58 protein-coding genes and 1 riboswitch (2 of these 59 running past the window's edge) are annotated in these 53335 nt (G+C 70.9%); of the genes, 15 read left to right on the plus strand and 43 right to left on the minus strand.

What is annotated here, in order from left to right; all coding sequences use genetic code 11:
• The 5 genes in view from LZ017_RS17810 to LZ017_RS17830 are tightly spaced (at most 56 nt apart) and all read right to left on the minus strand, a layout consistent with a single transcriptional unit that may run on beyond the window.
• Window positions 1–485: the 5' portion of an ABC transporter permease gene (locus LZ017_RS17810; protein ID WP_241398253.1), read on the minus strand. It extends 418 nt beyond the left edge of the window; the window shows 485 of its 903 coding nt (coding positions 1–485); its start codon is at window positions 483–485; the stop codon falls past the left edge of the window.
• A complete protein-coding gene (locus tag LZ017_RS17815; protein ID WP_241398254.1) occupies window positions 482–1453 on the minus strand; it encodes an ABC transporter permease in 972 nt (323 codons plus the stop codon). The genes LZ017_RS17810 and LZ017_RS17815 overlap by 4 nt, the downstream gene beginning before the upstream one ends.
• Before the next feature lie 56 nt (window positions 1454–1509).
• Window positions 1510–3066, minus strand: coding sequence for an ABC transporter substrate-binding protein (locus tag LZ017_RS17820; RefSeq protein ID WP_241398255.1), 1557 nt, complete (start codon window positions 3064–3066; stop codon window positions 1510–1512).
• Between the two features lie 15 nt (window positions 3067–3081).
• Window positions 3082–4275, minus strand: a complete 1194-nt coding sequence (locus LZ017_RS17825) for a hypothetical protein (RefSeq protein ID WP_241398256.1) — start codon at window positions 4273–4275, stop codon at window positions 3082–3084.
• An 11-nt stretch (window positions 4276–4286) separates the two neighbouring features.
• Window positions 4287–5297 (minus strand): porin, encoded by a 1011-nt coding sequence (locus tag LZ017_RS17830; protein ID WP_241398257.1) that lies wholly within the window; start codon window positions 5295–5297, stop codon window positions 4287–4289.
• Window positions 5298–5640: 343 nt separating this feature from the next.
• Here LZ017_RS17830 and LZ017_RS22150 point away from each other — a divergent pair, with 343 nt between their 5' ends.
• The 4 genes from LZ017_RS22150 to LZ017_RS17855 all read left to right on the plus strand — a co-directional run bounded on the left by LZ017_RS22150 (window position 5641) and on the right by LZ017_RS17855 (window position 9544).
• A complete protein-coding gene (locus LZ017_RS22150) occupies window positions 5641–6348 on the plus strand; it encodes a FadR/GntR family transcriptional regulator (protein WP_277604765.1) in 708 nt (235 codons plus the stop codon).
• Window positions 6349–6434: 86 nt separating this feature from the next.
• A complete protein-coding gene (locus LZ017_RS17845) occupies window positions 6435–7652 on the plus strand; it encodes an AGE family epimerase/isomerase (protein ID WP_241398258.1) in 1218 nt (405 codons plus the stop codon).
• Window positions 7649–8578, plus strand: a complete 930-nt coding sequence (locus LZ017_RS17850; RefSeq protein WP_241398259.1) for a PfkB family carbohydrate kinase — start codon at window positions 7649–7651, stop codon at window positions 8576–8578. The genes LZ017_RS17845 and LZ017_RS17850 overlap by 4 nt, the downstream gene beginning before the upstream one ends.
• Window positions 8579–8596: 18 nt before the next feature.
• On the plus strand, window positions 8597–9544 hold the full coding sequence (locus LZ017_RS17855) for a dihydrodipicolinate synthase family protein (protein WP_241398260.1): 948 nt from the start codon (window positions 8597–8599) through the stop codon (window positions 9542–9544).
• A 4-nt stretch (window positions 9545–9548) separates the two neighbouring features.
• On the opposite strand, the gene LZ017_RS17860 is transcribed toward LZ017_RS17855, so the two are convergent.
• The 3 genes from LZ017_RS17860 to LZ017_RS17870 are packed head-to-tail and all read right to left on the minus strand — an operon-like array spanning window position 9549 to window position 12167.
• Window positions 9549–10415, minus strand: coding sequence for an alpha/beta hydrolase (locus LZ017_RS17860; RefSeq protein ID WP_241398261.1), 867 nt, complete (start codon window positions 10413–10415; stop codon window positions 9549–9551).
• On the minus strand, window positions 10402–11397 hold the full coding sequence (locus LZ017_RS17865; RefSeq protein ID WP_241398262.1) for an aldo/keto reductase: 996 nt from the start codon (window positions 11395–11397) through the stop codon (window positions 10402–10404). Before LZ017_RS17865 ends, LZ017_RS17860 begins: the two co-directional genes overlap by 14 nt.
• Window positions 11397–12167 (minus strand): phytanoyl-CoA dioxygenase family protein, encoded by a 771-nt coding sequence (locus tag LZ017_RS17870; protein WP_241398263.1) that lies wholly within the window; start codon window positions 12165–12167, stop codon window positions 11397–11399. Before LZ017_RS17870 ends, LZ017_RS17865 begins: the two co-directional genes overlap by 1 nt.
• Before the next feature lie 86 nt (window positions 12168–12253).
• On the opposite strand from LZ017_RS17870, the gene LZ017_RS17875 reads away from it, so the two are divergent.
• A complete protein-coding gene (locus LZ017_RS17875) occupies window positions 12254–13057 on the plus strand; it encodes an AraC family transcriptional regulator (RefSeq protein WP_241398264.1) in 804 nt (267 codons plus the stop codon).
• A gap of 4 nt (window positions 13058–13061) precedes the next feature.
• Here the strand turns inward: LZ017_RS17875 and LZ017_RS17880 are convergent, their stop codons facing one another.
• From LZ017_RS17880 to flgB, 12 genes are read right to left on the minus strand one after another with little or no spacing between them, the layout of a single operon-like run.
• Window positions 13062–14108 (minus strand): hypothetical protein, encoded by a 1047-nt coding sequence (locus LZ017_RS17880; protein WP_241398265.1) that lies wholly within the window; start codon window positions 14106–14108, stop codon window positions 13062–13064.
• A gap of 7 nt (window positions 14109–14115) precedes the next feature.
• On the minus strand, window positions 14116–14997 hold the full coding sequence (gene flgL, locus LZ017_RS17885) for a flagellar hook-associated protein FlgL (RefSeq protein ID WP_241398266.1): 882 nt from the start codon (window positions 14995–14997) through the stop codon (window positions 14116–14118).
• A gap of 19 nt (window positions 14998–15016) precedes the next feature.
• Window positions 15017–16384: a flagellar hook-associated protein FlgK gene (flgK, locus tag LZ017_RS17890; protein WP_241398267.1), complete on the minus strand. Its 1368-nt coding sequence runs from the start codon at window positions 16382–16384 to the stop codon at window positions 15017–15019.
• A complete protein-coding gene (locus LZ017_RS17895) occupies window positions 16381–16749 on the minus strand; it encodes a flagellar biosynthesis protein FlgJ (RefSeq protein WP_241398268.1) in 369 nt (122 codons plus the stop codon). The genes flgK and LZ017_RS17895 overlap by 4 nt, the downstream gene beginning before the upstream one ends.
• Window positions 16749–17846 (minus strand): flagellar basal body P-ring protein FlgI, encoded by a 1098-nt coding sequence (locus LZ017_RS17900; RefSeq protein ID WP_241398269.1) that lies wholly within the window; start codon window positions 17844–17846, stop codon window positions 16749–16751. Before LZ017_RS17900 ends, LZ017_RS17895 begins: the two co-directional genes overlap by 1 nt.
• Window positions 17847–17875: 29 nt before the next feature.
• A complete protein-coding gene (gene flgH, locus LZ017_RS17905; protein ID WP_241398270.1) occupies window positions 17876–18535 on the minus strand; it encodes a flagellar basal body L-ring protein FlgH in 660 nt (219 codons plus the stop codon).
• A 4-nt stretch (window positions 18536–18539) separates the two neighbouring features.
• Complete coding sequence (flgG, locus tag LZ017_RS17910; RefSeq protein WP_241398271.1) at window positions 18540–19328, minus strand: flagellar basal-body rod protein FlgG; 789 nt, start codon at window positions 19326–19328, stop codon at window positions 18540–18542.
• A gap of 40 nt (window positions 19329–19368) precedes the next feature.
• A complete protein-coding gene (locus LZ017_RS17915; protein ID WP_241398272.1) occupies window positions 19369–20103 on the minus strand; it encodes a flagellar basal body rod protein FlgF in 735 nt (244 codons plus the stop codon).
• An 11-nt stretch (window positions 20104–20114) separates the two neighbouring features.
• The gene (locus LZ017_RS17920; protein WP_241398273.1) at window positions 20115–21323 is read right to left on the minus strand and encodes a flagellar hook-basal body complex protein; all 1209 of its coding nucleotides are present in this window, start codon (window positions 21321–21323) and stop codon (window positions 20115–20117) included.
• A gap of 24 nt (window positions 21324–21347) precedes the next feature.
• Window positions 21348–22019, minus strand: coding sequence for a flagellar hook capping FlgD N-terminal domain-containing protein (locus tag LZ017_RS17925; protein WP_241398274.1), 672 nt, complete (start codon window positions 22017–22019; stop codon window positions 21348–21350).
• The gene (gene flgC, locus LZ017_RS17930) at window positions 22019–22444 is read right to left on the minus strand and encodes a flagellar basal body rod protein FlgC (RefSeq protein ID WP_241398275.1); all 426 of its coding nucleotides are present in this window, start codon (window positions 22442–22444) and stop codon (window positions 22019–22021) included. The genes LZ017_RS17925 and flgC overlap by 1 nt, the downstream gene beginning before the upstream one ends.
• Before the next feature lie 13 nt (window positions 22445–22457).
• The gene (gene flgB / locus LZ017_RS17935; protein WP_241398276.1) at window positions 22458–22826 is read right to left on the minus strand and encodes a flagellar basal body rod protein FlgB; all 369 of its coding nucleotides are present in this window, start codon (window positions 22824–22826) and stop codon (window positions 22458–22460) included.
• Between flgB and flgA the strand changes: the two genes are divergently transcribed.
• Window positions 22825–23523 carry a flagellar basal body P-ring formation chaperone FlgA gene (gene flgA, locus LZ017_RS17940; protein ID WP_241398277.1) on the plus strand — a complete coding sequence of 233 codons (699 nt, stop codon included), beginning with the start codon at window positions 22825–22827 and terminating at the stop codon, window positions 23521–23523. The genes flgB and flgA overlap by 2 nt on opposite strands.
• Window positions 23524–23528: 5 nt before the next feature.
• Here the strand turns inward: flgA and flgJ are convergent, their stop codons facing one another.
• The 17 genes from flgJ to LZ017_RS18025 form a co-directional block, all read right to left on the minus strand.
• A complete protein-coding gene (flgJ, locus tag LZ017_RS17945) occupies window positions 23529–24239 on the minus strand; it encodes a flagellar assembly peptidoglycan hydrolase FlgJ (protein ID WP_241398278.1) in 711 nt (236 codons plus the stop codon).
• Window positions 24226–24675, minus strand: coding sequence for a flagellar export chaperone FlgN (gene flgN, locus LZ017_RS17950; RefSeq protein WP_241398279.1), 450 nt, complete (start codon window positions 24673–24675; stop codon window positions 24226–24228). Before flgN ends, flgJ begins: the two co-directional genes overlap by 14 nt.
• Window positions 24672–24956: a flagellar biosynthesis anti-sigma factor FlgM gene (gene flgM / locus LZ017_RS17955; protein ID WP_241398280.1), complete on the minus strand. Its 285-nt coding sequence runs from the start codon at window positions 24954–24956 to the stop codon at window positions 24672–24674. Before flgM ends, flgN begins: the two co-directional genes overlap by 4 nt.
• A gap of 37 nt (window positions 24957–24993) precedes the next feature.
• The gene (locus LZ017_RS17960; RefSeq protein ID WP_241398281.1) at window positions 24994–25941 is read right to left on the minus strand and encodes a flagellar motor protein MotB; all 948 of its coding nucleotides are present in this window, start codon (window positions 25939–25941) and stop codon (window positions 24994–24996) included.
• On the minus strand, window positions 25931–26863 hold the full coding sequence (motA, locus tag LZ017_RS17965; protein ID WP_241398282.1) for a flagellar motor stator protein MotA: 933 nt from the start codon (window positions 26861–26863) through the stop codon (window positions 25931–25933). The genes LZ017_RS17960 and motA overlap by 11 nt, the downstream gene beginning before the upstream one ends.
• Window positions 26864–26879: 16 nt before the next feature.
• Window positions 26880–27593: a FliA/WhiG family RNA polymerase sigma factor gene (locus LZ017_RS17970; RefSeq protein WP_241398283.1), complete on the minus strand. Its 714-nt coding sequence runs from the start codon at window positions 27591–27593 to the stop codon at window positions 26880–26882.
• A gap of 13 nt (window positions 27594–27606) precedes the next feature.
• The gene (locus LZ017_RS17975; RefSeq protein ID WP_241398284.1) at window positions 27607–28080 is read right to left on the minus strand and encodes a flagellar basal body-associated FliL family protein; all 474 of its coding nucleotides are present in this window, start codon (window positions 28078–28080) and stop codon (window positions 27607–27609) included.
• 14 nt (window positions 28081–28094) lie between these two features.
• The gene (locus LZ017_RS17980) at window positions 28095–29240 is read right to left on the minus strand and encodes a flagellar hook-length control protein FliK (protein WP_241398285.1); all 1146 of its coding nucleotides are present in this window, start codon (window positions 29238–29240) and stop codon (window positions 28095–28097) included.
• Window positions 29237–29560, minus strand: a complete 324-nt coding sequence (locus LZ017_RS17985; protein ID WP_241398286.1) for an IS110 family transposase — start codon at window positions 29558–29560, stop codon at window positions 29237–29239. Before LZ017_RS17985 ends, LZ017_RS17980 begins: the two co-directional genes overlap by 4 nt.
• A complete protein-coding gene (gene fliS, locus LZ017_RS17990) occupies window positions 29553–29939 on the minus strand; it encodes a flagellar export chaperone FliS (protein ID WP_241398287.1) in 387 nt (128 codons plus the stop codon). The genes LZ017_RS17985 and fliS overlap by 8 nt, the downstream gene beginning before the upstream one ends.
• A gap of 8 nt (window positions 29940–29947) precedes the next feature.
• Entirely contained in the window at window positions 29948–31306 is a 1359-nt protein-coding gene (fliD, locus tag LZ017_RS17995) for a flagellar filament capping protein FliD (protein ID WP_241398288.1), read from the minus strand.
• Window positions 31307–31396: 90 nt separating this feature from the next.
• Window positions 31397–31834 (minus strand): flagellar FliJ family protein, encoded by a 438-nt coding sequence (locus LZ017_RS18000; protein WP_241398289.1) that lies wholly within the window; start codon window positions 31832–31834, stop codon window positions 31397–31399.
• Window positions 31831–33147, minus strand: coding sequence for a flagellar protein export ATPase FliI (gene fliI, locus LZ017_RS18005; RefSeq protein WP_241398290.1), 1317 nt, complete (start codon window positions 33145–33147; stop codon window positions 31831–31833). Before fliI ends, LZ017_RS18000 begins: the two co-directional genes overlap by 4 nt.
• A complete protein-coding gene (gene fliH / locus LZ017_RS18010; protein ID WP_241398291.1) occupies window positions 33144–33881 on the minus strand; it encodes a flagellar assembly protein FliH in 738 nt (245 codons plus the stop codon). The genes fliI and fliH overlap by 4 nt, the downstream gene beginning before the upstream one ends.
• The gene (locus LZ017_RS18015; RefSeq protein ID WP_241398292.1) at window positions 33878–34915 is read right to left on the minus strand and encodes a FliG C-terminal domain-containing protein; all 1038 of its coding nucleotides are present in this window, start codon (window positions 34913–34915) and stop codon (window positions 33878–33880) included. The genes fliH and LZ017_RS18015 overlap by 4 nt, the downstream gene beginning before the upstream one ends.
• Window positions 34899–36647, minus strand: coding sequence for a flagellar basal-body MS-ring/collar protein FliF (gene fliF, locus LZ017_RS18020; RefSeq protein WP_241398293.1), 1749 nt, complete (start codon window positions 36645–36647; stop codon window positions 34899–34901). Before fliF ends, LZ017_RS18015 begins: the two co-directional genes overlap by 17 nt.
• Window positions 36648–36666: 19 nt before the next feature.
• The gene (locus tag LZ017_RS18025) at window positions 36667–36996 is read right to left on the minus strand and encodes a flagellar hook-basal body complex protein FliE (RefSeq protein WP_241398294.1); all 330 of its coding nucleotides are present in this window, start codon (window positions 36994–36996) and stop codon (window positions 36667–36669) included.
• A gap of 453 nt (window positions 36997–37449) precedes the next feature.
• A riboswitch (cyclic di-GMP riboswitch) is annotated at window positions 37450–37538 on the minus strand.
• Window positions 37539–37917: 379 nt separating this feature from the next.
• On the opposite strand from LZ017_RS18025, the gene LZ017_RS18030 reads away from it, so the two are divergent.
• The 7 genes from LZ017_RS18030 to LZ017_RS18060 are packed head-to-tail and all read left to right on the plus strand — an operon-like array spanning window position 37918 to window position 44238.
• Window positions 37918–38817, plus strand: coding sequence for a FliM/FliN family flagellar motor switch protein (locus LZ017_RS18030; RefSeq protein ID WP_241398295.1), 900 nt, complete (start codon window positions 37918–37920; stop codon window positions 38815–38817).
• Between the two features lie 6 nt (window positions 38818–38823).
• A complete protein-coding gene (locus LZ017_RS18035; protein WP_374109946.1) occupies window positions 38824–39171 on the plus strand; it encodes a FliM/FliN family flagellar motor switch protein in 348 nt (115 codons plus the stop codon).
• On the plus strand, window positions 39168–39929 hold the full coding sequence (gene fliP / locus LZ017_RS18040) for a flagellar type III secretion system pore protein FliP (protein ID WP_241398297.1): 762 nt from the start codon (window positions 39168–39170) through the stop codon (window positions 39927–39929). The genes LZ017_RS18035 and fliP overlap by 4 nt, the downstream gene beginning before the upstream one ends.
• 7 nt (window positions 39930–39936) lie before the next feature.
• Window positions 39937–40206: a flagellar biosynthesis protein FliQ gene (gene fliQ / locus LZ017_RS18045; RefSeq protein ID WP_241398298.1), complete on the plus strand. Its 270-nt coding sequence runs from the start codon at window positions 39937–39939 to the stop codon at window positions 40204–40206.
• Window positions 40207–40215: 9 nt separating this feature from the next.
• Complete coding sequence (locus LZ017_RS18050) at window positions 40216–40998, plus strand: flagellar biosynthetic protein FliR (RefSeq protein WP_241398299.1); 783 nt, start codon at window positions 40216–40218, stop codon at window positions 40996–40998.
• Complete coding sequence (gene flhB, locus LZ017_RS18055; protein WP_241398300.1) at window positions 40991–42148, plus strand: flagellar type III secretion system protein FlhB; 1158 nt, start codon at window positions 40991–40993, stop codon at window positions 42146–42148. The genes LZ017_RS18050 and flhB overlap by 8 nt, the downstream gene beginning before the upstream one ends.
• Window positions 42145–44238, plus strand: a complete 2094-nt coding sequence (locus LZ017_RS18060; protein ID WP_241398301.1) for a flagellar biosynthesis protein FlhA — start codon at window positions 42145–42147, stop codon at window positions 44236–44238. The genes flhB and LZ017_RS18060 overlap by 4 nt, the downstream gene beginning before the upstream one ends.
• A gap of 6 nt (window positions 44239–44244) precedes the next feature.
• Here the strand turns inward: LZ017_RS18060 and LZ017_RS18065 are convergent, their stop codons facing one another.
• The 3 genes from LZ017_RS18065 to LZ017_RS18075 form a co-directional block, all read right to left on the minus strand.
• Complete coding sequence (locus tag LZ017_RS18065) at window positions 44245–45156, minus strand: hypothetical protein (protein ID WP_241398302.1); 912 nt, start codon at window positions 45154–45156, stop codon at window positions 44245–44247.
• An 8-nt stretch (window positions 45157–45164) separates the two neighbouring features.
• A complete protein-coding gene (locus tag LZ017_RS18070; RefSeq protein ID WP_241398303.1) occupies window positions 45165–47117 on the minus strand; it encodes a tetratricopeptide repeat protein in 1953 nt (650 codons plus the stop codon).
• A 133-nt stretch (window positions 47118–47250) separates the two neighbouring features.
• The gene (locus tag LZ017_RS18075) at window positions 47251–48156 is read right to left on the minus strand and encodes a flagellin (RefSeq protein WP_241398304.1); all 906 of its coding nucleotides are present in this window, start codon (window positions 48154–48156) and stop codon (window positions 47251–47253) included.
• 250 nt (window positions 48157–48406) lie between these two features.
• Here LZ017_RS18075 and LZ017_RS18080 point away from each other — a divergent pair, with 250 nt between their 5' ends.
• Window positions 48407–48766 carry a CzcE family metal-binding protein gene (locus LZ017_RS18080; protein ID WP_241398305.1) on the plus strand — a complete coding sequence of 120 codons (360 nt, stop codon included), beginning with the start codon at window positions 48407–48409 and terminating at the stop codon, window positions 48764–48766.
• Between the two features lie 766 nt (window positions 48767–49532).
• Here the strand turns inward: LZ017_RS18080 and cadR are convergent.
• Together cadR and LZ017_RS18090 are read right to left on the minus strand one after the other, a co-directional pair.
• Window positions 49533–50060, minus strand: coding sequence for a Cd(II)/Pb(II)-responsive transcriptional regulator (cadR, locus tag LZ017_RS18085; RefSeq protein ID WP_241398307.1), 528 nt, complete (start codon window positions 50058–50060; stop codon window positions 49533–49535).
• Window positions 50057–50200 (minus strand): hypothetical protein, encoded by a 144-nt coding sequence (locus LZ017_RS18090; protein ID WP_241398308.1) that lies wholly within the window; start codon window positions 50198–50200, stop codon window positions 50057–50059. Before LZ017_RS18090 ends, cadR begins: the two co-directional genes overlap by 4 nt.
• Window positions 50201–50344: 144 nt before the next feature.
• On the opposite strand from LZ017_RS18090, the gene LZ017_RS18095 reads away from it, so the two are divergent.
• Window positions 50345–52453 carry a heavy metal translocating P-type ATPase gene (locus tag LZ017_RS18095; RefSeq protein ID WP_241398392.1) on the plus strand — a complete coding sequence of 703 codons (2109 nt, stop codon included), beginning with the start codon at window positions 50345–50347 and terminating at the stop codon, window positions 52451–52453.
• Here the strand turns inward: LZ017_RS18095 and LZ017_RS18100 are convergent.
• Window positions 52450–53335, minus strand: partial view of a heavy metal sensor histidine kinase gene (locus LZ017_RS18100; protein ID WP_241398311.1) — the 3' portion only. Its footprint extends 512 nt past the window's final position; the window shows 886 of its 1398 coding nt (coding positions 513–1398); its start codon lies beyond the right edge, outside the window — the gene reads right to left on this strand; its stop codon occupies window positions 52450–52452. The two genes, LZ017_RS18095 and LZ017_RS18100, sit on opposite strands and share 4 nt — an antisense overlap.

The raw sequence follows: 53335 nt of genomic DNA on the forward strand, positions 1-53335 counted from the left end.
GTGGGCGCCAGGCCAGAGCCGACGATGGAAGCCAGCACCAGCAGGAAGATCACCGGTGGCAGCGTCATCGCGAGATCAACGCCGCGCATGGCCAGGGTGTCGGCCCAGCGACCGCCGAAGGCCGACACGGCGCCGACGGAGAAGCCGATCAGCAGGGACAAGGCCACCGAACTCACCGCCACCAGCAGCGAGATGCGCCCCCCTTCCAGCAGGCGCGCCAGCACGTCCCGCCCCACGCCATCGGTCCCCAGCCAGTGGGCGCCCCCGGGCGCCGCGTTCATGGCCAGCAGGTCGATATCGTTGGGCCCCTGCGCCAGCAGGCAGGGCCCCAGCAGCACCAGCATCAGCATCGGAACCAACAAACCCAGCCCCACCAGCGCCGCGCGGTTGCGCACGAAGCGCCGCAAGGCCCGCAGGAGCGGCCCCGACGCCGCCGTGCCGCGGCGGCCCGCTCCCGGGGCGCGCTCGGAATCCACGGCCTTCATCGCTCGCCTCCGTGCACCTGGATGCGCGGATCAATCACCGCGTACAGCAGATCGGTCAGCAGGTTGACGGCGATGACGCAGGCGCCAATCACCAGCGTCGCCCCCATGATGACGGGGTAGTCCCGCCCCTCCACCGCGCCGACCAGCAACAGGCCCATGCCCGGCCAGTTGAAGACGCTTTCGGTGAAGATCGCGCCGCCCACCGCCAGGCCGACGGTGGAGCCGATCAGGGTCACCACCGGCAGCATGGCGTTGCGCAGCGCATGCTTGACGATGACCCAGGTCTCGCGCACGCCCTTGGCTCGGGCGGTGCGCACATAGTCCTGGTTCAGCACCTCCAGCAGCGAGGCGCGCATGTAACGCATGATCAGCGCGCAATGGCCCACGGACAGCAGCAGCGCCGGCAGCAGCAGGTGATGCAGCAGATCGCCCCAGCTGAAGGCCGCGCCGGCGCTGAGCATGCCGCCCGACGGCATCCACTGCAGCTTCACCGAGAACACGTACAAGCCCACGAGCGCCGACAGAAAGGCCGGGCTGGAGATGCCCAGCATGGCCAGACTGGACAAGGCCAGGTCGACCATGCCGTTGCGCCGCACCGCGCTGACCACGCCGGTGGCGATGCCCAGCAAGATGGCCAGGCACAGCCCCGCGCCCATGAGCAGCAGGGTGGGCCCCATGCGCGTGGCGATGAGCCCTGCCACCGTCTCGTTGTAGCGCTGCAGCGAATAGCCCAGATTGCCCCGCAGCGCCTGCCCCAGCCAGCGCAGGTATTGCGTCGGCAGCGGCTGATCCAGGCCGTACTGCGCACGCAGCAGCGCGCGCTCCTCGGCCGTGATGGACTGACTGGGATTGATGTAGGCGTCGATCGGGTCGCCCGGCGTCAGCCGCAGCAGCACGAAGATCAGCAGCGTCAGCGCGAGCAGCATCAGCAGGCCGACGAGCACACGCCTCAGGAGATAGCGCGCCATCGCCGGTCAGCCTCCGTGCCGGCGGGCCTGGCCCACAGGGAATGCCCCGCCACGGCTCATTTCCAGCTCCACTTCTGGGCCTCGTCCGCATAGGGGCCGCCTCCGGGCGCGGGCAGCCAGACGAAACGATCCAGCTTCGCCGAGGCCACGCCGTAGCGCTTGGCCACCCACAGCGTCGCCCAGGGCAGCTCGGCATTGGTGGCACGGCAGACGTTGGCGAACTCGCGCTCACGCCGCGCCGGATCCGGCTCGGCCAGGGCCTTGTCCAGCGCGTCGGTGACCGCGGGCATGTCCACGCGCATGATGTTGGTCCCCGCGGGCGGCACCTGCTTGGCGTTCAGGCCGATGTTGATGTTGCTGGCGTCGGGCCCGTTCTGCAGGCCGGCATAGACCATCGCGAAATCGTCGGGCTTGGGGTTGCTGCCCATCACCGTCGCGTTGTAGGTGGGTGTGTCCACCGCGCGGGGCACGATCTGGATGCCCACCTGGGCCAGCATGGCCTGGATCGCCGCCAGCGTGTTAGTCGCCAGCGGGTTGTTGTAGTAGGTCAGGACCGTGATGGGCTTCTTGCCGTTGATCTTGTCCCAGCCCGCCTCGGCCAGCAGCTTCCTCGCCTTGTCGGGGTCATAGGCGTAGGGATTCAGCTCCTTGGGCTGCAGCCTGGCCGCGGTGTATACGCAATGCGCCGGCTTGGCCGCGCCGTTGTAGAGGCTCTTGATGATGGCGTCGCGGTTGATCGCATGCATCACCGCCTGACGCACACGCCCGTCCTTCCACAGCGGCGTGAGCTGGTTGAAGCCGAGGTAGTTCACCACATAGCTGTCGCCCTCGATCACGCGGAAGTCTTTGTTGCCCGCGAAGGTCGCGACGTCGTTCGCCTCGACATAGCTGAACTGGATCTCGCCGGCGCGCAGCGCGGCCACGGCCGCCGCCGAGTTCGCAAAGAAGCGGTTGATCAGCCGAGGCACGGCCGGCGCGCCACCGCGGTAACCCTCGAAGGCCTGCAGCTCCACATACTGGTCGGTGACATAGCGCCCCCACTTGAACGGCCCGGTGCCCACGGGCTGGCTGGACCAGTAGGCGTTCTTGGGCAGGTCCTGCACCGCAATGCCGCCCAGCGAATGCTCCGGCAGCATCATGATCTTGCTGAGGGTGTCGAGGAAACTGGCCGTGGGCTTGCGCAGCCGCAGGACCACGGTCTTGTCGTTGGGCAGCTCGACCTTCTCGAGGTTCTCCAGCCGGGCCGCGAACACCGAACCGCTCTTGCTGTTGGCCGCCAGGCCCAGCGTGAAGCGCACGTCCTTGGCGCTGAAGGGACGACCGTCATGCCATTTGGCGTCGGCCAGCTTGAAGGTGTAGGTCAGCTGGTCCGGCGAGACCCCATAGCTTTGCGCCAGCACGCCCACCAGGCCGTCCAGGGTCTGGTCGTAGGCGATCAGCGGCTCGTAGTACTTGCTCAGCCAGGTGAAGCCCGCTGTCGCGGCCAGCGGGTTGAAGTTGCCTTGCAGACCGCCCGGACCGACGTCGAAAGCCCCCACCAGCGCCTTGTCGGCGGCCTGGCTGGACGCCAGGGCAACGGCCAATCCGGCGGCCATCAGAATCTTCTTGATCATGACTCTTGTCTCCGTTCACTTGTTGAGCTGAGGCCGACCGGCCCAGATCTTGGGCGTGCGCTTGCCCGGGCCGACCTCTCCGGACACCAGCAGCAGTTCGCCCCGCCAGGTCACCGGCTGCGTGGTCACCGGCCCCGGCGCCGGCAGATGGCCCGCGACGCCCCAGCGGCGCGTCTGGGTATCGAACACCAGGATGTCCTGGTTGAAGCCGGTGTGGTGGTCCTGCAAAAAGGTGACGGCCGTGTTGGCCTGTTCCCACTCGACGCTGCCCGGTTGGGCCCGGTTGCGTTGCCCCTCGAGCGCGAAGAACTGGTTCCAGCGCTCGAGGTTCCCGTCGCCACCCATCAGAACCACGAAGCGGTCCTGCACCGCGAAGGCTTCGCCCGCCTGCGCGGCATGCGGCATCTCGGGCAGGACCGACCAGCTGCGGCTGCGCGGGTCGTAGGCATAGGCGTCCTTGTGAACCGTCGAGACGCCGTCCCGGGTCAGCCGGCCGCTGGCCAGCACGACCACGCCGTTCACGCCGGTGGCCAATGCCAGGTCGCGCGCCTCGCCGGGCCAGGGCGCGAGGGCCCGCCAGCCCTGGTCGAGGGCATCCAGGTCCAGCGCCAGAAAGTCCTTGCCGCTCTGGACATACACGGTGCGGCCCAGCAAGGCCGCGGCGCCATAGCTGATGGGCCGCGGCAAACTGGGATAGGGCTTGAACTCGAGCGCCCGCGCCTCGTCGTCCAGACGCATCAGGAAGACATCGGCATAGGGCTTGAGCTTGGACCGCGCGTTGCCGTTGGGACTCTCATGCCCTTCCCCGCCGATCACCAGCACGCCCTCGGGCAGACTGAGGGTGGCGGCGTAGGCCAGCGCGCGTGGCAGCCGGAAGCGGCGCTCCAGCCAGCGCTGGCGGTTCAGGTCCAGCACGAACACCTCGTCCCAGTACACCTTGCCCAACCGGTTCGCGCGCGTCGCGGTCAGGCCCGGCTCCGGGAAATTGGCCCCGCCACCGACGAGCAGGAAGTCCCGGTGCACGCCGACCACCGGCCCCGCCAGCCCGATCTGCTGCCACCACGGCGCCTTGACCGGAATCGCGTCGGACCATTCGCTCCGGTTGGCGGGGATGGGAGGCAGCTCGCGCCAGGTAAAGCTGAGTTCCTGGGCGGAGGCACAGAGACTGCCGACGGCCAGCGCCGTGGCCATCGCCTGCTTGGTCAACATGGGGGCCTCCTTCAGAACGCGTGCGCCATGCCGAGGTCGAACTGCGTCGTCTTGACCGCGGTGGTCATGGGATTGCCGCGCCCGACGTCGGTGTAGAGATAGGTCCTCTTGCTGAGCGTGTAGACCAGACCCGCGCCGAGCTTCTTGCCCACCACCACGCTGCTCGCGGTGGAGCTGGACTTGACCTGCCCGTAGCCCGCGCGCAAGGTCAGCGGCATGCCGCCCAGCGGCACGTTGACCCCCACCCCGAGACCGGTCACCTTCAGAGGCCCGACCGGATCGTTGATGGTGTAAGTGCCCATCAGCTTCGCGACGCCGAAGTCGTAGGAACCCGCGGCCTGGATGTTGCGTGTGTTGCGGTTGTTGCGCTCATAGCCCAGCAGCAGCGACAGCGGGCCGCTGTCATAGTTCAGCGAAAAGCTGAAGGGCCGCGTGTTCTCGGCGTGTTCGGCCTGCACCGCGGCACGGATCACGAGCCCCCCGAAGCTGGGGCTGTCGTAGAACACGGCGTTGTCCCAGCGCCCCTCGCCGCCCGCCGCCGCGGGCGACACCCCGGCGGCGTCCAGCGGCTTGGAGAGATCGTCGACCGCCTTGTAGTAGGCGGTGAAGTAATCCTGCAGATTGCCCGTCGTGGCCACGCCGAAGGGCTCGTAACGGCCGTTGGGGTCCTGCACCGAGGTCAGGCCACGCCCGATGCGCAACCAGCCCAGCGACTTGCTGCGCAGGCCCACGCGGGTTTCGCCTTGCCAGAAGGGCCGCACGCCCAGTTCCTGCGTGCCCGTGTCGGGCTCGAAGCGCGTCTGCATGGCGAAGGTCGCCGACAGCCCGTCCCCCAGGTCTTCGACGCCGCTGAAGATCAGGCGGTTGTTGTTGCCGCGTCCGACCAGCCATTTGCCGACACCCGCCGACTGACTGCGAACCACGCCGATATCGAGCAAGCCCGAAATGGTGACGTTGGATTGGGCCGCCGCCGCGCCCGCGCAGGCGCTCAGCACGGCGCCCACTGCCAGTGTTTTCTTCATTCCGCGTCTCCAGTCTCCGTTGTGATGAAGGGATTCCGGGGAGGGGCCCCAGCCCCGGAAAAGACCATCGGTACCGACTGCGGCGGAGTCTATTTAGACCTCAGAGGTCTGAGGTATAGGTACTAGCCTGTCACCAAGAGATGACAAGAGAACTCCAAGTCATTGATTTCAAATGACTAAACTGGCAAAGACAGGGAATGTCACAAGTTCACGCGTCACAGACATCAGATGATTACGCTCTAGAGTGCGTCCCAGTCAGGACGTCGAGGCAGGCAGGGCCCGGACAAGGCTCATGCGATAGTCCTCTGATCTTTCACCCGTCCACGAGCGCGCAAAGGCATCCATGGTCACCCGGCTACCCACTTACCGTCAGGCCCAGATCGACATCAAGCTCTACATCGAAAAGAACGGCCTGAAGCCCGGCGACGCGCTGCCCACCGAGGACCGGTTCGCTGAGGAACTGGGCGTCAGCCGTCTGTCGCTGCGCGAAGCGCTCAAGGCACTGGACTCGCTGGGCATCGTCGAGTCCCGCCATGGCGACGGGGTCTACGTCAAGGCCTTCTCCTTCGACGCCATCCTGGACAACCTGCCCTATGCGATGGGCATGACGCGGGAGCAGGTGGACCATCTGGTGTATGCGCGCGCCTACCTCGAAATGGGGGCGGTACCCGATGTGATGCGCTACATCCAGCCCGAGAACCTGAGGCGCTTGCGCGAACTCGCCGAGACCATGCAACAGAAGGCCCGGCAGGGCGAGTCCTTCACGGACGCCGACCATGCCTTCCACGTCGAGATGTACCGCTGCCTCGACAACCCCTTTCTCAACTCCCTGATCGACCTGTTCTGGCGCGCCTTCAACCGCATGAACGCGCAAGACCGCATCGCCCCCGTCGATCAGGCCACGCTGCTGAAGACCGCGCAGGACCATCTGGGCATCGTCGAAATGCTCGAACAGCGGGACATGTTCGGTTTGATGTCGGCCCATCGCCGCCACTTCGAACAGCTGTTCAGCGCCCACCCGGTGCCGTCCGGCGCCGCATCCAGCCCCTGAGGGTCCTCTGGACCTGCCGGTTCGCGCCCGGTCCCCAGGGGCCGGAAAACTCCGGAGCGCCCCCTCGTCTTCTTGTGAGCCTCGCCATGCCGACCTCGATCACCCCGCCCCTGCCAGATTTCCACCAGCGCCAGGTGCTGCTGGACCATGTGCGGCACACGCTGGGCTTCTACCACCCGCGGGCGCGGGACCCGAGCGGCGGCTTCCACCACTTTCTCAAGGACGACGGCCGCGTCTTCGACGCGCGGACGCGCCACCTGGTCAGCAGCACGCGCTATGTGTTTCTCTGGTCGATGGCGGCACGCCATTTTCCGGACGAGCCGGCTTATCTCGACCATGCGCGGCATGCGGTGACCTTTCTGCGGCAGGCGCACCATGATCCCGCCAGCGGTGGCTATCTGTGGCTGCTGGACTGGGACCAGGGGCGCGCGACGGCGCTGGATCGCACCCAGCACTGCTACGGCCTGGCCTTCGTGCTGCTGGCCTATGCACATGCGCTGATGGCCGGCATCGGCGAGGCGTGCGCCTGGCTGGACGAGACCTTCGCGCTCATGGAGCAGCGCTTCTGGCAGGCCGAACATGGGCTGTACGCCGACGAGGCCGGCCCCGACTGGGTGCTGGCGCCCTACCGCGGCCAGAACGCGAACATGCATGCGGTCGAAGCCTGTCTCGCGGCCTACGAGGCCACGCAGCAGGTCCGCTTTCTGGACCGCGCCGAACAGGTCGCCAGCCACATCGTGCGGCGCCAGACCGCGCTGACCGACGGGCTGATGATCTGGGAGCACTATCACCGCGACTGGACGCCCGACTGGGACTACAACAAGGGCGACATGAGCAACATCTTCCGCCCCTGGGGCTACCAGCCGGGCCATTTCACCGAATGGGCCAAGCTGCTGCTGTTGCTGGAGCGCCAGCGCCCGCTGCCTTGGCTGCTGGAGCGCGCCGAAGCCCTGTTCGAGCGTGCCTTCGACAAGGCCTGGGACCCGGTCCATCAGGGCCTCTACTACGGCTTTGGGCCCGACTTCGCCATCTGCGACGAACGCAAATACCACTGGGTGCAATGCGAAAGCCTGGCCACGGCGGCCTTGTTGGGCCATCGCACCGGCAAGCCGCTGTACTGGGACTGGTACGAGCGACTGTGGCGTTACTGCTGGACGCACTGGGTGGACCACAGGCACGGGGCCTGGTTCCGGCTGCTCAGCCGCGCCAACGTCAGCACCACCGACGAGAAGAGCCCGGCCGGCAAGGTGGACTACCACACGACCGGCGCCTGTTACGACATCCTCCGCGTCCTGCCCCGATGAGCCGACCGCTGCCCGAATTCGTGGCCCTGGGCGAGGCGCTCACCGACCTGATCCGCGCCGACGGCGACCGCTGGGTGGCCAGAAGCGGCGGCTCCACCTGGAATGTCGCGCGCGCCGCGGCCACGCTGGGTCTGCACAGCGCCTTTGCCGGCGCGGTCAGCGTCTGCTGCTTTGGCGACGCGCTGTGGTCGGCCAGCGCCGACGCCGGGCTGGACCTGCGCTTTGCGCAGCGCGTCGAACGCTCGCCCCTGCTGGCCATCGTCCCTCAGTCCCACCCGCCCAGCTACTTCTTTGTCGGTGACGACAGCGCCGACCTGCACTTCGACGCACTCGCGTTGCCGGCGGGATGGATGGCCCATGCGCGCTGGGCCCATTTCGGCGGCATCAGCCTGGCGCGCGAGCCCCTGGCTTCGCGCCTGCTGGCACTCGCCGCCTCCCTGCATGCGCAGGGCGTCGCGATCAGCTACGACCTGAACTTCCGCCGCGCGGTGGACCGGGCCTGTCTGCTGCGCGGCTTCGAGCACCTGTGCCGGCTCGCCGCCGTGATCAAGCTCTCGGACGAGGATCTGCAGGGCCTGATGCCGGACACGGAGCCCGCAATGGCACTGGCGCGCGTGCACGCACTGAATCCCGAAGCCTGGCTGCTGTTCACCGAGGGCGCCCGGGGTGCCCGGCTGATCACGCCCCAAGGCCGCTGGCACGCCGACGCGCCGCCGATCCTGCCGGTCGACACATTGGGCGCGGGGGATGCGGCGATGGCTGGATTGGTGGCCAGCCGGGCGCGCGAACCGGAGGCATCGGCCGCGCAGCATCTCGCGTTCGCCGTGGCCGCGGGCAGCGCGGCCTGCCTGCATGCCGGAGCCCATCCACCCGCGCTGTCCACCGTGCTGGCGCTGCGCGACGGCCTCCACGTCCGGCCGTTGTGAACCACGGAGCCCCCCTCCATGAACGACACCTTTCCCCGCGGCAATTGGGCCACGCTGCTGCTGCCCATCCAGCCCGACGAGACCATCGACTACGAAAGCCTGGACGAGGAAATCCGCCGGCTCATCGCCTGCGGCGTCGACGGCATCTACTCCAATGGCACCGCCGGCGAGTTCCACAACCAGAGCGAAGCCGAGTTCGATCGCATCCACGAAATCCTCGCGCGCCGCTGCCATGCCGCGCGCATGCCCTTCCAGATCGGCGTCAGCCATCCCAGCCCCTGGCAGTCGCTGCAGCGGCTGGAGCGCAGCATTGGCTACGCGCCCATGGCCTTCCAGGTGATCCTGCCCGACTGGTTCCCGCCCACCGAAGAAGAGCAGATCGCCTTCCTGCGCCGGCTCGCCGCCGTGTCCGCTTCGGTGCGGCTGGTGCTGTACAACCCGCCGCATGCCAAGCTCAGGCTCGCGCCCGCGGCGTTCGGGCGGCTGAAGAAGGCCGTTCCGCAACTGGTGGGCGTCAAGGTGCCCGGCGGCGACGAGGCCTGGTATGAGCAGATGCGCCAGCACATGCGTGAACTCTCCGTCTTCGTGCCCGGCCATCTGCTGGCCAGCGGCGTCGAACGGGGCGCCCATGGCGCCTACTCCAACATGGCCTGCCTGCAGCCCGCCGTCGCGCAGGACTGGACACGGCTGATGCAGACCGACCTGCCCGCGGCGCTGGCGCTGGAGCAGCGGATCCGCCGGTTCATGCAGGAACAGATCGTCCCCTTCATCGCCGAGCGCCGCTTCGCCAACCCGGCCTGCGACAAATTCCTGGCCCACCTGGGCGGCTGGACGACGCTGAGCCCGCGCATGCGCTGGCCCTATCGCTCCATCCCGGAGACCGAGGCCGGCCGCGTGCGCCAGGCTGCGGCGCGGCTGATTCCAGAGTTCTTGCAGCCCCTGCCGGCGGCCGCGCTGGCCGGTTAGCCGGTTAGCCCGGCCCCGCGCGCCGCAGCAGCCCGTCCAGGCGCTGCTGCAGCAAGGGCCATCCCGCCGGCACGAGGCCGTCCTTGGGCAGCATGCCAAAGTGATCGGCACCGGGAAGCAGGCACAGCGCGACCGCCGGGCCGGCGCGCTCGCAGAAGGCCAGCGCCTGCTCCATGGACACCACAGCATCGGCCTGCCCATGCATCACCAGGCCCGACACCCCGGGCGGCAGACCCAGCCGCGTGGGACAGGCCTGCGCCAGCCGCTCTTCGCAGCGCTCGACCGGCCCGCCCAGCAGGCGCTCGACCTGCTGGGGCTGTTCCATGTCCCACCACCGATCCAGGCACAGCAGGCCCGCCAGCAGCACAACCTGACTGGGCCGCAGCGGATCGGCCACGAACAGCTCGCTGTCCGGGCAGAGCCGCTCGCGGCAAGCCGACCAGGCCGCCAGATGCGCGCCAGCGGAGTGGCCGACCACCGTCAGCCGGCGCAGGTCGATCGGATGGTGGTCGGCGAGCACGCGCAGATGGTCCAGACCGCGGGCCACGTCCTGGAGCACCGCGGGCCACGGCGCGGCGGTGTTGGGGCCTTGGGCCTGCATGCGCCGGAACTCGAGGTTCCACACCGCCACATCGCCGCGCCGCGCCAGCCACTCCACCAGATGCAGGGTCGGATAGCTGCGCAGGCTCTGGTTGTCCTTCCACCAGCCCCCGTGCAGCACGGCGACCACCGGCAGCCGGCCCTCGCACACGGACGGCTGGGCGCCCGGCCGAGCACGAGACGCGGGCAGGTGGAGCTCGCCGAACTGGCTGGGCAGCGGGCCGTAGGCGATGCGCAGTCGAAGCGCCCCATTCCCTTCAGTAGAAGTCATGGGGCCAACGGTGGGACCGCAGCGCCTGCACCAGCGGCGCCGACATCGGCGCGGCGTTCAGCGCCCGCACATTGGCCACGACCTCGTCCGGCGAGCGCATGCCGCAGGCGATGGTGGACACCGCCGGATCGCTGAGGCAGTACTGCAGCGCCGCCACCGCCAGATCGTCATAGGCCGGCGCCACCGCCGCGCGCAAGGCGTCCACGCGGCGCAGCGTCTCGGCAAAGCGCTCCTCGCTGTACATCTGGCGGCGCTTGTCGTCCGCCGCCCAGGCGTCGCGGGTCGCGGCTGTCCAGCGGCCGGTCAGCGCGCCGGAGTCGAAGGGCACCCGGGCGATGAAGGCCGTCCCGCTGTCCCGCCCGGCCGGAAACAAGGCGTCGCCCGGCGCCTGCTCGAACAGGTTGAACATCACCTGGATGGCGCTGACCAGGCGGGTCCGCGCCAGTGCCACGCCGGTGTCCGGCCGCAGGTCGGGCAGCGACACGCCGATCCAGCGCACCTTGCCCGCCACCACCAGGTCGAGCAGCCCGGGCAGCCAATCCAGCTCTTCCAGACCGTCCTCGATCCACAGATGAAGCTGCAGCAGGTCGATGGTGTCGCGCCGCAGCCGGCGCAGCGAGGCCTCGACCTCCTGCTGGACATAGGCGCGCGGATACTGGCCCCGCATGCGGTCCAGCCGCGTCTGGCCCGCGCGACGACCCAGCGGCAGCACCTTGGTCGCTACCCGGACGTCCTGCCCCGGGCGCAGCCTCAAGGCCTCGCCAACGATCTCTTCGCTGCGGCCGTTGCCATAGGCCGCGGCGGTGTCCACCAGGTTGATGCCATGGTCGAAGCCCGCCAGCAGCGCCGCGACGCCCTGCTCCCGCGAGACCTCGCCCCAGGTGCCGCCCAGCTGCCAGGCACCGAAGCTCAGCGCGCTCACCTTCCAGCCGGTACTGCCAAAGGCGCGCAAGCGCATCCCGCCCGGGTCTGTCTGGGCCATCAGATCCGCCCCTCGATGCGCAGACGCTCGTCCAGCCGCTGTTGGTAGGCGTCCTTGGACACCTGGTCCAGGCCGGCGCTGACGGCGTAGTAGATGAAGCCCAGCGCGCGGCGCGAACGGGTGGCCGAGCGATTGGCGCCGGCCCAGTGCACCGTGTAGGCGTCGTGGATCAGGAAGGTCCCGGGCCGGCCCGGGCAGGCCACCGTGGCGGCACGGTCTTCTTCGCTGCCGAAGTCGGTCATGCCCTGCGAAAACCCGAGGACCTGCGTGAAGCCGTGCGGCCGGAAGGTCCGGCTCTGGTGGGAGCCGCGCAGATAGTGGATGCAGCCGTTCTCGTCATCCACCGGCTCCAGCGCCAGCCAGCCCGTGACGGCGCGGCAAGGCTGGAGATGAAAGTAGTAGCCGTCCTGGTGCGGCGGCGTCGCCTGGCCGATGCCCGCGGGCTTGTTGAAGAACTGCATGTTCTGCGGCACGACGGCCTCGCCCAGCACGGTCTCGGCGATCTGCCGGACGGGGCCATCGAACATCAGCCGATGGAAGAAGGCGCTGTACTCGTAGAGTTTTTGCAGCTGCTTGATGCTGGCGCGGTCCGCGCGGTCTTCGTAGTACACCCGCTCGGGCGGCATGCGCGGCACCTCCTCGACCAGGAATCGGTCCACCTCGGCGCGGATCTGCGCCATCTGTTCGGCGTCGAACAGCGGGTCCACGGCGACGAAGCCGTCGCGGTCGAATCGGGATTTCAGTTCGGGCAAGAGTCGTTGCTGGTTCATCGTGGCCTCTCGTTGGAGTGCCGCGAGATTAGGCGGCAGGGCAGCGATTGCGCAGAGAGAGTCGCGATGGAAACATAGGAAATCCGATGAAGTTCGCGCCATCGCCCGCCCTCCCCGACCGCGCCATGATCGACACCGCCTCCGACATCACCTTCCTGCGCCAGGACAGCGGCCGCTTCGACCGGCGCCATGCCGTGGGCCCGGTCTGCTGGCCGCACTTCGACCTGCTGTGGCTGCACGAGGGCCGGCTGCGCCTGCAGCTCGACGCGAGCCGCGACACGGTGGAGCTGTGCGCGCCGGATGGCGTGCTGCTCTTCCCCGCGACCCCGTTCTCGGGCCAGGCGACAACGCCGCACGCCGAAGCCTCGATCTGTCATTTCCGATTGCCCACGGAGCACGCGCCGGGTTGGCGCCGCCCCCGGGCCACCGAGGCGCTGGCCCTGCAGGCGATGGTCGTGCTGTCCTTGCGCCTGGCGCGGCAGGGGGCCGAGCTGCGGCGCCGCCAGCGCCTGCTCGCCGCCGTGCTGGACGGCTTCGGCGGCGAGGCCGCGCCCGCGCCTGCGGACCACCGCATCGACCGGGCTTGGCGGCTGGCGGCCGAACGCCTGCATCGCATCCGCGGCCTCAGCGACGTCGCGGCGCAGGCCGGTCTGTCGGAAAGCAGCTTCCGCGCGAGCCATCGCGCCTGGCGGGGCGACTCGGCGGGCGCGGCGCTGACGGCCTTGAGGCTGGGGCGGGCCGAGCATCTGCTCGCGACGACGCGGCTGAGCATTGCCGAGATCGCGCTGGCCGTTGGCTACGGCCATGCGGAAACGCTATCGCAGGCCTTCCGACGCACCCGCGGGCTCAGCCCGGGCGCCTGGCGCCAGGCCCAGCGGCCCTTTGCCTGAGCCCTCAGCCCAGCAGCTGCCGCACGCGGTCCTTGTGCAGCCCACGCAGGGCGGGCAGCAGCGCGCCGACGCCGGCATAGCCGCCGTCCTGCAGCGCGCGCTCGAGGTCGTCGGCCAGGCGGCCCGCCTGGGCGGCGGACACGGTGGCGGGCACCGCCGCGTCCAGGTCCTGCAGCTGCGTCTGCAGCTGGGTGCGCGCCTGTGCCAGCCGCGGCTGGGCCTGCAGCAGCTCGCCCAGCGCGCGGCGCTGGCCGGTGGCGTCGTCCAGGCTCCAGCGCTGCGGCTGCAGCGCTTCGGGCGGGGTTTCCAGCGGCGCGCGCAACGCCTGGCCGCCGGGGAAGCGGCGGCCTTCGCCGCGCAGCGTCAGGCCGTCGCGCAGCGCCGGCCATTGGGCCTCGGCGACGCTGAACAGCAGCTCGCCGCCCTGGGCCTGCACCTGCAGACCGGCCGGTCCGAGCGCGCGCGCCAGCGCCTGCAGCTGCTGAGGCGAGCCCTCGCCGTCCAGCGTCACCGCGATCTGCGCGGCGCGCCCGTCGGCGGTGGCCTGGCCGGGCAGCTGCAGCCGCAGCGTCTCGCGGCCCCCCTGCTCCAGCACGGCCAGGTCCAGCCCGCGCAGCTTGAAGCGCTGGCGCGCCGGCGCGTCGGGGCTGGCGGCCTGCAGCTGGCCGTCCACCATGCCGGCGGCGCGCTGCGGACGCTGCTGCCATTGCTGGCGCAGCGACTCCAGGCGGCCCTCCAGCGCCGCGGGCGGCACCGGCAGGCCGGCCAGGCTGCGCCCGAGATCCTGCTTCAGCGCCTGCAGCGATTCGCCCAGGCGGTCCAGGTAGTCCAGCCCCTGCTGCAGCCGGCCCAGGTTCTCCTGGCGGCCGGGCTCGCGCGCGGCGGGCGTCTGCACCTGGGTCGGCAGGGTCGGGAGGCCGCGCGGCGGCGGCGCCTCCTGCGGCGCTGTGGCCTGCACCAGGCCGGCCAGGCCCGAGGGGCCGGCGGCGCGGCGCAGCGCGGGAGAAAGACTCTCGCCGCTGCCTGCGGCGTTGGGGACCGACATCAGCATGCGCGGCTCACAGCGCGTTGAACAGGCTCAGCCCGCTGACCTTGGCATAGGCCTTCTGCGTCGCCTGCAGCGCCAGCGTGTAGCTGTTCAGCCGCGTCGCGGCCTCGCCGTAGTTGACCTGGCCCAGGGCCAGGCCGGTCTGCTGGTTGGACAGGCTCACCGAGGCGTGGTTGTCCTCCATGGTGGCGAGGATCGTCTGGCGGCCGCCCAACTGGCCGATCTTGCCGGCCACCGAATTCAGGCGCAGGTCCAGCTGGTTCAGCGCCGCGCGCACCGCGGGCTGCACCGCCGACGCGGCGGTGCCTGGCACCGCGAGCTGGTCGGACAGGTCCTTGAGCTGCTTCAGGAAGGGCGCCATGTCCTCCAGCGTCACATTGGCCTCGACGCTCATCGCCTCGCCCACGGCGACGCGCTGGGTGTCGGTGTTGCCCTGGAAGGCATAGGCGGCGTCCACGGTGGGCTGGTCGCTGACGGTGCCGGAGAACAGATAGCGGCCCTCGGCGTTCTTGCTGTTGGACAGGTAGAGCAGGCTGTCGTGCAGAGTCTTCAGCGACCCCGACATCGCGTTCAGGTCGTCCGGCGTGTTGACGCCGTCGGCGGCCCAGACCAGCAGGTCGCGGGTGGACTGCAGGTCTTCCTTGATGCTGTCCAGCATGACCTCGCTGGTCTTGAGCCGCGCCTGCAGCGCGCCGATGTTGTCGCGGTACTGGGCCAGGCCGGCCTCCTCGCGCGACAGGCGCGCCAGGCGCAGCGCGGCGATGCTGTCGTCGGAGGGCTTGAGCACGCGCTGGCCCGAGGCCATCTGTTGCATCACGTGCGACAGGCCCTCGTTGGCGGCCTGCAGCGCGCTGTTCATGGTCGCGTGGTACTGGTTGCTGGCGATGCGCATGCTGCTGTCTCCGCCCGTCTCAGCCCAGCATCGCCAGGGTGCTGTCGAAGAGCTGGTTGGCCACCGCCACCACCTTCATGTTGGCCTGGTACATCTGCTGGTACTGCATCAGATTGATCGCTTCCTCGTCGGTGTTGACGCCGCTGCTGGACTTCCAGTTCTCCTCGGCCTGGTCGCGCACGTTCTGCGCGGTCTTCTGCGCCGACTGGTTGAGCTGGCTGGCCACGCCCAGGCGGCCGATCAGCTGGGTGAAGACGTCGCCGACGACCACGGTCTCGCTGCCCGTGGCCTGGCCCTGGGTGTCGAAGCGGGTCAGCGTGACGCCCTGGCCCTTCAAGGCGACCAGCTTGCTCAGGTTGCCGCTGTTGCCGCTGACCGTGGGGCTGGCCGAGAAGGCCAGCTCGCTGGCCGCCAGCGGCGCCAGCTTGAGCACGCCGCCGCTGGTGTCGAACAGCGGCTTGCCGGGGCCGGCGGCGGGCGGCGCATAGCCGGCGGCGAGCTGGTCGTTGACCAGCTTGGCCAGGCCCTGGGCCAGCTCCTGCACCGAGGTCTTCATCGGCGTGAGCACCTGCGCCTGCAGGTCGGCCAGGCCGCCCAGCTGCCCGCCCTGCCCGGTGTCGGAGAGCTTGAACGCGGTGCTGGCGAAGCTCAGGCTGAGCTGGCCGGGGCCGTCGGTGGCCAGGGCGGCGGCGTCGCTGCCCACCACCAGCGGCTGGCCGCCGCGCAGCGAGATGCTCTTGGCGCCATCGGGCTGGTCCACCACCTGCACGCCCACCAGCGTGGACAGGCTCTTGATCTTCTCGTCGCGCGCGTCCTGCAGGCCGGCGTCGTTGAGGCCGGCGCTGCGGCCGGCCGAGATCTGCCGGTTCAGCAGCGCGATCTCGCGCGTCAGCGTGTTCATCTGGCCCACCACCGCCTCGCGCTGCGCATTGACCGAGTTCTGCTGGTTGGCGAACAGGCGCTGCAGGCTGTCGAAGCGCTTGACCAGGCCGTCCGCCGCGGTGATCACCTGCTCGCGCAGCGGGCCGGATTCGGGCTGCACGCTGGCCGCGTTGAGCGCCGCGAAGAACTGGTCCACGCCGCGGTTGATGTTGGCCGTGTCGTCCGACATCACCTGTTCCAGCTGGTTCAGATAGGGCTGGCCGGCCTGGTATTGGCCCAGGTTGCTGGCTGCCTGCCACAGCTGCAGGCTCTTGTAGCCGTCGGCGAAGCGCAGCAGCGCCGACACCTGCACGCCGGCACCGCCCTGCGGCGTCTCCAGCGAGCCCAGCAGCACGCCCTGGCGGGTGTAGCCCGGCGTCATCGCGTTGGCGACGTTCTGGCTGGTGGTGTTGAGGGCCGCCTGGGCGGCCAGCGCCCCGCTCAGCCCGTTCAGGATCATGCTCATCGCGACGGGTTCTCCTTGCTCTTGTCAGAGGGCGACCCGGCGGGCGCGGAACTTAAACCGGCGGCCGGCAACACCTGGCGCAGCATCAGGTCGGCGATGCCGAAGGCGCGCTGCTGGGCCAGCGAGTCGGCCACCATCCCGTCGGCGAGGTCCAGCATGTCCTGGTTGACGCGCTGGCGCTCGGGGCTGTCCTCGTCGGCCAGCGCGCGCGTGCCGGCGCGCATCTGGCTGATCATCTGCTTGATGAAGAAGGCCTCGAACTTGACCGCGGCCTCGGTGGCCTGGGCGCGGATGCGCGCCTCGGGGCCGCTGGCGGCCGCCTCGCCGGGCTGCAGCGGCTGGGGAATGGAGCGTGGGTCCAGCATCAGATCACCTGCAGTTCGCCGTCGATCGCGCCGGCCTGGTCCAGCGCCTGCAGGATGGCCATCAGGTCGTCCGGGTTGGCGCCGATGCTGTTGACCATGTCGACGATGGCCTGCAGGCTGGTACCCGCGGGCCAGCGGAACATGCGCCCGTTGCCCTGGTCCACGGTCAGCTGCGACTGCGGCACGACCTGGGTGCGGCCCTGGCTGAAGGGCTGGGGCTGGCTGACGCGCGGCGTCTCGCTGATCACCACCTTCAGCGAGCCATGCGAGACCGCGGCGGGCCGCACCTTCACGCCGTCGGCGATCACCACGGTGCCGGTGCGCGAATTGAACACCACGCGCGGCAGCGCCGGCGCGGCCTCCACCTGCAAGGCCTCCAGCTGCGCGACGAAGGCCACGCGTTCGGTCGGTCCGGCCGGCGCGCGCACCGCGACGCTGGTCGCGTCGCGCGTGCTCGCCATGCCGGCGCCAAAGCGGCGGTTCACCGCCTCGACGATCTGGGTCGCGGTCTGGAAGCTGGGCCGGCGCAGGTTGAGCACCACTTCGGGCCGGGTGTCGAAGTCGCTCTCGATCTCGCGCTCGACGCTGGCGCCGTTGGGCACGCGGCCGCTGGTGGGCGTGTTGACGGTGACGCTGGAGCCGCTCTGGCCCTGCGCGTTCAGCCCGGTCACCACCACGCTGCCCTGGGCCAGCGCGTAGACCTCGCCGTCCGCCGCGTGCAGCTCGGTCAACAGCAGCGTGCCGCCGCGCAGGCTCTTGGCGTCGCCCAGCGAGGACACGGTGATGTCGATGGTCTGGCCGCGCCGGTAACCGCTGGGAAAGCTGGCGCTGACCATGACGGCCGCGACATTGCGCGACTTGGCCTCGGTACGCTCCGGCAGCTTGACGCCGAACTGCTTCAGCAGGTTGCCCACCGACTGGCCGGCGAACTTGACCTGGGTGCTGTCGCCGCTGCCATTGAGGCCCACGACCAGGCCATAGCCCAGCAGCTGGTTCTCGCGCACGCCCTCCACGCTGACCAGCTGGCGCAGGCTCTGCGCCGCCTGCGCGCCCATCAGGGTCAGGCTCAGCAGACTGGCAATGACGAGTTGCTTCATGTTTTTCCTACTCCTGCCTGTGCGCGGCTCTACAGGGGGTTCCAGGGGCTGACGAACCAGCGCGTGAGCCAGCCCGGCGTGTTGGCGTCGGCCAGGTGGCCGCGGCCGCTGTAGCTGATGCGCGCGTTGGCGATGCGCTGCGACGAGACGCGGTTCTCGGCGTCCACGTCGGCGGCGCGCACATAGCCGGCCACGCGCACCAGTTCCTCGCCCTGGTTCAGCGTCAGGCTCTTCTCGCCCGCCACGCGCAGCAGCCCGTTGCCCATCACCTCCTGCACGACCACGGTGATTGCGCCCTGCAGCGTGTTCTGCTGCGTGCTCGCGGCGCTGCCGTTGAAGTCGCGGTCGCTGCCCAGCGAGAAGGCCTTGGCCTTGCCGTTGAGGTCGGCCTTGACGCCGGCGCCGCTTTGCTTGCCCATCTGGGTGTCGGCCTTCTTGCTGGCCTGGGTGGCCTCCTGCAGCACGACGGTGAGCACGTCGCCGGCGCGGAAGGCGCGCGTGTCGGCGGTCAGGCTGGCGCTGCGGCCGGCGACGAAGACGCCGCCGCCCGAGGGGCGCTGCGGCGCGGCAATGGGCGGCGGCAGCGGGCCGGGATCTGCGCTGGGCAGCGCGGGCGGCTGCAGCGCGCCGCAGCCGGCCAGCAGCAGCGGCGACAGCAGCGCGATGGCGCGAGCGAGGACGGCACGCATCGCGTCAGCGGGCCGCCTGGGCCAGGACCTGCAGCATGTTGTCGGCGGCCGAGAGCACCTTGGTGTTCATCTCGTAGGTGCGCTGCGCGGCGATCATGTCCACCATCTCCTCGACCACTTGCACGTTGGAGCCTTCCAGCGCGCCCTGCTTGATCTTGCCCAGGCCGTTCTCGCCCGGCACGCCCTCGGTCGGCGCGCCGCTGGCGGCGGTCTCCTGGTAGAGGTTGTCGCCCAGCGCCAGCAGGCCGGCCGGGTTGACGAAATGGGTCAGGCGCAGCTGGCCCAGCTCGCTGGGCGTGGTGCTGCCGGCAAGCGTGGCGCTGACCGTGCCGTTCTCGGCGATGGTCAGCGAGGTCGCGTTGGCGGGCACGGTGATCTCGGGCTGCAGGCGCAGGCCCTGGGCGTTGGTCAGGCGGCCCTCGGCGCTGACCTGCAGCTGGCCGGCGCGCGTGAAGGCGGGGCGGCCGTTGGGGCCCTCCACCTGCAGGAAGCCGCCGCCGACGATGGCCACGTCCAGGGTCTGGCCGGTGGTCTGCAGATTGCCGTTGGTGAAGACCTTCTGGGTGCCGACCAGGCGCGTGCCGTTGCCCAGCTGCACGCCGCCGGGGCTGGCATTGCCGTCCGCGCCCTGGGCGCCGGGCTGGCGCTCGACCTGGTAGAACAGGTCCTCGAACATCACGCGGTCGCGCTTGTAGCCCACGGTGTTGACGTTGGCCAGGTTGTTGGCGATGGCCTGCAGCTTGGCGTCCTGCGCCTGCACACCGGTCTTGCTGATCCACATGGCGGGGTTCATGCTTGCTCCTCGGGAATGGGGGTTGGGAGGCGGCGCGCGCTCAGTCGCGCACCAGCCGGTTGCCGGACTCGGCCATGCCGTCGGCGGCCTTGTACAGCCGCATCTGCAGCTCGAAGTCGCGCGCCAGGTTCATGGTCGCGACCATTTCCTCGACGGCGGAGACATTGCTGGACTCCAGCTTGCCGGCCGCCACGCGCACGTTCTCGTCGCTCGCCACGGCGGCGCCGTCGCGCGCCACCAGCAGGCCGGCCTCGTTCTTGGTCATCTGCGCAAAGCGCGGGTTGACGAGCTTGAGCCGGTCCACCGTCTGCAGCTCGGTCTGGCCCGGCGCGAGCACGGCCAGCGTGCCGTCGGGCAGCACCTCCAGCTTCTCGTGTGGCGGCAGCACGATGGGGCCACCCTCGCCCAGCACCGCATGACGGCCCAGCATGAGCCGGCCCTGGCCGTCCACGCTGAAGTTGCCGCCGCGGGTGTAGGCCTCGCTGCCGTCCGGACCGCCCTGGGCGAGCGCGAACAGGCCCTCGCCCTGGATGGCCAGGTCCAGGTCGCGGCCGGTCTCGCGCTGGCTGCCGGCGCGTTCGCTGACCGCGTCCGAGCTCAGCCGCGCGAGATGGCGCGCGTCGTAGCCATAGCCGGAGACCTGGGCGGCGCCGGCCTGCTCCAGGTTGGCGCGAAAGCCCGCGGTCTCCAGGTTGGCCAGGTTGTTGGCATGCACGGCCTGCGCGCGCTGGATGCGCTCGGCGCCGCTCATGACGGTGTAGATCAGGGCGTCCATCGCGACTTCGGTCAGACCGCCTGCATCAGCGCCCGCACCATCTCGTTCTCGGTCGAGATGAGCTTGGTGTTGGCCTGGTAGTTGCGCTGCGCGGACATCAGGTTCACCAGCTCGCCGGTGATGTCCACGTTGGACTGCTCCAGCGCGCCGCCGCTGAGCTTGGACGCGGTGCCGGCGCCAGGACGGGTGAACAGCGCCGCGCCGCTGTCGTTGTTGGCTTCCCAGCTGGTGTCGCTGATGGGCTTGAGCGCGCCCTCGTTGGCGAAGGTGGCCAGCGCCACCGTGCCCACGGTCTGCTTCTGGCCATTGCTGTAGGTCGCGACCAGCGAGCCGTCCTCGGCGATGCTGGTGCCGGTCATGGTGCCGGCGGCATAGCCGTTGGCGGCATTGGTCAGCGTGGTCGTGTCACCCGAGAAGCGCGTGGTGCCGGTGTAGTCCAGCGCGATGCTCATCGGCGCGGCGCCGTTGCCGGGCGTGGCGTTCACCGTCACCGCGGGCACGGTGCCGAGCTGGCCTTTGGCGTCGAAGCTCAGTTGCGCATCGGGCGTCGCGCCCAGCGCCGCGCCATCGAAGCTGTAGTACACGTCCACGCCGGTGGGCGTCTTGACGAAGTACTGGCTCAGGCTGTGTTTGGCGCCCAGCGAGTCGTAGACCACCGAGGTCACCGAGCTGTTGAAGCTGCCCGGCTCGTCCTTCTTCACCGGGGTCTTGGCCGGCACCGACCAGTCGGAGGACAGGTTGCCGTTGAAGGCCAGCTTGTCGCTCGCCTGCGCCGGAATCTGGCCGGCCTGCACGCGCAAGTCGCCCAGCGCCCCGAGGCCGGCGCCGGGCACGGGCTTGCCGCTGGCGTCCAGCACCGCGGCATAGCCCTGCACCTTGCGGCCGTGCGCGTCCACCACATAGCCCTGCTTGTCGACGTTGAACAGGCCCACGCGGGTGAAGACCTGCTGGCCGGCGTCGTTGCGCACGGCGAAGAAGCCGCGGCCCTGGATCATCGCGTCCATGCCGCGGCCGGTGTTGAACAGGCCGCCGCCCTTCTCGATGCTCTGCGAGACCGAGCTCATCTCGGCGCCGATGGCCTGGCTGTCGGCATACATGGCCGAGAAGTTGGCACGGCTGGACTTGAAGCCGTAGGTGCCGGCGTTGGCGATGTTGTTGCTGATGGTCTCCAGGCTGGCGCTGACCGCGTTGATGCCCGAGCGTGCGATTTCGAAACTCATGGTGGCCTCCGTGGATGGCGGGATTCAGGAACGGGCCGCGTCGCGGCCCTTGAACTGGGTGATGGATTGGCTGGACACCTCGCCCGCGCCGGCCAGCTGCAGCATCACGCTGCCGTCGGCGGCCAGGCGCACGCCCTGCAGCTGGGTGCGCGCCTCGAGGGCGACGACGCGCTTGTCGGGGGTCTCCAGGCGCAGCTCGTAGCGGCCCTTGCCCAGGCCCAGCTTGACCGGGTCCAGCGTGTAAGCCTGCTCGCCGGCGCCCAGCGAGCCCAGCTCGACGCGGCGCTCGCTGCCGTCGCTGCCGGTCAGCACCAGGGTGTTGACCGGGCTGGCCGAGTCCAGCGTGAAGTGCAGCGGCAGCGGGCTCTTGTCCAGCTGCAGCGCCTCGACGCGCGCCTGCAGCGTGCTGCCCACCTGGGCGCCCAGCGTCATCAGCTGCAGGCTGGCCAGCATGCCGGCGCTGGTCTGCCCCTGCGAGGCCATCTTCTGCATGGCTTCCACCTGGCTCAGCTGGGCCAGCTGGCTGACGAACTGCGAGGGGTCCTGCGGCGACAGCGGGTCCTGGTTCTTGATCTGCGCCACCAGCAGCGTGGTGAACAGATTGCTCAGCCCGCCGGCGCCGTTGGCGGCCACGGCCGCGCCGTTCTGGCCCTGGGTGGACGCGCCGTTCTTGGCGACTTGATCGACGACGCTCATCAGGCTTCTCCCAGGCGCAGCAGCGCGTTCTGCATGGACTTCACGCGCGACAGCACCTCGACATTGGTCTCGAAGGCGCGCGAGGCCGACAGCATGTCGGTCATCTCGGCCACCGGGTTGACATTGGGGTAATAGACCTCGCCCTGCGCATTGGCCAGCGGGTTCTCCGGCTCGTAGGCCTTGCGCAGCGGCTCCTGGCTTTCCACCACGTCCAGCACCTGCACGCGGCTGCCCGAAAGCTGCTGCTCGCCCAGCCCGGCCTGCGCGGCCAGCGCGGCGAACACGGGCTTGCGCGCGTGGTAGGTGGTCTCGGGCGTCGCGGCGGCGGACTGCGCGTTGGCCAGGTTGCTGGCGATGGTGTTCAGGCGCACCGTCTGCGCCGACATCGCCGAACCGGCGATCTGGGTGATCTGCTTGAAGGACATGCGAACTCCTTGCTTACTGGCCGGCGATGGCCTTGGCCAGGCCCTTGAGCTTCATGTTCACGAAGCTCAGGCTGGTCTGGAAGTCGAGCGCGTTCTGCGCGAAGCTGGCCTGCTCCACGCCCAGCTCCACGGTGTTGCCGTCCTGCGCGGGGTGGTAGGGCACGCGATACTTGAGCGCGTCGTCGCCGCCACCGGCCAGCAACCCGGCCTCGGCGTCTTCGCCCGCCGCGCTCTGCAGCGCCGCGGCAAAATCCAGGTCGCGCGCCTGGTAGCCCGGCGTGCTGACGTTGGCGATGTTGGAGGCCAGGACCTTGGTCCGCTCGGCGCGCAGACGCAGCGCGTCGTCGTGGATGCCGGCGGCCTTGCTGAAATCGATGCTCATGCCTATTCCCTCTCTCCTTGTTGTGCTCGCGCTGGCCGCCTCAGGCGCCGCGCAGGCCGGCCCGCAGGCCACCGATCTGAATGCCCAGGCGCTGGACCTGGCGCGCCGCAGCCTGCTGGAGCAGGCCCAGCAGGCCGGCTGGATCGCTCCCGAGGTGCAGCTCACGCAGCCCGCCGGCGCGCGCCCCGTGCCGCCCTGCGCGGGCGGCTGGGACCTCGCGGTGCAGGACCTGCGCAGCCTGCTGCGCCTGCGCCTGAGCGCGCGCTGCGCCGACGGGCGCACGCCGCCGCAGGACTTCCTGCTGCGCGCCACGCTCAGCGCCGAGGTGCTGGTGCTGACCCAGCCGGTCGCGGCCGGCCAGCCGGTCGCCGACAGCGACGTGCAGCTGCAGCGGCGCGACGTCAGCCAGACCCCCGACGCGCTGTCCACGCTGGAGCCGGGCCTGGCGGCGCGCAGCAGCCTGCGCCCGGGCCAGCTGCTGCAGAAGCGCCTGCTGGTGGCGGCGCAGCTGGTCAAGCGCGGCGACAGCGTGCGCATCCAGGCGGCGCGCGACGGTGTCGCCGTGGAAGCGCGCGGCGAAGCCCTGGACGGCGGCGCCCGCGGCGCGCTGATCCGCGTGCGCAATGCCGGCAGCGGCCGCGTCATCCAGGCCAGGGTGCTGGAAACCGGCCTGGTGGAGCCGGCCGAGCTGCGCTGAGCGGCTCATCGACGGCCTCCCTGGATCTGCGCGGCCACGCGCGCCAGCTTGTCGGCGTAGTCCGGGTCGGTGGCATAGCCGCCGCGCTGCAGCGCCTGGCCGTAGGCGCGCGCGTCGGCGCCGCTGCCCAGCGCGGCCTGGTAACGCGTGTTGCCGGACAGCAGCCGGGCCAGATCGCCGAAGGACTGCGACGCGTCGCCATAGCCACGGAAAGCCTCGCGGCGCGCCAGCGCCTGACCCTGCTCCACCTCGGTGGTCATGGCCTGCAGCACCTCGCCCTGCCAGGCGCCGCCGGCCTTGATGCCGAACAGGTTGTGGCTGTCGCTGCCGTCGGCGCGGCGCAGCGGCGCGCGGCCCCAGCCGGTCTCCAGCGCCGCGTGGGCGGTGAGCACCTCGGGCGCCACGCCCAGGGCCTGCGCGGCCTCGCGCGCCAGCGGCAGCATCTGGTCGACGAAGGCCTGGCGCTGCGCCGCGTCGGCGCCCTCACCGGCCGGCGCCGAGGCGCCCGCCTGGGCCTGCACGCGCTGGCGGCTCCACTGGCCTTCGGGGCTGAGCGCGGCGGCGCCGCTGCCCTGCTCGATGAAGCGCGTCACCTCGCCCTGCAGCTGGCGGAACAGGCTGTCGAAGCCGCGTCCGCCGCCGTTCGCGCCCACCGCCTGCGGTCCCGCCGCGGGCAGCAGGCCGGCGCGCTCCAGTCCCAGTTCAGCGCTGCGCATAAAGATGCTCCTCCTGGCCCAGCTGCTGCTGCATCAGCGCGCGCTGCTCGCTGAGCAGGCGGCAGTTGCGCAGGTTCAAGGTCTTGCAGCGGTTGATGCCCGACTGCAGCGCCTGCCACTGGCGCGCCAGCGGCTCGGCGCTGGCCGGCGGCAGGCGGCGGATCAGCGCGCGCAGCGTGGGCCGCTCCTGGCGGCCCAGCAGCAGGCCCAGCAGGCGGCGCTGCGCGTCGCGCTGGCGCTCCAGCGTCTCGACCTGGGCCAGCACCTCGTCCGACAAGGCCGTCATGCGCGCCGTCTCGTGGCGCAGCGCGGCCTGGAACTGCTGCTCCAGCAGCTCTTCCAGCCGGGTGTGGCCCTCTTCGTCGGCGCGCAGGCCTTCGCAGAGCTCGCGCAGCAGCCGCGCCGCGTCGCGCGGCGAAGGCAGGCCGGCGTTCATCCGCGTCCCCCGTGGTAGCGCTGGATCAGCTGCGCCAGGCGGCCGGCGTCGAAGCGGATCTCGCCCTTGGCCAGGGCCTCGCGCAGCGCGGCGACCTTGTCGTGGTCAATCTCGGGCAGCGCGGCCAGCGCTTCCTGCGCCGGCTTCAGCACGCCGGATTCCAGCTTGTCCGCGGTGCGCATCGCCGGCGCGGCCGCGGCCGGACCGGCGTCCTGCGCGGCCTGGGCCGGCTGCGCCGCGCTCAGCGGCGTCAGCGCGCCGCCCTGGGGCGTGATCTTCATACGTTCACCTCTTGCCTTGGTTCGCATCGCGGCCTCCTCAGCGGCCGGCCGGCGCGGCAAAGCCGCGCAGCTGTTCCTGGATGTCGGCGGGCGCGCCGCCCATGGGGCCGAACATGCCCGCCACCGCGCGCGCCTGCGCGCTGGTCAGCAGCATCAATTCGATGCGGCGGTTGGGCGCCGCGTCCGGGTGCTGGGGGTCCAGCAGCGCCGCGTCGGCCATGCCGCTGACCTGCAGCACGCTGGACTCGGGCATGCCGCCGATCAGCAGCTCGTGGCGCGCCGCCATCGCGCGGTGGCTGGACAGCGCCCAATTGGAGAAGGCGCCCGGGCCCTTGTCGTGATAGGGCGTGGCGTCGGTATGGCCGACGATGAGCAGCTGGTTGCGCACCTCGGCCAGCAGCGGGCCGAGCTTGCGCAGCAGCGCGCGCAGGCGCGGGCCCGGCAGGGCGCTGCCACGCTCGAACATGCCGCTGGACTCGGTGTCGTGCAGCTGCAGGCGCAGGCCCTGCGCCGTGACCGCGCTGCGCAGATGGCCCTCCAGCCCCTCCTCGGCCGCCAGCCCGGCGATGCGACGCGCCAGCGCCTGCAGCTGCTCGGGCGTGTCCAGGCTGGGCCGGCCCACGCGCGCGTCGCTGGGACCGCGCGAGGGGTCGCCGGGGCTGGGGTCCTCGCTGCGCGCGGGCACCGGGTGGCGCTCGATCATGCTGCCGCGCGAACCGGCGGCGAGCGAGTTGGTCAGGCCCTGTCCGTCCTCGATCAGGTTGGCGCCGGCGTTCTGCAGCACCACCTGCATGCGCTCGGAATTGCGCGACGCGAGCAGCCACAGCACCAGGAACAGGCACAGCAGCGCCAGGCAGAAGTCCGCGAACGCGACCTTCCAGGCGCCGCCATGGCCTTCGTCGTCGTGGCGGCGCGAGACGCGCTTGACCACCGTCTGGTGATCGCCGGCGCGCCCGCCCTTGATGGCCTGCAGGTCAGGCGGCACGACGATCTCCCTCGCCCGGCATGCGGTCGGTGGCGCGGCGGCGCGGCTGCGGTGCCGCCTCCTTGCCGTTGAGCTGCTCGATCCAGCCTTCCAGCATCACGAAGCTGGGCTTGGAATTGAGCTGCACCAGGCGGCGGCCGGCGTCGATGGCCAGCAGCGGCGGCTTGCCGGCCACGTGGGTCACCAGCACCACCTTGACCGACTCCAGCGCGGCCAGCTCCTCGGTGACCAGCTGCTTCATCATGTTGGACAGCGGGTCCAGCACGCCGTAGCAGAAGAAGATGCCGATGAAGGTCCCCACCATCGCGGCGGCCACCATCACCGCGATCTCGCCGGTGCTGGCGCCTTCGGCCACGGTGTTCATCGCCATCACGATGCCCAGCACCGCGGCCAGGATGCCGAAGCCGGGCATGGCCTCGGCGATCTTGTGCAGCGAGCGCGAGGGCTGCAGCAGCTCGTCGTGGATGGCCTCCAGCTCCTGCTCCAGCACGCCTTCGAGCTCATGCGCGCTGATCTTGCCCATGGCCATCAAGCGGAAGTTGTCGACGATGAAGTGCAGCAGCTTGGGCTGCTTCAGGATCAGCGGATAGCGCTGGAACAGCACGCTGTCCTGCGGCGCCTCCACATGCGCGTCCAGCGCCTTCAGACCGCCCGAGGCCGCCTGCAGCAGCTCGTACATCAGCAACAGCAGCTGGCGCTGGAACTCCTGGCCGCGGTGGTCGCGGCGCACCAGCTTGCGCAGCTGCAGCAGCATCTCCGACAACACGTGGCGCGGGTTGCCCAGCACGATCGCGCCCAGGCCGGCGCCAACGATGATCAGCAGCTCGACCGGCTGCCAGATGACCTTGAAACTGCCGCCGTGCAGCATGAAGCCGCCGAACACGCAGCCCAGGGTGATCAGGATTCCGACGAAGGCTTGCATGGGTACTCCGGGGGCCTCAGCCCTGTTGCAGGAAGGCGCGCATCTTGGCCAGCGCCCCCTTGTTGATCTGCGAGACGCGCGCCTCGGTGAGGTCCAGCACCGCGGCGATTTCCTTCAGGCTGGCGTCGAATTCGTAATAGAGCTGGATCACGCGCTGCTCGCGTTCATTGAGCTGCCCCAGCGCCTGCGCGATGGAGCGCGTGACCATCAGCTGGGCCTCGGGGCTGCGCTGTTCGCTGGGCAGCTGGGCCAGTTCCTCCACCAGCTCGTCGAAGCTGGCCAGTTCCTCGGCCACCTCGGCCTGCAGGAACTCGCGGTAGGCCTCGGCGCTGATCTGCAGCTGGGCCAGGATCTCGGCCTCGGCGGGTTCGCGGCCCAGGCGGCGCGTCAGCGCGCGCAGCGCGTCGCGCAGCCGGTGGCTGTCCTGACGCACGCTGCGCGGGCGCCAGTCCTGGCGGCGCAGCTCGTCAAGGATGGCGCCACGCACGCGCAGGCTGGCGAAGGCGGCAAAGCCGGCGTCCGGCGGGCCGTAGCGGCGCAGCGCCTCCAGCAGTCCCATCAGGCCGATCTGCTCCATGTCCTCGCGGTCCATCACGGCGCTGGCCTGGCTGCCGAGCTGGCGCGCGATGCGCTTGACCAGCGGCGCGTAGTCGCGCAGCGTGCGCTGCTCGATCTCCGCGCTCAGGCCCGCGGTCGCGGACTGGCCCCATTCGGCGTAGGCGTGTTGCACCTGTGGCTCCGGCTTACTCGATGATCAGCTTGCCGATCAGCGCCTCGACGAAAGGCGCTTCGCGCCGCTCCGCCTGGTAGCTGTCGCGGTAGGCCTTGTTGAGCGCCTTGGCGAAGTCTTCGACGCTCATCGCCGAGGCGCTCTCCACCGTGTGCACCGACAGCGCCTTCACCGCGACGGTGCGCAGCAGCGGCAGGTGTTCCTTGGTGCGGCGCTCCTGGTCGGGCGGGGCCTTGAAGACGATGTCCACCGCCATGTAGTGCGGCACGGCCTCGCCATTGCGCCCGCGCAGCATCACCAGCACCTTGTCCAGCGTCACGTATTTGTAGTCGGGCGCCGGTTTGGCTGCCGCGGCGGCGGCGGCCTCCTGGGCGCCGCGCGGCTGCGCCTTGCCCGGCTGCAGCCACCACACGGCAGCGCCGGCCGCGCCCGCGGCCAGCACGGCCACCAGCGCGATCAGCAACCCCAGCTTGAGCTTGTTCTTCATCGTCCTGCCCCTGCTCAACCCTGGCCGGCCTGGTAGAGCCGGCCGGCGAATTCATCCTGCGGCGCGTCGGCGCCCTCGTCGGCGAGTGCCTGGCCCGGCGTCTGGCGCCGGCCCTCGCGGGCCTGCTCGCCCGCGCCGCCGCCGGAGGTCCCGCCCTGGCCGGTGCCATCGCGCCCGCGTCCGTCGCTGGCGACCGACGCGGAACCGACCTGCACCGACACCTCGCCGCTGTGGCGCTGCACCAGGTCCTGGCGCAGCGGCTCGCTGATCTGGCGCAGCTGCTGGGCCACCTCGTCATGGGTGGCCGACAGGCGCACCTGCAGCGCCCCGCCCTGCTGGCGGATCGCGATCTCGATGCGGCCCAGCTGGGGCGGTTCCAGGTGCAGCTGGGCCTGCTCGCTGCGCGCCGCGATCTGCAGCTGCAGCCGATCGCCCAGGGCCTGCAGCAGCGGTTGCTGCCAGGCCCGGCCCTCGGGTGCCGCCGGCAGCTTCAGCGTCGCGGGCAGAGAAGCATCCGCGCCCGGTGCCGCCGCGGCGGCCACGGTGGCCAGATCGGCCAGCCCCGCCAGCGCGGCGGCCGGAGACGGCAGCGGCGCCGCGGCCGGCTGGGCCAGGGTCTGGCCCGGAGCCGCGAATTCGTCGCGCGCGGCCGGCGGCGGCGCGGTGGGCGCGCCGGCCAGCAGGCTCAGCACGGCGGGTGAGGCTTCCGCCACGTCCAGCACCGCGCCCACCGTGCTCGAGACGGGGATCGCGGCATCGCCGGCCGCCTGGGACAGGCGGACCGGCGGCGTCGCCATCGCCGGCCATGCGGCCAGCAGCGGCAGCGCTGCCAGGGTCGGCAGGGACGGGGCCGAGGCCTCACCGGCCGTTTGATCGTCGCCGTCGCCGGCCGCTTCGGCCTGCGACGTGCCCACGGCCCGCGCCGGGGTCAGGTCTTGCTCCAGCGTGGCGGCCAGGGCCGCCGCGGTGTCGGTCGAAGCCTCGGGCTGCGCCGCGCTGTCGGCCAGCCAGTCGGCGAAGGCGCCGGCCGGCGTGGCCTGCGCGGGGGCCGGCCGGCCGAGCAGCGCCTGCTGCGGCGCGCCGTCCAGCGCGGCCTGCACGGCGCCGTCGCGCGGCGTGGCGGCGGCGCGGGCGTTGTCCAGGTTCAGCAAGGCATTCATGCGCCGGCCTCCGCGCTCCAGGACTGGCTTTCGGCGTAGGCGTTCCAGGCCGGGCGCTGCATCTGCATCTGCGCCAGCACGCCGGCGATGCGCTCGCTTTCGCGCGCGCAGTCCTGGCGCAGCTGCAGGTGCAGCCGCTCCAGCTGGCGCAGCGCGCCGCGCTCGCCGGGGCTCAGGCGGACGGGATTCAGGCCGGACAGCAGCTGCGCCAGCTCGGCGTCGCTGCGCGCCAGGGCCTGCCAGTTGCGCGCGGCCGCGGCCTCGCGCAGGCGCTCGCCCAGCATCTGCAGGCGCGGGGTCAGGGGCGTGCTCTTATCCATGGCGCTGCAGCACTCCCTGCCAGCCGCCGCGGATCTGCGCCATCAGGCGCTGGACCTCGTCGATCAGCGCGACGTTGAGGTCCACGCCGGCGCGGTGCAGGCGCTCCGCGCAGTAGTCGTAGAGCCGCGCGAGGTTGTGCACCACCTCGCCGCCGCTGTCCAGGTCCAGCGCGCTGGACAGGCCGTTGATGATGTTGACGCAGCGTTCCAGGCTGGCCGCCTTGAGCTCGTAGCGGCGCGCCTCGATGTGGGCGCGGGCGCGCGCGAGCTCGTCCAGCAGCCCGTCCATCAGCACCAGCACCAGCTGGACCGGCGAGGCCTGCGCCGTCTGCGCGTGGAGATGGACGGTTTGATAGCTTTGGTAGGCGTCGTAACTCATGGGGTGTTCTAGGTGCTGAGGGCGGAGAACATGCCGCCGGTCTGACCCATCTGCGACTGCAGGTTCTGCAGCTGGGTGAATTGCTTGAGGTAGCGGTCGTAGGCCTGGCTGTACTGCACGTCCAGGCGCGCCTGGCGGTTGCTGATGGCTTTTTGCTGCGTCTCGACGGAGCCGCGGCGCTGCTTGATCTGGCCGTTGACGTTGTTGGTCCAGGGCTCGACCAGCTTGTCGAAGCCGCCCAGCAGCCCGGCGGGCGCGGACAGCGAGGCGTTGCCCATCACCGTGTCCAGCAGTGCGGGGTCCTTGGTGAGGGCCTTGCCCAGCTTGGTCTTGTCCAGGCTCAGCGCGCCGGTACGGTCGGCGCTGACGCCCAGAGTGCGCAGGTTGCCGCCGCCGAAGTCCTGGCGCAGCAGGTTGGCCAGGCGGTCGCGCAGCGCGCGCACGCCCGCGTCGGACGCGAAGGCGCCCGGCGTCGCGCCGTCCTTGCCGACCGCGGTCAGCTCGTCCAGCGCCTTTTCCAGTGTGTTGTAGGCGTCGACGAAGCCTTGCAGCTTGGCGCTGGTGGCGCTGTCATCGCGGCCCACGGTCAGCGTGACCGGCGCCTCGCCGGCGGCCTGCGCCTTCTTCAGCGTGACGCTGACGCCCTCGATCGCGGTCAGCGTGTTGCTGCCCTGCTGCAGGCGCACGCCGCTGTCCTTGGCGCCCAGCCAGACCACGGCGTCCTGCGCCGCGACCAGCTCCTTGCGGCGCGTCGGGTCTTCCAGCGCGGTGCGCAGCGCGCCGGCGGGCAGGCCCGAGGTGTTGAGCGTGATCTTGCCGCCCGCGCCGCTGGTGCCGGAACTCAGCATCAGCTGGGTCTGGCCGCCGACGGTGACGACCATGGCCGTGACCTGGCCCGCGGCCGAGGTGTTGATCGCGCGCGCGATCTCGGTCTGCGACAGCGTGCCGTCGCCGTCCGAGTCGGCGCTGGCGAGGTCGACGTTGAAGTTGTTGCCGTTGGCCAGCTGCACGGACATGCTGCCCGGGCCCGCCGGCACCGCCGGCAGGTCCTGGTAAGCCACCTGATGCGTGGTCGCCAGCTGCTCGACGAACAGCGGCGTGCTGCCCGGCTGCGCCTTGCTGTTGGCGGTGGCGGACAGCACCGCGGCGTCGCTGGCGCTGGCGCTGTACTGGGTCACGCCCTGGCTGGCCGAGGACGACAGGCCGGCCAGCGCGGTCTTGAACGCGCTCAGCGCGCTCTGCAGCTTGCTCAGCCCGGTGGAGGTGCTCTGGGCCACCTTGCTCTGGCGGTCCAGCAGCGCCTGGGTCGGTTGGGTGTAGGCGGTGGCCAGTTGGGTGGCCATCGTGGTCGGGTTGAAATCAGCCATGGCGTGCTCCTCCAGAAAGGTCGGTGGGATGACCCTGGAGAAAGACGACCGGACGGCCGCGGCGCTTAAACATCGGGCGCATGTCGCACATCAGCGCCGCCCCCAGGCCTGCAGGGCCAGATCGTCCTGGCGCTTCTGCTCGCGCCGCGTGCCTTCCAGATGCAGGCGCTGGTCCACGCGGTCCAGCAACTGCTGCAGGCTTTCCTTCTTGCGCGCCAGCGCCAGCGTGGCATTGCGCGCCAGCGCCAGCTCGGCCTCGCGGTGCGCCAGCTCCTGGCGCTGCTGGTCGGCCCAGGCCAGCATGGCCTGCTTGTAGGCGGCGCCGTTCTGCGCCAGCCCCGGCAGCACGGTGCCGCTGAGGCTGGCCTGGGCGCTGAGCGCCTCCAGGCGCTGCACCGTGCCCTGCACGCGCTCGCACAGGCGCTGCTGTTCGGCCAGCTGCGCCTGCTGGCGCTCCAGCGCCAGCGACTGCAGGCCGATCAGCCGGCCCAGGCTGCGCTGCAGGTGTTCGGAACCGTGGCCACTCATTGCAGCATCTCCTTCAGGCGGGCGCGCGTCTCGGTCAGCGGCGCGGCCTCGTGCGTGCCCTGGTGCAGAAAGGCCTCGATGCGCGGCCACAGCGCGACGGCGCGGTCGGTCGCGGGGTCGGCACCGGGCACATAGGCGCCCAGCGGCATCAGCTCGCGCACCTGCTCGTAGCGCGCCATCAGCTGCTTGAGCTGGCGCGCCGCCTGCAGCTGCTCCTGCCCGGCGACCAGGCCCATGCAGCGGCTGATGGACTGGCCGATGTCGATCGCCGGGTAGTGGCCGCGCTCGGCCAGCGCGCGCGACAGCACGATGTGGCCGTCCAGGATGGCGCGCGCGGTGTCCACCACCGGGTCCTGCTGGTCGTCGCCCTCGGCCAGCACGGTGTAGATCGCGCTCATGCTGCCCTCGCCTTCGCCGTTGCCGGCGCTTTCCACCAGCTCGGGCAGCAGGCTGAAGACCGACGGCGGATAGCCGCGCGTGGCCGGCGGCTCGCCCAGCGCCAGCGCCACCTCGCGGCGCGCCATCGCGTAGCGCGTCAGCGAATCCACCAGCAGCAGCACATGGCGGCCCTGGTCGCGGTAGTGGGCGGCAATGCTGTGGCACAGCTCGGTGGCACGCAAACGCATCAGCGGCGATTCGTCCGCCGGCGCGACCACGACGACCGAGCGCGCCAGACCTTCGGCGCCCAGCGACAGGTCGATGAACTCGCGCACCTCGCGGCCGCGCTCGCCGATCAGCCCGACGACGACAACGTCAGCCACGGTGTTGCGCGTGATCAGGCCCAGCAACACGCTCTTGCCGACGCCGGAACCGGCCATCAGCCCCACGCGCTGCCCGCGCCCCAGCGTCAGCAGCCCGTTGAGCGCGCGCACGCCCACGTCCAGCGGCTCGTGCACCGGCTTTTTGCGCAGCGGATTGATCTTGGGCGGCGTGGCCGGCAGCGGATGATCGCCGGGCAGGCGACCCAGCCCGTCCATGGGCTCGCCCAGGCCGTTGACGATGCGGCCCAGCCAGCCCGGACCGATCATCGGCCCGTTGCGCTCCGGCGCCGCCATTACGCGTGCGCCGGCCGCCAGACCTTCGGGCTTCTTGAAGGGCATCAGATAGGCGAGCTGGTCGCGGAAACCCACGACCTGCGCGGCCATCCACGCATCAGGGCCCTCGCCCTGCAGCTCGATCAGGCAGCGCTGGCCGGTGCGCAGCGTGCAGCCGCTGGCTTCCAGCAGCAGGCCCGAAGCGCCGACCAGGCGGCCCGTGGGCGTCGCCACAGGCACCTCGCCCAGCTCGACACGGCGCAGCGCGCTGCTGATCATGGCGTGCCCTCCTCGCTCTCCAGCACGGGCTGCTCGCCCGGCGGCGGCAGCTCGGCGGGCTCCAGCAGCTGGCCGCGTACCTGGGCCATGCAGGCCGACAGGCGCTGGCGGCAGCCGGCATCGGCCTCGCGGCCGCCGGCCAGCACGCGGCATTCGCCCGGCTCCAGCGCCGCGTCGGCATGCAGCTGCCAGTCGCGCGCGCGCTCGGGCGCCAGCTCGCGCAGGCGCTGCAGATCCTCGGGGTTCAGAAAGACCTCGACACCGTCGCGCGCCGGCGGCATCGCCGACAGCGTCTCGTCCACCAGCGCCGCCAGCTGGGCCGGGCGCAGGGTCAGCTCGGCGCGGATGACCTGGCGCGCGACGCGCTCGACCAGCTCCACCACCTCGCGGCGCAGCGCGGACTGGTAGTCGTGCTGCAGCTTTTCCAGCTCCGCCAGCACCTGATCCACCGCCAGCAGCGGCGCCTGCAGGCGCTGCTGGGCTTCCTGCCGGCCCTCGGCCAGGCCCTCGGCATGGCCGCTGCTGCGCGCCGCGGCGCGCGCCTCGTCCTGGCCGCCGGCCAGTCCGCTCGCGTAGCCCTCTTCGTAGCCCTTGGCCAGGCCTTCCTGGAAGCCCTGCGCCAGGCTGGCCTGCAGCTGCGCGCCGCTCTGCGACGGCGAGGCCAGGGCCAGGCCCGGGTCGCCATGGAAATGGGCCAGCGGCGGGAAGCGGTGCGGACGCAGCTGCGGTTTCATTCGACAGTGGCCTCGGCAAACAGCTGGACCTGGATTTCGCCGGCGTCGACCAGGGTCTTGACCTGGGCCATGACCTCGGCGCGTGCCTGCTCGACGCGGCTCTTGGGCATGGGCCCGCCGCGACGCATCAGGTCCTCGAAGCTCTGCGCCTGGCGGCGCGGCATCGCGGCGAGGATGGCGTCGCGCACCGCGGGCTCGGCGCCCTTCAGCGCGACCGCCCACAGCTCCAGCGGCACCTCCTCGATCAGGCGCGTCAGCACGGCCTCGCTCTGGCGCGACAGCATGAAGAACTCGTACATGCTGACCTCGATCTCGCCGACCACCTCGGGGTCGTGCGCGCGCAGCAGCTCCACCATCTGCTGGCGCTCGCCGGGCAGGCGGTTCAGGATCTCGGCCACCTGCTTGACGCCCTCGACGGTGGCACCCTGCTGGCCCAGGCCGGCCAGGCAGCGCTCGACCAGTTCCTCCAGCTCGGCCAGCAGCTCGGCGTCCACCTCGCTGAGGCGGGCCATCTCCAGCAGCACGCGGTCGCGGCCGCCGGCCGTGCCCTCGGGCAGCGCGGCGACGACGGCGCTGGCCAGCGCGCTGGGCAGGAAGGCCAGGAAGACCGCCTGCATGCGCTGGTGCTCATGGCCGATCTGCTCGGCCAGCCACTTGGGCGAGGCCCATTGCAGGCGCTGCATCTTGGGCCGGATCGCGTCGCCATAGATGCTGTTCAGCACGCTGGACGCGATCTCGCCGCCCAGCGCCAGGTCCAGCGAGCGCTTCAGGTAGCTGCGCGACGCGCCGTGCACGCCGCTCTGCTCGCGGTAGTCGTCGAAGAAGTCCTGCAACGCATGCTTGACCCAGTCGACCTTGATGCCGGAGAGGCGCGACATCACCTGCGTGACGTCCAGCAGCTCCTCGCGCGACAGGCAGCGCAGCACCGCCGCGGCCGGCTCCTCGCCCATGCTCAACAGCACGATGGCCGCGCGCTCGACGGGGCTCAGCGACGCCGCGCTGCTGGGCGGAATGAAATCACTCGCTTCGGCCATTTTTCTTCTGCACCCATTGCTTGACGACTTCGGCCACCCGCTCCGGCTCCTTGGCCGCGAGCACCTTCAGGTGGTCCACCAGCACGTCGACCGGCGATCCGGGCGGCGGCAGCTCATAGTTCTCCAGCAGCGGCGTCACCGCGGCCGGGCCACCCAGCGCGGGCGCGCTGGAATCGGCCGGCGCGAGGGACACCGTGGCCGCGGGCGAGGCGCCATGGCCGCCCTGCCCCCCCAGGGGCTCCAGCGGCGTCGGAACCACCGCCCGCTCACCCGCCACCGCCGGCAGCCCGGCGGCGCGCGGCGCCAGCGTCTGGCGCGCCAGACGCAGCAGCGGCCGGCCCAGCAGCAGATAGCCCGCCAGCAGGCCCAGCGCCGGCAGCACCCAGCCGGCCACCTCGGTCCAGGTGTCGCGCTGCTCGTACCAGGGCGCCGGCAGCGCGGCGACCGGGAAGGCCAGCGTGGACACGCTCAGCGTGTCGCCGCGGCGGTTGTCCAGCCCCAGGCCACCCTGCAGCAGGCGCTCGACCTTGCCCAGGTCTTCGTTGGACCAGGTCTTGGCGCCGCCCGGCGCGGCGGCGGTGTTCAGCAGCACGGCCACGCTGAGGCGCTCCAGCCGGCCGCGGCTGCGCTTGACCTGGGTGATGCTGCGGTCGTAGGCGTACTGGCGCGTCGCGGCGTTGCGGCGCGCGCTGCTGGCATTGCCGGCGTCGGCCGCGCCCTCGGGGCCCGAGGCCGCCTGCGGCGGCGGGTTGACCGGCCGGTTGCTCAGCGAGCCGGGCACGCCCAGCGCGATGCGCTCGCGGTCCTGCTCCTCGCGCATGGCCTCGTTGGTCAGCTTGGGCGCGTCGCCGTACTGCTCGCGCGTTTCCTGCACGCGGTCGTTGTTCACCTCGGCGGTGACGCTGAGCCGGTAGTTCTGCTCGCCCAGCACCGGCGCGAGCAGCTCCTGCACATTGCGACGCACCTCGTCCTGGATGCGGCGCTGGGCCTCGTTGCCCTGCGTGGCCTCGAAGCCTTCGCTGAGGTCCACGCGCGCCGACAGCAGGTGGCCCTGCTGGTCCACCAGGCTGACGCGCTGCGGGTCCAGCCCGGCCACCGAGCCCGCCACCAGGTTGACGGCGGCGGCGATCTGTTCGTTGGACAGCGAACGGCCGGGCTTGAGCGTCAGCACCACCGAGGCGCTGCTCTTCTGCCCGTCGTTGAGCACGAAGGAGCTGCTCTTCGCGATGGACAGGTGCACGCGCGCGGCGGCGACGGCGTCCAGCGCCATCATGCTCTGCGCCAGCTCGCCCTCCAGGCCACGGCGGAAGCGGATGTCCTGCACGAACTGACTCACGCCCAGCGGGTCGTTGCGGTCCATCAGCTCCAGGCCGGCCGGCAGCTTGGCGACCACGCCCTTGGCGGCGAGCAGCATGCGCGCGCGGCCCAGGTCGGCATCGGCCACCAGCACCTGCCCGCTGTCCGGATGCAGGCGGTAGGGAATGCGCTCGGCATCCAGCACCGCCAGCACGTCGGCCGCCGGCACGCGCTCCTGCTGGCCGAACACCGGCTTGTAGCCCGCCTGGTCGCGCCACATCAGCGCCAGCACCAGCGCGGTGACCAGCGCGGCCAGCAGCAGCAGCGGCGCCAGCGTGCGCAGCCCGGCCAGCGACAGCGCGGGGCGGGCCTGCCAGAGGCCAGCCAGGCGCTGGCGCCAGGCGGCCGCGGCGGGCAGGGTTTGCAACTCGTTCATGGCGTGGATCCCGTCGGCCTCAGAGCTGCAGCTTGATCAGCTCGTCCACCGCGCCGACCACCTTGTTGCGCACCTGCATGAGCATGGAAAAGGACAGGCTGGCCTCCTGGCTGGCGAGCATGGCGCCGACCAGGTCGTCGCTCTCGCCGCGCTCCACGGCTTCCATGCGCTGGTCAGCCAGCTGCGAACGCTCGTCCACGCGGCGCAGCACCTGCTCGAAACCCGGCATGCCCGCGGCCGCCTCGGACCCCGGCGCCACCAGGCGGCCGGCTTCCTGCTGCAGGCGCAGCGCGTCGCCCTGCAGCAGGGTCTCCAGCGCCGCCTGGCCCATGGCCATCTGGACTGTCATCGTCGACTCCTTCCCGATCTCTGGTTATGAGCCAGAGGATTTAGTGTTCAAACAGCAGAACAAAACATTTTCAGGTGGAAATATGTAAATCATATTTACACACCCACGCGAAGCGAATTCACGCAGCCTCGAGCGAAGATTTCTAAACCTCTGAAAATCAATTCATACCGGCAAAGCATCGCCCCTCGCGGGATTTTTCCCGGCGATTGAAGGAATTAAGGGAGGAGATTCGAGCGGCCATGCACGGCCGTATCGGTCTCCGTGGGCGATCAATATCGCCTGGAGGCGCGAATCGAAAGCGGGTGATGCGCTGGTGACATGGAATGCTCCGTCCTGGGGTTCGACGGGCACGCACCCTGGCTGGCGCCAAGCAGGTCACAACGGGTCCGTTTGGGACCCGGCAGAAGCAAGAGTAGCTATGGAACCGCGCAGCACGCGACTCACAGACTCAGGTCTGGCAACCCCGCTATCTTGGTCCTGGTCGGACGGTAGACCGGAGGCTTTGCGACCCCGGCTTTCGCTCGGGTGTGCCCTGATGCAACGCACTGTAGCGTGCCGCCACGAGCTGAAACAAGTCGTTGTGGTGCGGCGCCACAAAACCCGCCATCCGCCTGTGAAGAAGTTCACAGACGGAGTATGGGCCGCAACACCGAAGAATTCGCAGATCGCACGCATCTGATAGATGTGCGAATTATGCAAAACAAGGCCGAATGAAAGCAAATTGGACTCATCGAGGTATGGCGACACAAAGGCGACAGTCATTAAACCGACATGGTCATGCTTGTGCGCATGGCGACACACCCGATGTGAACTATTCCCGTGATAACCACAGCCACGGCGGTAATGGATGGGAATATCGGCTGAACGAAAAATAGAATCCCCCGTCTCTTGAAGAATCCAGGAAACCGGACCCACCCCATCATGCAAAGCTCCTTGAAGACGCCCGCCGCCGAAGCCGGCGAGCGACCCGCGGCGCTGGATCCGCGCAGCCTGGGTCGCCCCTTGCACCTGCTGCCCGCGGTCGCGGAACAGATGCGCGAGGCGCTGCAGCGCCAGGTCTGCCTGGCCTGGAACCGCCGCTATCGCGCCGACTACCAGCTGCGCACCTTGACGCTCAAGCCGCTGGACCGGCGCGTCGGCGGCACCGAAGGCCGCTGGCTGCGCACGCTGGGCCCGCAAGGCGCCGTCGCCTGCCGCATGGAGCGCCGCCTGGTGACCGGGCTGATGGCACGCCGCCTGGGCCTGGCTGATGCGTCGACACCCCCCGAGGCGGCCGGCACGGGCAGCGCCACCGAGGAGCGGCTGGAACAACAGCTGGCGCGGCGCTGGATCGCGCTGTGCCTGCAGCTGATCGAGCAGGCGGCCGCCCAGGGCGGGCTGGACGCGGCCGCGCCGGCCGCCACGGCCAGCGAGCCCGCGCTGCTGCAGCCCAGCGCCCATCCGGGCCTGGGCGCCGACGCCTGGCTGCTGCAGCTGTGCATCGCCGACGGCCTGCAGGGCGAGACGCACGAGGTGCTGCTGGCGCTGGATGGCAGTTACCTGGCCCCGCTGCTGCGCCACCTGGCCGACGGCGCGCGCGCCGCCCGCCCGCCCGCGACGGCGCCGCTGCCGCTGGGGCGGCGCCTGAATCTGAGGCTGCAGGCGCGCCTGCTGGAGCGCGAACTGGCGCTGGGCACGGTGCTGGACCTCGCGCCGGGCAGCCTGATCCCCATCCGCCTGGCCGACGCCACCGTGCTGGTCGACGAGTCGCCGCTGATGCGCGCCACCGTCGCCGAGCACCAGGGCAAGCTGTGCCTGACCTCTTTCCAAGACCTGGAGTGAATGATGATGAGCGATTCCGATCTGATCGCCGGACTGCTGACCGACAGCGACGGCGCGCTGGCGCAAGAGCCCGCGCCCGCCCGTCCCGCGGCGGCCCGCGACCTGCCGGCGCTGATGCGCAAGATCCCCGTGACGCTGACGCTGGAAGTCGGTGAAGCGCGCATCTCGCTGCACGAGCTGGCGCGCCTGCAGCCCGACAGCGTGGTGGAGCTGGACACCCTGGCCGGCGCGCCGCTGACCATGAAGGTCAACGGCACCGTGATCGGCCGCGCCGAGGTGGTGGTCAGCGGCGACAGCCACGCGCTGCGCGTGCTGGAAATCGACGGCCTGGACCTGGACAGCCTGGGCGCATGAACAAGGCCATGCCGGGCCGCCGCATGGGGCGCTGGGCCGCCCGCGCGGTCCTGGGCGCCGCGCTGCTGGCGGCCGAGCCAGCCTTCGCCGCCGCGATCAAGATCTCGGGCGCGGGCGGCGACTTCACGCTGAAGACCCAGGTCCTGGTCATCATGACCCTGCTCGGGCTGCTGCCCGTGCTGGTGCTGATGATGACCAGCTTCACCCGCTTCGTCATCGTGCTGTCGCTGCTGCGCCAGGCCCTGGGCCTGCAGCAGGGCCTGCCCAACCGCCTGGTCACCGGCGTCGCGCTCATCCTCACCATCCTGGTGATGCGACCGATCGGCACCCAGGTCTGGGAGCAGGCGCTCAAGCCCTACGACGAGGAGAAGATCACGCTGTCGCAGGCGCTCGCGATCGCCGAGAAGCCGGTGGCGCGCTTCATGCTGGCCCAGACCAGCAAGGCCGCGCTGGCCCAGATCGCGCAGCTGGCCGGCGAGACCCAGGTGAGCGACCCGACGCAGCACAGCTTCCCGGTCAAGCTGGCGGCCTTCACGCTGTCCGAGCTGAAGACCGCCTTCCAGATCGGCTGCATGCTCTTCATCCCCTTCCTGGTGATCGACCTGGTGGTGTCTTCGGTGCTGATGGCCATGGGCATGATGATGCTGTCGCCGCTGGTGATTTCGCTGCCGCTGAAGCTGCTGCTTTTCGTGCTGGTGGACGGCTGGACCCTGACGGTCCAGACCCTGGTCTCCAGCGTGCGCGGCGTGGCCGGGTGAGGCGCGCATGAGTCCCGAAATCGCGATCGACCTGATCGGCGAAAGCCTCAACCTCACGCTGCTGCTGGTGCTGGTGCTGATCGTGCCGGGCCTGGTGGTGGGTCTGGTGGTGGCGCTGTTCCAGGCGGCGACGCAGATCAACGAGCAGACCCTGTCCTTCCTGCCGCGCCTGCTCGTCACCCTGCTGGTGGTGGGCCTGGCGGGGCGCTGGATGGTGGGCCGCCTGATGGACTTCTGCGTGTCCATCTTCGAGCGCGCGGCGCAGCTGGTCGGCTGAGGGGCGGCGGTGGAGCTCGAGTTCGGCCGGCTGACCGCCTGGCTCACCGCGCTGTGGTGGCCCTTCTGCCGCGTGATGGCCATGCTGTCGGCGGCGCCCACCATCGGCGAGTCCGGCATGCCGGTGTCGGCGCGCGCGCTGCTGGCGCTGGTGCTGGCGGTGGTGCTGCAGCCGGTGTCGCAGGCCGGCGCGCTGGCGCTGGACGTGTTCTCCATGCGCGGCATCCTCGCCGCGGCGGAACAGGTCGTGCTGGGCCTGGCGCTGGGGCTGAGCTTCCATCTGGCGATGGCGGTGATCGGCGTGCTGGGCTTTCTGATCTCCTCGCAGCTGGGTTTGTCGATGGCGGTGCTGAACGACCCCATCAACGGCAGCGGCTCCGACGTCATCACCGCGCTGCTCAACGTGCTGTGCGTGCTGGCCTTCTTCGGCATGGACGGCCACCTGCTCTTCACCGCGGTGCTGGGCGAGAGCTTCCGCGCCTGGCCGGTGGGCTCGGGGCTGGCGCTGATCACGCTGCAGAACCTGGTCTACAACCTGGCCTGGGTGTTCTCGGCGGCCCTGCTGCTGGCGCTGCCGGTGGCGGCGGCCACGCTGGTGGTGCAGCTGGGCATGGGCTTTCTGAACCGCGTCGCGCCGACGCTGAACCTGTTCTCGCTGGGCTTTTCGCTGGTCACGCTGTTCGGGCTGTTCATGCTGACCCAGGTGCTGGCCCATGTGCCGCAGCACTACCTGGCCATGACGCGCCGCCTGCTGGACATGGTCGAGCAGGGCATGAGGGCCGGCCATGTCTGAGTCCTCCAGCGCCGACAAGACCGAGAAGCCCTCGGAACAAAAGCTGCGCAAGGCCCGCGAGCAGGGTCAGGTGGCGCGCTCCAAGGACATCGCCGCGGCGGTGGGCCTGCTGCTGGGCCTGAAGCTGCTGGTCTGGCTCGCGCCGGGCTATCTGGAGGATTTCCGCCGTCTCTTCCAGCTGGCGCTGGCGCCGCTGGCGCAGGCCGGCGGCGGCGACGCGCTGCAGGCGCTGCAGACCCTGTGGGGCGAGGCCGCGCACGAGGCGCTGTGGCTGTTCGCGCGCATGGTGCTGCCGCTGTTCGTGCTGCCCCTGGCGGTGGTGGCGGCGGCGCAGCTCGGCGGCGGGCTGGTGTTCGCGACCCGGCAATGGGCGCCGCAGTTCTCGCGCCTGAACCCGCTGTCCAACCTGGCGCGGCTGTTCTCGGCCAAGCACCACAGCGACCTCGCGGCCACGCTGCTGAAGGTGGGCGGCGTGCTGGGCGTGCTGGTCTGGCTGAGCACCTCCACCGCGCGCGACTTCGTCCAGCTGCAGGCGCTACCGCTGTCCGACGCGCTGGCTCGGGCGGCCGCGCTGGTGATGGACGCGCTGCTGACGCTGGCCGCCGTGCTGGCTCTCTATGCCTTGGTGGACCTGCCGCTGCAGCGCCTGCTCTTTCTGCGCGGCCAGCGCATGAGCAAGCAGGAAGTGAAGGACGAGTACAAGCAGAACGAGGGCCGGCCCGAGGTGCGCCAGCGCATCCGCCAGCTGCAGCAGCAGATCGCGCGGCGCAGCGCGCGCCAGGCCGTGCCCGAGGCCGACGTCGTGATCGTCAACCCCGAGCACTACGCGGTCGCGCTGCGCTATGACAGCGCGCGCGCCGAGGCGCCCTTCGTCGTCGCCAAGGGCGTCGACGAGATGGCGCTGTACATCCGCCAGCTCGCCCGTCAGCACCAGGTGCAGCTGCTGGAGCTGCCGCCGCTGGCGCGCGCGCTCTACAACAGCGCCCAGGTGCAGCAGCAAATCCCCGCGTCGCTCTACCAGGCCGTCGCCCAGGTGCTGAACTACGTCATGCAGCTCAAGGCCTTCCGCGACGGCCGGCGCAAGACCGAACCACGGCTGGCCTCCGAGCTGTCGGTGCCGCGCCATCTTTCCGATCCGGAGTCCGCATGAACCCGCTCCACACCGCCCGCCAGCAACTGCGCGACCTGCGCATCGCCGCGCCGCTGTTCCTGCTTGCCATCCTCGCGATGGTGATCCTGCCGCTGCCGCCGGTGCTGCTGGATGTGCTGTTCACCTTCAACATCGTGCTCGCGCTGGTGGTGATCCTGGTCAGCGTGAACAGCAAGAGGCCGCTGGACTTCTCGGTCTTCCCCAGCATCATCCTGGCCACCACGCTGATGCGGCTGTCGCTCAACGTGGCCTCCACGCGCGTCGTGCTGCTGCACGGCCACGAGGGCACGCACGCCGCGGGCCGCGTCATCGAGTCCTTCGGCAACGTGGTGATCGGTGGCAACTTCATCGTCGGCCTGGTGGTCTTCGTGATCCTGATGGTGGTGAACTTCATCGTCGTCACCAAGGGCGCGGAACGCATCTCCGAGGTCTCGGCCCGCTTCACGCTGGACGCCCTGCCCGGCAAGCAGATGGCGATCGACGCCGACCTCAACGCCGGCCTGATCAACCAGGAACAGGCGCAGCGCCGCCGCCGCGAGGTCGGCACCGAGGCCGACTTCTACGGCGCGATGGACGGCGCCAGCAAGTTCGTGCGCGGCGATGCGATCGCCTCCATCCTGATCCTGCTGATCAACCTGGCCGGCGGCGTCGCGATCGGCGTCTTCATGCACGGGCTGGATCTGGGCGACGCGGTGCGCCAGTACGGCCTGCTGACCATCGGCGACGGGCTGGTGGCGCAGATTCCGGCGCTGCTGCTGTCCGCCGCCGCGGCCATCATCGTCACGCGCGTCAGCGACTCGGGCCATCTGGAAGCCCAGGTGGGCGAGCAGATGCTGGCCTCGCCGCAGGTGCTGTATGGCGCCGCCGGCGTGATGCTGGTGCTGGCGCTGATCCCGGGCATGCCCTGGCTGGCCTTCGGCGCCTTCGCCGCCGCGCTGGCCTATGCGGGCTGGCGCATGGGCCGCAGCGCACCGCGCCCGGTGCAGCCGGCGCCGGTGGAGGCCGCGCTGGCGCTGGGCACGCCGCCAGAACTGGACTGGCGCGCGCTGCCCGTGGTGGAGGCGCTGTCAGTGAGCCTGGGCTACAAGCTCGTGGGCCTGATCGACCCCGCCCAGGGCGCGCCGCTGCAGCAGCGCGTCAAGGGCATGCGCCAGTCGCTGAGCGAAAACCTGGGCCTGCTGCTGCCCACGCTGTCCGTGCGCGACGACCTGTCGCTCAAGCCCAACCAGTACGCGGTGCAGCTGTCCGGCAGCACGGTGGCGCAGGCCGAGCTCTACCCCGAGCGGCTGATGGCGCTGGCCTCCGGCCAGGTCTATGGCGAGCTGGACGGCATTCCCGGCTTCGACCCCGCCTACGGCATGGCCGTGACCTGGATCGAGCCAGCGCACAAGGCCCATGCGCTGGGCCTGGGCTACCAGGTGGTGGACACGGCCAGCGTGATCGCCACCCATGTCTCCAAGATCGTGCGCGAGCAGCTGCCCGAGCTGCTGCGCTTCGACGACATCGCCGCGCTGATCGAACGGCTGCAGGCCATCGCGCCCAAGCTGGGCGCGGCGCTGGACAAGGCCTACACCCATGCGCAGCTGCTGAAGATCCTGCGCCTGCTGCTCACCGAGGGCGTGGCGATCAAGGACATCCAGACCATCGCCAGCACCCTGGTGGAGAACGCCGAGACCACCAAGGACCCCATCCTGCTCGCCGCCGAGCTGCGCTGCGCGCTGCGCCGCCAGATCGTCGCCCAGCTGCTGGGCCCGGCCGGCGCGGGCGCGGCGCTGCGCGTGTTCAATCTCGGCAGCGAGCTGGAGAACCACCTGCTGAACGCGCTGAACCAGGCGCGCCAGGGCGGCGCCAAGCCGCAGCTGGACAGCTTCCCGGTGGACCCGCAGCTGCTGTCGCAGCTGCAGCAGCACATGCCCGCCGCGCGCGACCAGATGAAGAGCCAGGGCGCCGCACCGGTGCTGCTGGTGATGCCGCAGGTACGGCCGCTGCTGGCGCGCTACGCGCGGCTGTTCGCACCCGGGCTGACCGTGCTGTCCTACAACGAGGTGCCGGAGCAGCGCGAGATCGCGGTGCTGGGCACGCTGGGCTGACGGGGCTCAGCCCAGCCCGTCCTCCAGCGCCCGCAGCAGCAGCGCCGCGGCATCCAGCAGCGGACGCGGCGCGCCCGCCGGCATGCGCCCCGGTTCGTGCGGCGCCGGCAGCGGGCGCTGGCGCCAGGCCAGCGACAGCAGGCGATGGCCGCCGCGCGCCAGCGCGGCCAGCCAGCGCGGCTGCTCGGCGCGCAGCGCGCGCTGCGTCTCTTCGTCCTCCACGACCAGCACCAGGTGCAGCCCGTCGCCGCGGCCGCGCTGCAGATGCAGCAGCACCGGTCGGCCGCGCCAGCGCAGCAGCAGCACCAGGCTGGCGCGCGGCGCGGGGGGCTCGGCCGCGCCTTCGTCGTCACCGGCCGGGGTGTCCGGCTCCGCGTCGTGCGGCGATTCCAGCCCGGGCAGCCCGCGCGGCCAGTGCCACAGCCACAGCGGCTGGCCCTGCGGCCCTGACGGCGGCAGGCCCTGCTCGGCCGCGAGCAGCCAGGCAGTGACCAGGCGCAGCGCCTCGCCCTCCAGGCTCAGGCGCGGCAGCACGGCGGCGGCCAGGGTCTGGCGGCGCAGCAGCGCGGCGCCGGAGCGCAGCTGGCCCAGCTGGGCCCAGCCGCTGTCGGCGCTGCCCGGCGGCGCTTGCGGCGCACGGCGTTCCAGCAGCTCCAGCTCCATGCGCGGCTGCAGCGCGCGAAGACGCAGCAGCAGCACCTCGCCCGGGGCCACGCCCTCCGGCGCGGCCAGCGTGGCCAGCAGTTCACCGGCCGGCCCGCGCAACTCCCACAGCCGCTCACCCCGGCCGGCCGCTGGCGCGAGCGCGGCGGCCAGCGACAGCACCGCGCCGGGGCGCGGCAGCGGCAGGCCGGACTGCGCCAGCCCGCTCAGCAGCGGCAGCACGGCACGCAGCGCGGGCACGGGCTGCAAGCGCATCGCCGACCTCAGGCGGCCAGGTCGGCCACCGCCGGCCCGGCGACGGGCGCGGCCTGCGCCGCCATCGCGGCCGGCGCCAGCCCCTGGGCATGGCGCTCCCACAGCCGCTGCAGCAGCGCGTCCATGTCGCGCGCGTAGCGGGCGCCGTCGAACAGCGGCAGCGCGAGGCGGCGTTGATCCAGGTGCTTCTTCAAGGCTTTCGCGTGATAGCGGTCGGCGGCCAGCGCCACCGCCTTCTCGACATAGGCGCGCGCGTCGGCGCAGACCAGCTCGGGCAGCTCGCAGGCCTGCACCAGGCTGGCGCCGACGCGCGACGCGAAGCTCTCGCCCGGCACGGTCAGCACCGGCACGCCGGCCCACAGCGCTTCGCTGGCGGTGGTGTGGGCGTTGCAAGGCCAGGTGTCCAGGAAAAGGTCGGCCTGGCGCAGCCGCGCCAGGTGGGCGTCCACCTCCAGCCGCGGCGCAAAGATCAGCCGCGCCGCCTCCATGCCGCGCGCCGCCCATTCGCGCCGCAGGTTGCGCTCGGCGGCAGGGTTCCAGGCCAGCAGCCACAGCACCGACTGCGGGCTGCGGCGCAGGATCTCGGCCCACAGGTCCAGGAGGGTCGGCGACAGCTTGTAGCTTTGGTTGAAACAGCAGAACACAAAAGCCCCGTCGGGCAGGTCCAGCCCGGCGCGCGAGGGCGCGTCCGGCAGCGCGCGCCGGCTGTCGTTGGGCTGGTAGCTGTGGGGCAGTTGCGCGATCTTTTCGCTGTAGCGCTCGGCATGGGCCAGCGGCGTCACCACCGGATCGCCGATCAGGTAGTCCAGGTAGCCGGCGCCGGTCGATCCCGGGTAGCCCAGATAGCCCAGCTGCAGCGGCGCCGGCCGGTAGGCCAGGATGTCCATGCGGTGCTCGTGCGTGTGGCCCTTCAGGTCGATCAGGAGGTCGATGTCGTCGGCGCGGATCTGCGCCGCCACCGAGGCGCTGTCGCCGGTGCGCACGCGGCGCAGGTGGTCGCCGGCGGCGTGGATGCGGCGTTGCTGCGGGCTGCCGTCCTCGGCGCTGTGGCAGTAGAGGAAGACCTCGAAGCGTTCGCGGTCGTGGCGCTCCAGCAGCTCGGTTAGCAGCAGCGCGGTGGCGTGGTTGGCGAAGTCGGCGGACAGATAGCCCAGGCGCAGCCGCCCCGGGCGGCGCTGCGCGCGCGGAGGCAGCGGCTGGACGCCCTGGGCGTATCGCGCCGCGTTCGCGCGGCCGACCTTGAGCAGGTGCTGCGGCGCGTCGAAAGCGGCGATGAGCGGAAAGGGCAGCAGCTCGGCGCAGTCCTTCTCGCTGCTGTGCGCCAGCACGCGCAGCAGATCGGCCTCGTGCGCCGCCAGCCGGCCCCAGTCGCAGGCCTGGCGCATCTCGTGAACCAGCACGGACAGGGCCAGCAGGCGATAGCGCCCGTTCTTGTCGGTGGCCAGCGCGGTCTCCATGCTGATCACCGCCTGCTCGGGCATGCGCAGGCGCTGGAAGCACAGGCCCAGCGTGTAGTGGGCGGAGGCATTGCCCAGGTCCAGCTGCAGGGAGCGCAAAAAGACATGCACCGCCTCCTGCGCGCGGCCGGCCGCGAACAGGGCCTGGCCGTGAATGGCGAGGAGCTCCGCGTCGCGCTCGGCCGTGGCGGGCAAGGCGGCGCAGATCGCCACGACCTCGTCGAAGCGGTGCTGCAGCAGCAGGCATTGCGCCAGCAAGCGGCAGGTCAGCGCGCTGTCGGGCATGCGCCGGTGCGCCTCGCGCGCGGCGCTCTCGGCGCGCGCCACGTCGCCCAGCCGCAGCGCGGTCACGACCTGGCTCACCCAGCCGCGCATGTCGGCCGGGTCGGCCTGCACGCAGCCTTCGTAGGCCTGCAGCGCCAGGGTCCACTGGCCCTGGTGTTCGGCCGCCTGGCCCATCTTCCAGAAATGCTCGGCGCGCAGCTGCTGCTTGCTGGGTTTCATCGCGGTCCTGCGGGGAGAGTGAGACGGGGGCGGCGGCAAGGCCGCCCCACAACGACAAAAGCGAGAACCGGGACGGGCCCGGCTCTCGCGTGGGGGTCGCATCCGGCCGCGGGCCGGATGCTGGCGGGCGGGATCAGCCCAGCAGCGACATCACCAGGCCGGACATGCTGTTGCTCTGCTTGAGCATCGCGGTGCCCGACTGCAGCAGCATCTGCTTGGTCGTCATGTGCGAGGACTCGGTCGCGTAGTCCGTGTCCATGATGCGGCCCTTGGCGGCCTGCGTGTTGGTGCTGATGTTCTGCAGGTTGTTGTAGACGTGGTCCAGGCGGTTGGCCGCGGCACCCATGGCCGAGCGCAGCTCGCCGACCTTGGCCAGCGCCGAGTCCAGATCGGTGATGGTGGCGGTCAGGCCCACTTCCGTGCCGGTGGTGGCCGCGGTGGCGGTGGTCTTGTAGGTGGCGCTGATCTTGCCCAGGTCGCCGGCGTCATTGGCCAGCGCGCCGACGATGGCCGACACGTCCACGGCCATGGTTTCCGAGGCGCTGGCGCCGATCTGGAAGCTCATGCCGGTGCCGCTGGCGAACTTGGCCGAGCTGCCAGTCACGTTGGACGCAGCCACGCCGCGGGCGAACAGCTTCTCGCCACCGAAGGACGTGTTGTCCATGATGTTGGCCAGTTCGCGGCCCAGCGAGTCGAACTCGGCCTGCATGGCCTTCTTGTCGGCGGCGGTGGAGGTGGCGTTGGAACCTTCGGTCGCCAGGTCCTTCATGCGCAGCAGGATGTTGGAGACTTCGTTCAGCGCGCCTTCGCCGGTCTGCAGCATGGAGATGCCGTTCTGCGTGTTGCGCTGGGCCACGGCCATGCCGCGGGCCTGGGCGTTCAGGCGGGTGGCGATCTGCAGGCCGGCGGCATCGTCCATCGCGGAGTTGACGCGGAAGCCCGTGCCCAGGCGGGTCATGGAACTGGACAGCGCCTTCTGCGTCGAGCTCAGCGAGTTCTGGGTCGACAGGGCCGCGGCATTGGTGTGCAGGCTCAACATGGTGTGTTCGCTCCTTGAGAGGTGTTCGGGTTGCGGGGCGTTGCAGCGCCCTCACCGGTACAAGACGACGCGGGCCACGGCGGACTTAAATGCCGCCGCGAAAAATGTGCGATCCGCGGCATGACGCATTTGTCATCGGGCCGACGGCCTGGGGTCAGGCCTTGCTTCCTACAGTGAATGACAGACGCATGACGATCTGCCGCGGCAAGGCGCCGCGCGGTCATGGTCCGCACAAGGAAAGGAAGACTCCATGAACAGCCGTCTCATCGCCCGTCGCATCGCCGGTCTGGGCGCCCTCGCCGCCCTGGCCACCGCCGCATCGCTGGCCCAGGCCGCGACACCGTCGCCGACCTTCGCCAACGGGCGCTCGATCTATGGTGTCCCGACCCAGGGTGATGCGGGTGCGCGCGTGGTCGACGTGAACCAGGTTCGCCAACTCAACGTGGTCTGTGGTGACGTCGTCACCTTCCGCAACGGCGAACAGCGCTTCAGCTGGAAGTTCGACGTCGCCAGCCACGCCCCCGTGGACCTGCAGCGCATCGCCCCCGCCGGCTTCGCCGCCCAGAATTTGCGCGTCTATGTGCAGCGCAACGATCTTGAAATGAACTGAGGCCCCTCGGCCAGCGGGTACGCTGGCCGGTCCCCCAGGGGGACGGCGGTACAGGCGGGGCATACCCCGCCTGTACCGCCCTATGGGCCGGCTTGGGGCGGCCCGGCGCTCGGCCCGAAACACCCCCCCAAGCCCAGCGGAACCGCTGGGCAGCCCCCCCAGGGGGCGCCGATGCTCGCGGCTTGGAGCCGCAAGCATCGGCATGCAGGAGCCGGCGCACGAGGCCCGATGTGGAGTCGAGCCGTACTCGGCGAGCGACTTAAAGCCTGAGTGGTGGCGTTGCCCCGCTGGTCGTCGGGACAGGACTCAGTGCGAAGCGCGGACCTCGGTCAAATCGCATTTCAGGCCCTCCTTTTGGTGACTTTTCCTGGGCCCGCAGGAAAAGTTACCCGCCTGCCGGGGCGGGACCCGGCGGGCTCTGCGCCCTGCGCAGACCTTCAAAAACACCACGGGCCAACACCAGGGACCAACACCAGCAGCCCCCCTCCTGCGCCGGCAAGACTTGTGCGGGTAGCGAGCCCGGGCACGAGGCCCGATGTGGAGTCGAGCCGTACCCGGCGAGCGACTTACATCCTGAGCGGTGGACCCGCCCCGATGGTCGTCGGGCCAGCACTCAGTGCGAAGCGCAGGCCTCGGTCAAATCGTATTTCAGGCCCTCCTTTTGGTGACTTTTCCTGGGCCCGCAGGAAAAGTTACCCGGCTGCCGGGCCGGGACCCGGCGGGCTCTGCGCCCCGCGCAAAAAACAAAAAGCGAGACACTGCCCCCTCACCCCATCCGCCGATGCACCCCACCCGGATGCCCCCGCGCACTCCCCGCCCCCACAGAACCCACGGCGCCACCAGAACCACCAGAACCACCAGAACCACCAGAACCACCGGAACCACCGGCCCCACCAGCCCCCACCCCCTCCTCCAACCCCCGCAAAATCCCACACGCCGCCCCCGACGCCTCCGAGCCGCATTGCGCCCGCAGCTCCAGCAGTTCGCTTTCCAGCGCGCGCAATTCCTGGATGCGCGCGCTGATGTGGCGGATGTGTTCGTCCAGCACGCCGTTGACCTCGCCGCAGTCGTTGCCAGGGCTGTCCTTGAAGGCCAGCAGCGCGCGGATCTCGTCCAGCGACATGTCCAGCGAACGGCACTTGCGGATGAAGCCCAGGCGCTGCGCGTGGGCGGGCTCGTAGTGCCGGTAGTTGCCGCCGGTGCGGGCCGGTGGTGGCAGCAGGCCCTCGCGCTCGTAGTAGCGGATGGTCTCGACCGGCGTCATGGTCGTGTGTGCGAGTTCCCCAATCTTCATCGCGGCTCCGGCATGGATGCGCTTGACTCTACACCTGCTACAGGGTTTCCAATGCAGGCATGAGTCAACACCACCACGCTCACACGGATCACGATCACGATCACGATCACGATCACGATCACGATCACGGCCATGCCCATGCGCAGTCTCACGCGCCGGCACAGGCCGGGCCGGCGGAGGCCGCATCCTGTTGCAGCCATGGCTGTGCCGCGCCCGCCACCACGGCGCCCAGCGCCCCGGCCGAGCCTTTGCCGCCGGGCGCGCTGCTGATCCACATCCCGGCGATGGACTGCTCGGCCGAGGAGTCCGAGATCCGCCGCGCGCTGGAACCGATCGCGGGCCTGCGCTCGCTGCGCTTCGATCTGGGCCGCCGCACGCTGGCGCTGGACGCCGACGCCGCGCTGCGCGAGCCGGTGCTGGCGGCGATCCGGGCCACCGGCTTCGAGGCCCGCCCGCTCGATGGCCCGTCCCAGGCCGCGCCCAAGCCGGCCAGCAGTGGCCTGCCGCGGCTGGCCCTGGCCCTGCTGCTGGCGCTCGCGTCCGAATCGGCCGACTTCTTCGCGCCGGACACCCTGCCCTGGCGCCTGCTGGCGCTGGGCTGCGCCGCGGCGGCCATCCTGCTCGCGGGTTTCTCCACCTATCGCAAGGGCTTGAGCGCGCTGCGTCTGGGGCGGCTGAACATCAACGCGCTGATGACGGTGGCCGTGACCGGCGCCTTCGTGATCGGCCAGTGGCCCGAGGCGGCGATGGTGATGGCGCTGTACGCGATCGCCGAGCTGATCGAGGCCCGCGCGGTGGATCGCGCGCGCAACGCGATCCAGGAGCTGCTCGCGCTGGCGCCGCAGGACGCCGAGGTGCGCCAGCCCGACGGCAGCTGGCGCCGCCAGCCCAGCGCCGACGTGGCCGTGGGCGCCCTCGTGCGCCTGCGCCCCGGCGAACGCGTGCCGCTGGACGGCGAGGTGGTCAGCGGACAGAGCGCGGTGGACCAGGCCCCGGTCACCGGCGAGAGCATCCCGGTCGACAAAGGCCCCGGCGACGGGCTCTATGCCGGCACCATCAACCAGGGCGGCGCGCTGGAGTTCCGCGTCAGCGCACCGGCCTCGGACAGCCTGCTCGCGCGCATCATCCACGCGGTCGAGGTGGCCCAGGGTTCGCGCGCGCCCACGCAGCGCTTCGTCGACCGCTTCGCGGCGGTGTACACGCCCGCGGTCTTCGCGATCGCGCTGGCGGTGGCCGTGCTGACGCCCTGGCTGCTGGGCTGGGGCTGGAGCCAGGCGCTGTACAAGGCCCTGGTGCTGCTGGTGATCGCCTGCCCCTGCGCGCTGGTGATCTCGACGCCGGTCACGGTGGTCAGCGGGCTGGCGGCGGCGGCGCGGCGCGGCATCCTGATCAAGGGCGGCGTCCATCTGGAGGAGGCGCGCAAGCTCAAGGCGGTGGCGCTGGACAAGACCGGCACCATCACGCAGGGCCGGCCGCAGCTGGCCGCCTTCGAGCCGCTCGCGGCCAGCGCCGATGTCAACGCCGATGCCGATGCCGAGCTGGGCCGGCTGGCGCGCAGCCTGGCGCTGCGCTCGGACCATCCGGTCTCGGCCGCGATCGCCCAGGGCCTGCAGGCGGGCGCCCCCGACACGGCAACACTGGCCGTGGACGAGTTCCGCGCCGAACCCGGCCGCGGTGTGCAGGGCCGCATCGACGGCCGGCTCTACCGCCTGGCCAACCACCGCTGGGTGGAGGAGCTGGGCCTGTGCTCGCCCGCGCTGGAGGCCCGTCTGCAGACGCATGAGCAGGCCGGACGCAGCCTCACGCTGCTGGTCGGCGAGCACGGCGTGCTGGCGCTGTGCGCGGTGGCCGACACCATCAAGGACAGCTCGCGTCAGGCCATCGCCGAGCTGCGCGCGCTGGGCGTGACGCCGGTGATGCTGACCGGCGACAACGCCGCCACCGCGCGCGCCATCGCCGAGCAGGCCGGCATCACCGAGCTGCAGGCCCAGCTGCTGCCCGAGGAGAAGCTCGCCGCGATCGAGGCGCTGCAGGCCCGGCTGGGGCCCACCGCGATGACCGGCGACGGCATCAACGATGCGCCGGCGCTGGCGCGCGCGGACCTGGGCTTCGCGATGGGCGGGGCCGGCACCCATACCGCGATGGAGGCCGCCGACGTGGTGGTGATGAACGACGACCTGCGCCGCCTGCCCGAGACCCTGCGCCTGTCGCAACGCACCCATGCCGTGCTGTGGCAGAACATCGCGCTGGCGCTGGGCATCAAGGCGGTCTTCCTGGTCGCCGCGGTGTTCGGCAACGCCAGCATGTGGATGGCGGTGTTCGCCGACATGGGCGCCAGCCTGCTGGTGGTGTTCAACGGCCTGCGCCTGCTGCGGCCGCAGGGCGGGCGCTAAACCAGGGCCAGCGTGAGCCCCACGCGGGTCAGCCCCTGGCCGGATTCGGCGAAGGGCTGGCCGCCGTGCATGCGCGCGATCGCGGCGACGATGGACAGCCCCAGGCCGTGGTTGACCTCGCTGCGCGAACGCGCCGGGTCGGCGCGGTAGAAGCGGTCGAACAGCCGAGGCAGGTGCTCGTCGGACAGGGTCTCGCCTTCGTTGACCACGGTCAACGTGCACAGCCCCGGCGCCGGCTGCGCGATCTCCACGCGCAGCACGCTGCCGGCGCGCGCATAGCGCGTCGCGTTGCCGAGCAGGTTGGACAGGGCGCGGCGCAGCAGCGGGGCGTCCAGCGCGCCGCTGGCATCGCCCTCGATGCGCGCCTCCAGCCCGGCCTCCTGCAGCGCGGCCTCGTGATACTCCAGCACCTCGCCGGCCAGCCGCGCCAGGCTGCCCAGCGGCTGGCGGCGCGCACTGGCGCCGCGGTCGGCGCGCGACAGGAAAAGCATGTCGGCGACGATCGCGGCCAGGCGGTGCAGCTCCTCCAGGTTGGAGCCCAGCAGCTCGCGCAGTTCCTCGGCGCCGCGCGCCTTGCGCAGCGCCAGTTCGCAGCTGCTGATCAGCGTCGCCAGCGGAGTGTTCAGCTCATGGGCCACGTCGGCGTTGAAGCCCTCCATCTGCCGGTAGGCGCGCGACAGCCGCTCCAGCAGCGCGTTGAACTGCTCGATCAGCGGCTGCAGCTCGGCGGGCTGGGCGGAGCCGTCCAGGCGCCGGTCCAACTGCTGGGCCGACAGCGCGCGCGTCTGGTCGACCAGCTGGCGCAGCGGCGACAGGCCCAGGCGCACCAGCCAGAAGCCGCCCACCGACACGCCCAGCGCGCCGATGATGGAGGCCGCCGCC

This window comes from Pelomonas sp. CA6, from assembly GCF_022549225.1.
GTDB lineage: Bacteria > Pseudomonadota > Gammaproteobacteria > Burkholderiales > Burkholderiaceae_C > Roseateles.

Bases quoted from the DNA above. Each gene is read 5' to 3' on its own strand.
- LZ017_RS17815 (WP_241398254.1), bottom strand. From the start codon at position 1,453: ATGGCGCGCTATCTCCTGAGGCGTGTGCTCGTCGGCCTGCTGATGCTG.
- LZ017_RS17820 (WP_241398255.1), bottom strand. From the start codon at position 3,066: ATGATCAAGAAGATTCTGATGGCCGCCGGATTGGCCGTTGCCCTGGCG.
- LZ017_RS17825 (WP_241398256.1), bottom strand. From the start codon at position 4,275: ATGTTGACCAAGCAGGCGATGGCCACGGCGCTGGCCGTCGGCAGTCTC.
- LZ017_RS17830 (WP_241398257.1), bottom strand. From the start codon at position 5,297: ATGAAGAAAACACTGGCAGTGGGCGCCGTGCTGAGCGCCTGCGCGGGC.
- LZ017_RS22150 (WP_277604765.1), top strand. From the start codon at position 5,641: ATGGTCACCCGGCTACCCACTTACCGTCAGGCCCAGATCGACATCAAG.
- LZ017_RS17845 (WP_241398258.1), top strand. From the start codon at position 6,435: ATGCCGACCTCGATCACCCCGCCCCTGCCAGATTTCCACCAGCGCCAG.
- LZ017_RS17850 (WP_241398259.1), top strand. From the start codon at position 7,649: ATGAGCCGACCGCTGCCCGAATTCGTGGCCCTGGGCGAGGCGCTCACC.
- LZ017_RS17855 (WP_241398260.1), top strand. From the start codon at position 8,597: ATGAACGACACCTTTCCCCGCGGCAATTGGGCCACGCTGCTGCTGCCC.
- LZ017_RS17860 (WP_241398261.1), bottom strand. From the start codon at position 10,415: ATGACTTCTACTGAAGGGAATGGGGCGCTTCGACTGCGCATCGCCTAC.
- LZ017_RS17865 (WP_241398262.1), bottom strand. From the start codon at position 11,397: ATGGCCCAGACAGACCCGGGCGGGATGCGCTTGCGCGCCTTTGGCAGT.
- LZ017_RS17870 (WP_241398263.1), bottom strand. From the start codon at position 12,167: ATGAACCAGCAACGACTCTTGCCCGAACTGAAATCCCGATTCGACCGC.
- LZ017_RS17875 (WP_241398264.1), top strand. From the start codon at position 12,254: ATGAAGTTCGCGCCATCGCCCGCCCTCCCCGACCGCGCCATGATCGAC.
- LZ017_RS17880 (WP_241398265.1), bottom strand. From the start codon at position 14,108: ATGCTGATGTCGGTCCCCAACGCCGCAGGCAGCGGCGAGAGTCTTTCT.
- flgL (WP_241398266.1), bottom strand. From the start codon at position 14,997: ATGCGCATCGCCAGCAACCAGTACCACGCGACCATGAACAGCGCGCTG.
- flgK (WP_241398267.1), bottom strand. From the start codon at position 16,384: ATGAGCATGATCCTGAACGGGCTGAGCGGGGCGCTGGCCGCCCAGGCG.
- LZ017_RS17895 (WP_241398268.1), bottom strand. From the start codon at position 16,749: ATGCTGGACCCACGCTCCATTCCCCAGCCGCTGCAGCCCGGCGAGGCG.
- LZ017_RS17900 (WP_241398269.1), bottom strand. From the start codon at position 17,846: ATGAAGCAACTCGTCATTGCCAGTCTGCTGAGCCTGACCCTGATGGGC.
- flgH (WP_241398270.1), bottom strand. From the start codon at position 18,535: ATGCGTGCCGTCCTCGCTCGCGCCATCGCGCTGCTGTCGCCGCTGCTG.
- flgG (WP_241398271.1), bottom strand. From the start codon at position 19,328: ATGAACCCCGCCATGTGGATCAGCAAGACCGGTGTGCAGGCGCAGGAC.
- LZ017_RS17915 (WP_241398272.1), bottom strand. From the start codon at position 20,103: ATGGACGCCCTGATCTACACCGTCATGAGCGGCGCCGAGCGCATCCAG.
- LZ017_RS17920 (WP_241398273.1), bottom strand. From the start codon at position 21,323: ATGAGTTTCGAAATCGCACGCTCGGGCATCAACGCGGTCAGCGCCAGC.
- LZ017_RS17925 (WP_241398274.1), bottom strand. From the start codon at position 22,019: ATGAGCGTCGTCGATCAAGTCGCCAAGAACGGCGCGTCCACCCAGGGC.
- flgC (WP_241398275.1), bottom strand. From the start codon at position 22,444: ATGTCCTTCAAGCAGATCACCCAGATCGCCGGTTCGGCGATGTCGGCG.
- flgA (WP_241398277.1), top strand. From the start codon at position 22,825: ATGCCTATTCCCTCTCTCCTTGTTGTGCTCGCGCTGGCCGCCTCAGGC.
- flgB (WP_241398276.1), bottom strand. From the start codon at position 22,826: ATGAGCATCGATTTCAGCAAGGCCGCCGGCATCCACGACGACGCGCTG.
- flgJ (WP_241398278.1), bottom strand. From the start codon at position 24,239: ATGCGCAGCGCTGAACTGGGACTGGAGCGCGCCGGCCTGCTGCCCGCG.
- flgN (WP_241398279.1), bottom strand. From the start codon at position 24,675: ATGAACGCCGGCCTGCCTTCGCCGCGCGACGCGGCGCGGCTGCTGCGC.
- flgM (WP_241398280.1), bottom strand. From the start codon at position 24,956: ATGAAGATCACGCCCCAGGGCGGCGCGCTGACGCCGCTGAGCGCGGCG.
- motA (WP_241398282.1), bottom strand. From the start codon at position 26,863: ATGCAAGCCTTCGTCGGAATCCTGATCACCCTGGGCTGCGTGTTCGGC.
- LZ017_RS17975 (WP_241398284.1), bottom strand. From the start codon at position 28,080: ATGAAGAACAAGCTCAAGCTGGGGTTGCTGATCGCGCTGGTGGCCGTG.
- LZ017_RS17980 (WP_241398285.1), bottom strand. From the start codon at position 29,240: ATGAATGCCTTGCTGAACCTGGACAACGCCCGCGCCGCCGCCACGCCG.
- LZ017_RS17985 (WP_241398286.1), bottom strand. From the start codon at position 29,560: ATGGATAAGAGCACGCCCCTGACCCCGCGCCTGCAGATGCTGGGCGAG.
- fliS (WP_241398287.1), bottom strand. From the start codon at position 29,939: ATGAGTTACGACGCCTACCAAAGCTATCAAACCGTCCATCTCCACGCG.
- fliD (WP_241398288.1), bottom strand. From the start codon at position 31,306: ATGGCTGATTTCAACCCGACCACGATGGCCACCCAACTGGCCACCGCC.
- LZ017_RS18000 (WP_241398289.1), bottom strand. From the start codon at position 31,834: ATGAGTGGCCACGGTTCCGAACACCTGCAGCGCAGCCTGGGCCGGCTG.
- fliI (WP_241398290.1), bottom strand. From the start codon at position 33,147: ATGATCAGCAGCGCGCTGCGCCGTGTCGAGCTGGGCGAGGTGCCTGTG.
- fliH (WP_241398291.1), bottom strand. From the start codon at position 33,881: ATGAAACCGCAGCTGCGTCCGCACCGCTTCCCGCCGCTGGCCCATTTC.
- LZ017_RS18015 (WP_241398292.1), bottom strand. From the start codon at position 34,915: ATGGCCGAAGCGAGTGATTTCATTCCGCCCAGCAGCGCGGCGTCGCTG.
- fliF (WP_241398293.1), bottom strand. From the start codon at position 36,647: ATGAACGAGTTGCAAACCCTGCCCGCCGCGGCCGCCTGGCGCCAGCGC.
- LZ017_RS18025 (WP_241398294.1), bottom strand. From the start codon at position 36,996: ATGACAGTCCAGATGGCCATGGGCCAGGCGGCGCTGGAGACCCTGCTG.
- LZ017_RS18030 (WP_241398295.1), top strand. From the start codon at position 37,918: ATGCAAAGCTCCTTGAAGACGCCCGCCGCCGAAGCCGGCGAGCGACCC.
- LZ017_RS18035 (WP_374109946.1), top strand. From the start codon at position 38,824: ATGAGCGATTCCGATCTGATCGCCGGACTGCTGACCGACAGCGACGGC.
- fliP (WP_241398297.1), top strand. From the start codon at position 39,168: ATGAACAAGGCCATGCCGGGCCGCCGCATGGGGCGCTGGGCCGCCCGC.
- fliQ (WP_241398298.1), top strand. From the start codon at position 39,937: ATGAGTCCCGAAATCGCGATCGACCTGATCGGCGAAAGCCTCAACCTC.
- flhB (WP_241398300.1), top strand. From the start codon at position 40,991: ATGTCTGAGTCCTCCAGCGCCGACAAGACCGAGAAGCCCTCGGAACAA.
- LZ017_RS18060 (WP_241398301.1), top strand. From the start codon at position 42,145: ATGAACCCGCTCCACACCGCCCGCCAGCAACTGCGCGACCTGCGCATC.
- LZ017_RS18065 (WP_241398302.1), bottom strand. From the start codon at position 45,156: ATGCGCTTGCAGCCCGTGCCCGCGCTGCGTGCCGTGCTGCCGCTGCTG.
- LZ017_RS18070 (WP_241398303.1), bottom strand. From the start codon at position 47,117: ATGAAACCCAGCAAGCAGCAGCTGCGCGCCGAGCATTTCTGGAAGATG.
- LZ017_RS18075 (WP_241398304.1), bottom strand. From the start codon at position 48,156: ATGTTGAGCCTGCACACCAATGCCGCGGCCCTGTCGACCCAGAACTCG.
- LZ017_RS18080 (WP_241398305.1), top strand. From the start codon at position 48,407: ATGAACAGCCGTCTCATCGCCCGTCGCATCGCCGGTCTGGGCGCCCTC.
- cadR (WP_241398307.1), bottom strand. From the start codon at position 50,060: ATGAAGATTGGGGAACTCGCACACACGACCATGACGCCGGTCGAGACC.
- LZ017_RS18090 (WP_241398308.1), bottom strand. From the start codon at position 50,200: ATGGGCATGGCCGTGATCGTGATCGTGATCGTGATCGTGATCGTGATC.
- LZ017_RS18095 (WP_241398392.1), top strand. From the start codon at position 50,345: ATGGACTGCTCGGCCGAGGAGTCCGAGATCCGCCGCGCGCTGGAACCG.